Source organism: Tessaracoccus sp. O5.2, assembly GCF_964266725.1.
GTDB lineage: Bacteria > Actinomycetota > Actinomycetes > Propionibacteriales > Propionibacteriaceae > Arachnia > Arachnia lapidicapta.
On record NZ_CAXWGV010000055.1, the window covers coordinates 56,626 to 114,296 of the forward strand.

The 57,671-nt window shown below is 68.9% G+C and carries 48 protein-coding genes, 1 tRNA gene, 2 pseudogenes and 1 other annotated feature (2 of these 52 only partly in view); of the genes and pseudogenes, 21 read left to right on the plus strand and 30 right to left on the minus strand.

The annotated features are described in order from the left end of the window. The 4 genes from ACFQPD_RS14125 to ACFQPD_RS14140 all read right to left on the minus strand — a co-directional run. Positions 1–287: the start of an HAD-IIA family hydrolase gene (locus tag ACFQPD_RS14125; RefSeq protein WP_385901423.1), read on the minus strand. The gene continues 580 nt to the left of window position 1, outside the view; only the first 287 of its 867 coding nucleotides appear in the window; the start codon lies at positions 285–287; its stop codon lies off the left edge, out of view. A 19-nt stretch (positions 288–306) separates the two neighbouring features. Then, entirely contained in the window at positions 307–1,308 is a 1,002-nt protein-coding gene (locus tag ACFQPD_RS14130) for a hypothetical protein (RefSeq protein WP_385901424.1), read from the minus strand. A gap of 46 nt (positions 1,309–1,354) precedes the next feature. Further along, entirely contained in the window at positions 1,355–1,822 is a 468-nt protein-coding gene (locus tag ACFQPD_RS14135) for a ribose-5-phosphate isomerase (RefSeq protein ID WP_385901425.1), read from the minus strand. 116 nt (positions 1,823–1,938) lie between these two features. Next, positions 1,939–2,754, minus strand: a complete 816-nt coding sequence (locus tag ACFQPD_RS14140) for a DeoR/GlpR family DNA-binding transcription regulator (protein ID WP_385901427.1) — start codon at positions 2,752–2,754, stop codon at positions 1,939–1,941. 69 nt (positions 2,755–2,823) lie between these two features. Here ACFQPD_RS14140 and ACFQPD_RS14145 point away from each other — a divergent pair, with 69 nt between their 5' ends. Then, positions 2,824–3,672, plus strand: a complete 849-nt coding sequence (locus ACFQPD_RS14145) for an acyl-CoA thioesterase (protein ID WP_385901428.1) — start codon at positions 2,824–2,826, stop codon at positions 3,670–3,672. A 60-nt stretch (positions 3,673–3,732) separates the two neighbouring features. Here the strand turns inward: ACFQPD_RS14145 and ACFQPD_RS14150 are convergent, their stop codons facing one another. Beyond that, the gene (locus tag ACFQPD_RS14150; protein ID WP_068751221.1) at positions 3,733–4,665 is read right to left on the minus strand and encodes an RNA polymerase sigma factor RpoD/SigA; all 933 of its coding nucleotides are present in this window, start codon (positions 4,663–4,665) and stop codon (positions 3,733–3,735) included. Between the two features lie 255 nt (positions 4,666–4,920). Between ACFQPD_RS14150 and ACFQPD_RS14155 the strand changes: the two genes are divergently transcribed. Beyond that, positions 4,921–6,225 (plus strand): RNA polymerase sigma factor, encoded by a 1,305-nt coding sequence (locus tag ACFQPD_RS14155; protein ID WP_176715190.1) that lies wholly within the window; start codon positions 4,921–4,923, stop codon positions 6,223–6,225. Positions 6,226–6,256: 31 nt separating this feature from the next. Here the strand turns inward: ACFQPD_RS14155 and ACFQPD_RS14160 are convergent, their stop codons facing one another. Both ACFQPD_RS14160 and ACFQPD_RS14165 read right to left on the minus strand, forming a co-directional pair. Then, the gene (locus ACFQPD_RS14160; RefSeq protein WP_385901432.1) at positions 6,257–6,988 is read right to left on the minus strand and encodes a glutamine amidotransferase; all 732 of its coding nucleotides are present in this window, start codon (positions 6,986–6,988) and stop codon (positions 6,257–6,259) included. Further along, positions 6,985–8,127, minus strand: a complete 1,143-nt coding sequence (locus tag ACFQPD_RS14165) for a glutamate--cysteine ligase (protein ID WP_385901434.1) — start codon at positions 8,125–8,127, stop codon at positions 6,985–6,987. Before ACFQPD_RS14165 ends, ACFQPD_RS14160 begins: the two co-directional genes overlap by 4 nt. A 130-nt stretch (positions 8,128–8,257) precedes the next feature. Here ACFQPD_RS14165 and ACFQPD_RS14170 point away from each other — a divergent pair, with 130 nt between their 5' ends. Continuing rightward, positions 8,258–9,460, plus strand: coding sequence for an aromatic amino acid transaminase (locus ACFQPD_RS14170; RefSeq protein ID WP_385901435.1), 1,203 nt, complete (start codon positions 8,258–8,260; stop codon positions 9,458–9,460). 2 nt (positions 9,461–9,462) lie between these two features. Here the strand turns inward: ACFQPD_RS14170 and recD are convergent, their stop codons facing one another. Genes recD through ACFQPD_RS14185 form a run of 3 tightly spaced genes read right to left on the minus strand, consistent with a single transcriptional unit; the run spans position 9,463 to position 17,352 of the window. Beyond that, complete coding sequence (recD, locus tag ACFQPD_RS14175) at positions 9,463–11,175, minus strand: exodeoxyribonuclease V subunit alpha (RefSeq protein WP_385901437.1); 1,713 nt, start codon at positions 11,173–11,175, stop codon at positions 9,463–9,465. Continuing rightward, a complete protein-coding gene (locus ACFQPD_RS14180; RefSeq protein WP_385901439.1) occupies positions 11,168–14,323 on the minus strand; it encodes a UvrD-helicase domain-containing protein in 3,156 nt (1,051 codons plus the stop codon). The genes recD and ACFQPD_RS14180 overlap by 8 nt, the downstream gene beginning before the upstream one ends. Next, positions 14,320–17,352, minus strand: coding sequence for an exodeoxyribonuclease V subunit gamma (locus tag ACFQPD_RS14185; protein WP_385901440.1), 3,033 nt, complete (start codon positions 17,350–17,352; stop codon positions 14,320–14,322). Before ACFQPD_RS14185 ends, ACFQPD_RS14180 begins: the two co-directional genes overlap by 4 nt. A 79-nt stretch (positions 17,353–17,431) precedes the next feature. On the opposite strand from ACFQPD_RS14185, the gene ACFQPD_RS14190 reads away from it, so the two are divergent. Beyond that, the gene (locus ACFQPD_RS14190; protein WP_385901441.1) at positions 17,432–19,456 is read left to right on the plus strand and encodes an ATP-dependent DNA helicase UvrD2; all 2,025 of its coding nucleotides are present in this window, start codon (positions 17,432–17,434) and stop codon (positions 19,454–19,456) included. Here the strand turns inward: ACFQPD_RS14190 and ACFQPD_RS14195 are convergent. From ACFQPD_RS14195 to ACFQPD_RS14205, 3 genes are all read right to left on the minus strand, one after another. Next, on the minus strand, positions 19,447–19,956 hold the full coding sequence (locus tag ACFQPD_RS14195) for a hypothetical protein (RefSeq protein WP_353081024.1): 510 nt from the start codon (positions 19,954–19,956) through the stop codon (positions 19,447–19,449). The genes ACFQPD_RS14190 and ACFQPD_RS14195 overlap by 10 nt on opposite strands. 140 nt (positions 19,957–20,096) lie before the next feature. Continuing rightward, complete coding sequence (locus tag ACFQPD_RS14200) at positions 20,097–20,258, minus strand: DUF5679 domain-containing protein (protein ID WP_176715192.1); 162 nt, start codon at positions 20,256–20,258, stop codon at positions 20,097–20,099. A 214-nt stretch (positions 20,259–20,472) separates the two neighbouring features. Continuing rightward, positions 20,473–21,807, minus strand: a complete 1,335-nt coding sequence (locus ACFQPD_RS14205; protein ID WP_385901443.1) for a zinc-dependent metalloprotease — start codon at positions 21,805–21,807, stop codon at positions 20,473–20,475. Between the two features lie 104 nt (positions 21,808–21,911). On the opposite strand from ACFQPD_RS14205, the gene ACFQPD_RS14210 reads away from it, so the two are divergent. From ACFQPD_RS14210 to ACFQPD_RS14220, 3 genes are read left to right on the plus strand one after another with little or no spacing between them, the layout of a single operon-like run. Next, a complete protein-coding gene (locus ACFQPD_RS14210) occupies positions 21,912–22,955 on the plus strand; it encodes a PDZ domain-containing protein (protein WP_385901445.1) in 1,044 nt (347 codons plus the stop codon). Beyond that, positions 22,948–23,466, plus strand: a complete 519-nt coding sequence (locus ACFQPD_RS14215; protein WP_068751233.1) for a PPA1309 family protein — start codon at positions 22,948–22,950, stop codon at positions 23,464–23,466. The genes ACFQPD_RS14210 and ACFQPD_RS14215 overlap by 8 nt, the downstream gene beginning before the upstream one ends. Then, entirely contained in the window at positions 23,463–26,330 is a 2,868-nt protein-coding gene (locus tag ACFQPD_RS14220) for a UPF0182 family protein (protein ID WP_385901446.1), read from the plus strand. The genes ACFQPD_RS14215 and ACFQPD_RS14220 overlap by 4 nt, the downstream gene beginning before the upstream one ends. A gap of 2 nt (positions 26,331–26,332) precedes the next feature. Here the strand turns inward: ACFQPD_RS14220 and ACFQPD_RS14225 are convergent, their stop codons facing one another. From ACFQPD_RS14225 to ACFQPD_RS14235, 3 genes are read right to left on the minus strand one after another with little or no spacing between them, the layout of a single operon-like run. Further along, a complete protein-coding gene (locus ACFQPD_RS14225) occupies positions 26,333–27,658 on the minus strand; it encodes a M16 family metallopeptidase (protein ID WP_385901448.1) in 1,326 nt (441 codons plus the stop codon). Continuing rightward, entirely contained in the window at positions 27,655–28,929 is a 1,275-nt protein-coding gene (locus tag ACFQPD_RS14230; RefSeq protein WP_385901451.1) for a M16 family metallopeptidase, read from the minus strand. The genes ACFQPD_RS14225 and ACFQPD_RS14230 overlap by 4 nt, the downstream gene beginning before the upstream one ends. Before the next feature lie 31 nt (positions 28,930–28,960). Continuing rightward, positions 28,961–29,545, minus strand: coding sequence for a DUF1349 domain-containing protein (locus ACFQPD_RS14235; protein WP_353081030.1), 585 nt, complete (start codon positions 29,543–29,545; stop codon positions 28,961–28,963). Positions 29,546–29,598: 53 nt separating this feature from the next. Here ACFQPD_RS14235 and ACFQPD_RS14240 point away from each other — a divergent pair, with 53 nt between their 5' ends. Continuing rightward, a complete protein-coding gene (locus ACFQPD_RS14240) occupies positions 29,599–30,603 on the plus strand; it encodes an aldo/keto reductase family protein (protein ID WP_385901453.1) in 1,005 nt (334 codons plus the stop codon). Between the two features lie 64 nt (positions 30,604–30,667). Continuing rightward, positions 30,668–30,741, plus strand: a tRNA-Met gene (locus ACFQPD_RS14245). Between the two features lie 66 nt (positions 30,742–30,807). Here the strand turns inward: ACFQPD_RS14245 and ACFQPD_RS14250 are convergent. The 6 genes and pseudogenes from ACFQPD_RS14250 to ACFQPD_RS14275 all read right to left on the minus strand — a co-directional run. Beyond that, positions 30,808–31,272, minus strand: a complete 465-nt coding sequence (locus ACFQPD_RS14250; RefSeq protein ID WP_385901508.1) for a tyrosine-type recombinase/integrase — start codon at positions 31,270–31,272, stop codon at positions 30,808–30,810. 24 nt (positions 31,273–31,296) lie between these two features. Continuing rightward, positions 31,297–31,512, minus strand: a pseudogene (locus ACFQPD_RS14255) (IS3 family transposase); the annotation flags it as partial. A gap of 82 nt (positions 31,513–31,594) precedes the next feature. Beyond that, a complete protein-coding gene (locus tag ACFQPD_RS14260) occupies positions 31,595–32,584 on the minus strand; it encodes a tyrosine-type recombinase/integrase (RefSeq protein WP_385901455.1) in 990 nt (329 codons plus the stop codon). Positions 32,585–32,591: 7 nt separating this feature from the next. After that, positions 32,592–33,539 (minus strand): tyrosine-type recombinase/integrase, encoded by a 948-nt coding sequence (locus tag ACFQPD_RS14265; protein WP_385901456.1) that lies wholly within the window; start codon positions 33,537–33,539, stop codon positions 32,592–32,594. Further along, the gene (locus tag ACFQPD_RS14270; RefSeq protein WP_385901458.1) at positions 33,536–34,654 is read right to left on the minus strand and encodes a tyrosine-type recombinase/integrase; all 1,119 of its coding nucleotides are present in this window, start codon (positions 34,652–34,654) and stop codon (positions 33,536–33,538) included. The genes ACFQPD_RS14265 and ACFQPD_RS14270 overlap by 4 nt, the downstream gene beginning before the upstream one ends. 321 nt (positions 34,655–34,975) lie before the next feature. Further along, a pseudogene (locus ACFQPD_RS14275) lies at positions 34,976–36,026 on the minus strand (IS3 family transposase); the annotation flags it as partial. Then, positions 35,593–35,727 (minus strand) — a sequence feature (AL1L pseudoknot). Its footprint overlaps the pseudogene before it by 135 nt. A gap of 431 nt (positions 36,027–36,457) precedes the next feature. Between ACFQPD_RS14275 and ACFQPD_RS14280 the strand changes: the two are divergent. Beyond that, positions 36,458–39,511, plus strand: a complete 3,054-nt coding sequence (locus tag ACFQPD_RS14280; RefSeq protein ID WP_385901460.1) for an N-6 DNA methylase — start codon at positions 36,458–36,460, stop codon at positions 39,509–39,511. A gap of 759 nt (positions 39,512–40,270) precedes the next feature. On the opposite strand, the gene ACFQPD_RS14285 is transcribed toward ACFQPD_RS14280, so the two are convergent. From ACFQPD_RS14285 to ACFQPD_RS14310, 6 genes are all read right to left on the minus strand, one after another. Beyond that, a complete protein-coding gene (locus ACFQPD_RS14285; RefSeq protein WP_385901461.1) occupies positions 40,271–41,308 on the minus strand; it encodes a helix-turn-helix domain-containing protein in 1,038 nt (345 codons plus the stop codon). A gap of 4 nt (positions 41,309–41,312) precedes the next feature. Continuing rightward, the gene (locus tag ACFQPD_RS14290) at positions 41,313–41,969 is read right to left on the minus strand and encodes a hypothetical protein (protein WP_385901462.1); all 657 of its coding nucleotides are present in this window, start codon (positions 41,967–41,969) and stop codon (positions 41,313–41,315) included. Between the two features lie 131 nt (positions 41,970–42,100). Beyond that, positions 42,101–42,325 (minus strand): hypothetical protein, encoded by a 225-nt coding sequence (locus ACFQPD_RS14295; RefSeq protein ID WP_385901464.1) that lies wholly within the window; start codon positions 42,323–42,325, stop codon positions 42,101–42,103. Positions 42,326–42,393: 68 nt separating this feature from the next. Beyond that, positions 42,394–43,482 carry a UvrD-helicase domain-containing protein gene (locus ACFQPD_RS14300; RefSeq protein ID WP_385901465.1) on the minus strand — a complete coding sequence of 363 codons (1,089 nt, stop codon included), beginning with the start codon at positions 43,480–43,482 and terminating at the stop codon, positions 42,394–42,396. Continuing rightward, positions 43,472–45,085, minus strand: a complete 1,614-nt coding sequence (locus tag ACFQPD_RS14305; protein WP_385901466.1) for an ATP-dependent endonuclease — start codon at positions 45,083–45,085, stop codon at positions 43,472–43,474. Before ACFQPD_RS14305 ends, ACFQPD_RS14300 begins: the two co-directional genes overlap by 11 nt. 118 nt (positions 45,086–45,203) lie before the next feature. Continuing rightward, positions 45,204–45,392 (minus strand): helix-turn-helix domain-containing protein, encoded by a 189-nt coding sequence (locus ACFQPD_RS14310; protein ID WP_385901509.1) that lies wholly within the window; start codon positions 45,390–45,392, stop codon positions 45,204–45,206. Positions 45,393–45,547: 155 nt separating this feature from the next. Between ACFQPD_RS14310 and ACFQPD_RS14315 the strand changes: the two genes are divergently transcribed. From ACFQPD_RS14315 to ACFQPD_RS14330, 4 genes are all read left to right on the plus strand, one after another. After that, positions 45,548–46,333 carry an alpha/beta hydrolase family protein gene (locus tag ACFQPD_RS14315; protein ID WP_385901468.1) on the plus strand — a complete coding sequence of 262 codons (786 nt, stop codon included), beginning with the start codon at positions 45,548–45,550 and terminating at the stop codon, positions 46,331–46,333. A gap of 86 nt (positions 46,334–46,419) precedes the next feature. Next, the gene (locus ACFQPD_RS14320; protein ID WP_385901469.1) at positions 46,420–47,568 is read left to right on the plus strand and encodes a hypothetical protein; all 1,149 of its coding nucleotides are present in this window, start codon (positions 46,420–46,422) and stop codon (positions 47,566–47,568) included. Between the two features lie 30 nt (positions 47,569–47,598). Then, positions 47,599–47,769, plus strand: coding sequence for a DUF6767 domain-containing protein (locus tag ACFQPD_RS14325; RefSeq protein ID WP_385901470.1), 171 nt, complete (start codon positions 47,599–47,601; stop codon positions 47,767–47,769). A 148-nt stretch (positions 47,770–47,917) separates the two neighbouring features. Further along, a complete protein-coding gene (locus ACFQPD_RS14330; RefSeq protein WP_385901471.1) occupies positions 47,918–48,934 on the plus strand; it encodes a LacI family DNA-binding transcriptional regulator in 1,017 nt (338 codons plus the stop codon). Here ACFQPD_RS14330 and ACFQPD_RS14335 read toward each other — a convergent pair. Then, positions 48,895–50,058 carry an aromatic acid exporter family protein gene (locus ACFQPD_RS14335; protein WP_385901472.1) on the minus strand — a complete coding sequence of 388 codons (1,164 nt, stop codon included), beginning with the start codon at positions 50,056–50,058 and terminating at the stop codon, positions 48,895–48,897. The two genes, ACFQPD_RS14330 and ACFQPD_RS14335, sit on opposite strands and share 40 nt — an antisense overlap. 145 nt (positions 50,059–50,203) lie before the next feature. On the opposite strand from ACFQPD_RS14335, the gene ACFQPD_RS14340 reads away from it, so the two are divergent. The 7 genes from ACFQPD_RS14340 (at position 50,204) to ACFQPD_RS14370 (ending at position 57,111) form a co-directional block, all read left to right on the plus strand. Next, positions 50,204–51,679 carry an ABC transporter substrate-binding protein gene (locus tag ACFQPD_RS14340; protein ID WP_385901474.1) on the plus strand — a complete coding sequence of 492 codons (1,476 nt, stop codon included), beginning with the start codon at positions 50,204–50,206 and terminating at the stop codon, positions 51,677–51,679. 2 nt (positions 51,680–51,681) lie between these two features. After that, positions 51,682–52,641 (plus strand): ABC transporter permease, encoded by a 960-nt coding sequence (locus ACFQPD_RS14345; protein WP_385901475.1) that lies wholly within the window; start codon positions 51,682–51,684, stop codon positions 52,639–52,641. Then, entirely contained in the window at positions 52,638–53,447 is an 810-nt protein-coding gene (locus tag ACFQPD_RS14350; protein WP_385901476.1) for an ABC transporter permease, read from the plus strand. Before ACFQPD_RS14345 ends, ACFQPD_RS14350 begins: the two co-directional genes overlap by 4 nt. Then, the gene (locus tag ACFQPD_RS14355) at positions 53,444–54,271 is read left to right on the plus strand and encodes an ABC transporter ATP-binding protein (RefSeq protein ID WP_385901477.1); all 828 of its coding nucleotides are present in this window, start codon (positions 53,444–53,446) and stop codon (positions 54,269–54,271) included. The genes ACFQPD_RS14350 and ACFQPD_RS14355 overlap by 4 nt, the downstream gene beginning before the upstream one ends. Next, entirely contained in the window at positions 54,268–55,041 is a 774-nt protein-coding gene (locus ACFQPD_RS14360) for an ABC transporter ATP-binding protein (protein WP_385901479.1), read from the plus strand. The genes ACFQPD_RS14355 and ACFQPD_RS14360 overlap by 4 nt, the downstream gene beginning before the upstream one ends. 66 nt (positions 55,042–55,107) lie before the next feature. Further along, on the plus strand, positions 55,108–56,298 hold the full coding sequence (gene serA, locus ACFQPD_RS14365) for a phosphoglycerate dehydrogenase (RefSeq protein ID WP_385901480.1): 1,191 nt from the start codon (positions 55,108–55,110) through the stop codon (positions 56,296–56,298). 9 nt (positions 56,299–56,307) lie between these two features. Further along, positions 56,308–57,111: an inositol monophosphatase family protein gene (locus ACFQPD_RS14370; protein WP_385901481.1), complete on the plus strand. Its 804-nt coding sequence runs from the start codon at positions 56,308–56,310 to the stop codon at positions 57,109–57,111. An 18-nt stretch (positions 57,112–57,129) separates the two neighbouring features. Here the strand turns inward: ACFQPD_RS14370 and rsgA are convergent, their stop codons facing one another. Beyond that, positions 57,130–57,671: the 3' portion of a ribosome small subunit-dependent GTPase A gene (gene rsgA, locus ACFQPD_RS14375; protein WP_385901482.1), read on the minus strand. It continues 430 nt past the right edge of the window; 542 of the gene's 972 nt are visible here — the last part of the coding sequence; its start codon lies off the right edge, out of view; the stop codon is at positions 57,130–57,132.

Sequence of the window (57,671 nt, forward strand, 5' to 3'; positions counted from 1 at the left end):
GGGTGGTGCTCGGTCAGCCACCGGACGGTCGTGACCACCGTGTTGGCGATGTCCTCCAGGTCGGTGGGCAGGCCCAGCCGGGCGAGCTTGCGCTGGTACTGGAGCGGGTCCTTCGTCGGGTTGTTCGACAGGAAGCGCACCGGGATCTCCCTGCGCCTCAGCTCGCGGATCATCCGGGCCGCACCGGGAAGCAGATGGTCGCCCAGATAGATGGTTCCGTCGAGGTCGAAGATGTAGGCGCCCTTCAGCTCGGTCGGGGCTGAGACGGCTGCGGTCACGTCGGTCATGAGTGCTCCTGGTTGTTGCTCAGCCGACGATGCCGGCGACGGTGAGCACGATCGTGGTGGAGACCCAGATCGCCATGGCGGGGGGATCGATGTGGGTCGTGCCGCGCACGTGGAGGAGGTTGGACTGGAGCTCGGCGAGGAACGCCGACAGCATGCCGAACAGGGCGGCGATCAGCAGCGCGGCGACGGCCACCCAGCTGATCTGGTCTCCCCACTCCCCCCAGGTGAAGCCGCTGCCGGCGAGGATGGGCATGAACTTGATGGCGGCGAGGCCGCCGATGATGGTGATGTGGTGCTGGACCGGCATCTCGTGGCCGAGGATCAGGAAGAGGATCACCACGGCGGAGAACCCGAACGCGAAGGTGTGTGCCCACGCCTCGGCCCCGGGGAAGAACGTGGCGAGGGCGATGGAGGAGCCGCCGCCCAGGATGCCGAAGAAGGCGCCCAGGGTCAGGTACTGGGCCGGCCGCTGCTGCCACTTCAGCCAGAAGCTCTCGTCGTTGGAGGCGATACGGCGCCAGAGCGATGAGGCGTCGCGGTTCATCTTCTCGGGGTTCAGCAGGCTGCCGCCGCCGAAGACGAGTCGGGCTGCGACGGCGGACAGGAACACGGTCAGGGCAACGGAATCCGTGTGCGTGCCGAACCACGGCAGCATAGAGATGCCGATCTGGGTGAGGTAGCCGAGGAGTCCGAAGACGGCGCCCACCAGCAGCACGCTGGGCCGGCCGAGCCGGGCGAGCGGTTCGGAGACGTCGCGCCCATCGGCGTAGCCGCGGTTGTGGGCGAAGGCCGCGGCGGCCACGCCGCCGGCGAAGGCGATGTGGGGGCCCATAAACGGCCCGAAGGCCAGGAAGTCGAATCCGGCCCCGGAACCCGTGGCGGCGAAGAGGCCCCACGAGACGAAGACGCAGATGCCGGTGACTCCGAATGCGTAGTTGGCTCCGATTGCGGCGCCGACGAAGCCGCCGGCCAGAGCGACGACCAGTCCGAGGAGGAAGACCCCCAGGGTGGCAGTGAACATCCTTGTTCTCCTGTTGGTGAGTGGTGTGGGTGTGTGGAGGAGCGGGTCAGCCGGCCGCGGGCGGCTCGTACGAGCACAAGGCGTCGACCTTGTCTGCGGAGGCGGAGGCGGGGTCGAACTCGTAGCCCAGGAACTCGCTGGCGAGCCGGAGCGCCAACTGCTCACCGATGACACGCTGGCCGAGACAGAGCACCTGGCCGTTGTTCGAGAGCACGAGGCGCTCGACGGAGAACGAGTCGTGGGCCGTGCTGGCTCGGACTCCGGGCACCTTGTTCGCGGAGATTGCGACGCCCATGCCGGTGCCGCACACGAAGATTCCCCGGTCAGCCTCGCCCGCGGCGATCTTGCGTGCCCCCGCGACGGCGAGGTGCGGGTAGGCGGTCGGATCCGTGTCAGCGTTCACGCCGACGTCGATCACCTTCTCGACGCGCTCATCGCTCTCCAGCATCCGCCTGATGGCGTCCTTGTAGCCGACTCCGGCCTGATCGGCGGCCAGCACTACACGAAGTCCCATGGTGTTCCAACTCCTCGGTCTCGCGGCTGCTCTGCCGCGTCTAACCAAACAGTAACACCATCAATGGTGAAAATACCAGCAAGGATGTGAAAAATGAGGGCTCGTGGTGATAACTATTAGTCTGAGGGCCCCTGCGGCGTTGCCACCGTGACGCGGGCGCCCCACTCGCCGAGCCGTCGAAGGTCCTCCGGGTCGATGCCCGGGTCGACGATCACGTGATCGAAGTCGGCGAGGTCCGCGAACGCGTGGAGGGCCTTGCGCTGCAACTTCGTGTGGTCCAGCAGCAGCACCTTGGTGCGGGCGGAGCGCATCATGGCCTTCTTCACGGCCACGACGGCCTCGTAGGGATGGAAGCACCGACCGTCGGAGATTCCTGAGGCGGACAGGACGCAGAAGTCGATGTCCATCCCATGCAGGGTGGAGGTCGCCGTCGGTCCGAGGACGGCGTCGGCCCACCCCTCGTACGTGCCGCCGGTCAGGAAGAGGCGCAGGTCCTGCGTCTGCGCGGCCTCCCGGGCCACCAGCAGCGAGTTGGTGATCACGGTGATGGGGGCCGACTTCGCCAGCTCGCGGACGACGTAGATGCCGCTGGTGGAGTCGTCGAGAACCACGGAACTGCCCGACGGGATGAGGTCGGTGACGGCTCGGGCCATCGCCTCCTTGCTCTCGGGTTCCTGCTCGATCCGGAACGAGGCGCTGGCCTCCTGCAGCCCGCTGGCTGCCGCTGAGACCTGCCCGCGATGCCGCTGGAGCAGCCCCGCCTCCTCAAGGGCGCGGACGTCCCGGTAGGCCGTCATGGTGCTGACCCCGGTATGCGCGACGATGTCCTCCATCGAGACGGAGCCGTGCTTGATCACGAGTTCGGCGATCGCGAGGTGTCTCGCCCGCTGTGGGGTGGGCCCTGCGGGCTTGGCGTTGTTGTCGTCAACCATGATTGAGCACTCCTCGACGTGCGACTCCCGGGTGCGAACCGGCAGTTGCACACTACTCCGGGTGGCACGATGGGGTCCGTGCCTAAGGACGTCGACGAACTCATCGCCCTGTTCGACCTGCAGACCACCGGGGAGAACCGGTTCCGCGGGCCGCATCCCAACACGCTGCTGCAAAGGCTGTTCGGGGGCCAGGTGCTGGGGCAGACGCTCGTCGCGGCCGCGCGGACGGTGCCCGACGAGCGGCTCGTGCACTCCCTCAACGCGTACTTCCTGCGGCCGGGCGCCATCGACCGGCCACTCGACTTCGAGGTCGAGGTCATGCGCGACGGCAACACGTTCAGCAACCGCCGCGTCATCACCCGCCAAGGTGACACCGTCATCTTCCAGATGACCGCGTCGTTCCAGGAGCCGGAGGACGGGCTCGACCACTCGGCCGCGCAGCCGACCGACGTCGCGGTGCCCGAGTCGTGCCCCTCGCTGCACGAGGTGCTGGAGCGCCGGTTCGGGGCCAGCGTCCGGCTGGTGTCGGAATGGGACGCCCTCGACGTGCGGCTCGCGGCGCGCCCCGACCTGGTCGAGGGCGGCGGCAACATGAAGGCCTGGGTGCGCACGCGCGAACCCATGCCCGACGACCCGCTGCTCCACTCCGCGGTGCTGGCCTACCTGTCCGACATCACGCTGCTCAGCGTGTCGACGGTGCCCCACGAGGTGGAGTTCCTGTCCCCGGCGATGCAGGCCGCCTCCATCGACCACGCGATGTGGTTCCATCGGCCGGTGCGGGTCGACGAGTGGCTGCTCTACGACATGACGTCGCCGTCGGCGTCGCACGCGCGCGGCTTCGCCATGGGACGGCTGTTCCAGGGCGGCAAGGCGGTGGCGTCGTGCGCGCAGGAAGGCCTCATCCGGGTCCTGGGCTGACATGGCAGCGGCCCCCTCCCCGGGGGTGGGGGAGAGGGCCGCTGGTTCGTGGGCCGGGCGTCAGGCGGCGAGGCCCTGGCTGGCGCGCAGCGTGGCGAGCGCCTGTCGTTCGATCTGGCGCACGCGCTCGGCGGTGATGCCCCAGTGCACGCCGATGTCGGCGAGCTTGGCCTGGCGGCCGTCGACGAGGCCGTAGCGGCGCCGGACGACATCCTGCGAGCGCTCATCGAGCTCCGACAGCATGCCCTCGAGGCGGGCGCGCTCCTCGGCGTCCAGGACCATCTCGTCCGGCCCGGGTGCCGTCTCGCGCGCGATCAGATCGCCCAGGGCCGTGTCGCCGTCGGCCTCGACGGGCGCGTCGAGAGAGACGTGGTCGCGGGAGTAGCGCAACAGGTCCACGATCCGGTGCTCCTCGAGCCCCAGCTCGTCCGCGATCTCCGCCAGCTCGGGTTCCCGCCCCAGCTGCCGCTCGAGGTTCCGGCGCACCGCCGAGACCTGGTTGACCTGCTCGGCGACGTGCACCGGGAGCCGCACGATCCGGCCCTGCTGCGCGATGCCGCGGGAGATCGCCTGACGCACCCACCACGTGGCGTAGGTCGAGAACTTGAAGCCCTTGGTGTAGTCGAACTTCTCCACCGCGCGGATCAGGCCGGTGTTGCCCTCCTGCACCAGGTCCAGCAGCGGCATCTGGGAGCGCCCGTACTTCCGCGCCACCGACACGACGAGCCGCAGGTTCGCCTGGACGAAGCGCTGCATGGCCTGCTCGCCCACCGCGGCGATCTCCCGCAACTCGTCCTCCGACGCGTCCGTGTCGCTCTCCGCCGCCCCGGACAGAATCTGCTGCGCGTAGAGGCCCGCCTCGATCTGCCGGGCCAGGTCGACCTCGTCGACCGCCGACAACAGCGGGGTCTTCGCGATGGCGTCCAGGTAGAGCCCCACCGCGTCCTTGCCGTCGATACCGTCAGTGCTGCGAGTGCGTACAGTCGTGATCATCAGTGCAGACCTTCCTCATGAAGTCGTCACCCACAACAACGCACGGGACGCCGCTGGGGTTCCCACATAGGCTGATCGATTCGTGAAATCATCCCGGGGTCGTACGCCGGGACCCGCAGACCCCGACCGCGGTCAGGGGCTACCCGGAGGGCCGTTTGAGTGGGTTGGCGGGCCGTGCAAGAATGGACGGCGCGTCACCCTTGACTAAGGCGGGGCGACGCACGCGCTGAAATCGTTGCCGCCGAGAGGACCACCGTGACCCAGGACGCTGAAGGAACGGGGAGACCCACCCGCAGCCGCCGGCCCGCCGCCACCGGAAAGCCGGCGGCGAAGGCCACGACAACGGCCGCGGCGAAGGCCCCGGCCGCGCCCCGGGCATCGAGGGGCCGCGGCAAGGCGGCCAAGGCGGATGTCCCGACCATCGCGGATGCGACCACCGGGGAGGTGGAGGTGCAGTTCGAACGTGACGGTGAGGACGTGGTCCTCACGGTGGGCGGCAAGAAGCGGTCCCTGGATGAGGTGGATGACGCGCAGTTCGACGAGGCCAGCGCCGCCCCGCTCGCGAAGGAACTCGTTGAGGAGGAGGGCTTCGCGCTCTCGGACTCCGACGACGCGGACGAGCCCGAACAGCAGGTCGTCTCCGCCGGTGCCACCGCGGACCCCGTCAAGGACTACCTCAAGCAGATCGGCAAGGTCGCCCTGCTCAACGCCGTCGAGGAGGTCGAGCTCGCGAAGCGCATCGAGGCGGGCCTGTTCGCGGAAGAGCGGCTGAACTCTGTCGACGAGCCGGTGTCGCCCGAGGACCTTGAGGACCTCGAGTGGATCGCCGAGGACGGTCGCCGCGCGAAGAACCACCTGCTCGAGGCGAACCTGCGCCTCGTGGTGTCGCTCGCCAAGCGCTACACGGGGCGCGGCATGCTGTTCCTCGACCTCATCCAGGAGGGCAACCTGGGCCTCATCCGCGCGGTGGAGAAGTTCGACTACACCAAGGGCTACAAGTTCTCCACCTATGCGACGTGGTGGATCAAGCAGGCCATCACCCGCGCCATGGCGGACCAGGCGCGCACCATCCGCATCCCCGTGCACATGGTCGAGGTCATCAACAAGCTCGCCCGGGTCCAGCGCCAGATGCTGCAGGACCTTGGCCGGGAACCCACGCCCGAGGAGCTGGCGGTCGAGCTCGACATGACGCCGGAGAAGGTCGTCGAGGTCCAGAAGTACGGCCGCGAACCCATCTCGCTGCACACCCCGCTGGGTGAGGACGGCGACTCCGAGTTCGGCGACCTCATCGAGGACTCCGAGGCCGTCGTGCCCGCGGACGCCGTGAACTTCACGCTCCTGCAGGAGCAGCTCAACGACGTCCTCGACACGCTGAGCGAGCGCGAGGCCGGGGTGGTGAGCATGAGGTTCGGGCTCACCGACGGCCAGCCGAAGACCCTCGACGAGATCGGGAAGGTCTACGGCGTCACCCGCGAGCGGATCCGGCAGATCGAGTCCAAGACGATGTCGAAGCTGCGCCACCCGTCGCGCTCGCAGGTCCTGCGCGACTACCTCGACTGAGCGACTCCGCGGGCTGAGCCCGCCCGGCGGGTCAGCGTCCCCGGGCGATTCGGACGAAGTTCGTCATCATGAGGTGCACCTCGTCCGAGATGGTCGAGGTCTCCGCGAACGCGATCAGCTTCTCGGTGTCCGCGGGATCGAAGTACCCGGCGTCGCGGTAGATGCGGATCCGCGCCGCCAGCCCCGCCGAGTCGAGCTCGGGGTGGAACTGCGTCGCGTAGACGTTGCGGCCCAGCCGGAACGCCTGGATGGGACACGCCACACCCGTCGCGAGGACGGTCGCGCCGGCGGCCGGGACGCGGCACCCCTCCTTGTGTGCCGTGAAGGCCCTGAACCGGTCCGGGATGCCGTGGAAGAGCGGGTCGGCGCGGCCCTCGTCCGTCAGCGTCGCCGTGACGACGCCCACGTCCTCCCCGACGCTGCGGTCGACGACGCCGCCGAAGTGCGCGGTGAGGGCGCCGACGCCGTAACACAGTCCCAGGAACGGCAGGTCGCGGGCCACCACGACGTCGAGGACGCGGGCGATGTCGGCCTCGGCGCGCAGCTGCACGGCCGACTTGTCGGTGTCGCTGGCGTTGAACGGACCGCCGCCCAGGAACACCCCGGCGTAGAGCGTCGGGTCCAGCGACGGCACGGCGGCGGCCTCCACCCGGACCTGCACGAGCTTGTCGGGCTGCAGCCCGGCCAGCCGCACGATCGCCTCGCGCTCACCCTCGGCGGCATCGTCCTCCGGGCGCGTGCTGAGCAGCAGGAACGGTCTCACTGACCCTCCCTGAAGGTGGGGGTCCCGGCGCGCAGCTCGTCGACGACGGCGCGGGTCACGGCGTGCGTGTCGCCATCGTGCGCCGCCGCGACCCGGCGTTGACGCAGGTAGCTGGGGCCGCCGCGGACGAGGCGGCCGACGTCGGCCAGGTTCTCCGCACAGCCCAGCTGCTCGGCGATCGGGGTGAGCTCCTCTACCCAGCGGAGGATGCCGTCGCTGACGTGGATGAGGTACTCGTCCTTGCGGTGCGTGATGACATCCGCCGACAGGCCGTAGCGGGCGGCGCGCCACTTGTTCTCCCGCATGAACCAGAAGGGGAGCCGGTGGATGGGTTCGCCGGTGGCGAGGGCTCGCGACATGCGCTCGACCAGGCACTGGTTGAACGCCGTCAGGGCCCCGATCTCCATGAGCGTCGGCACCGAGTCCATGCATCGGTTCTCGACGGTGCCCCACGTCGAGGGGCGCACGTCCCAGCGGATCTCCGACGGGTTCTGGATCAGCCCCACCCCTTCGAGTTGCGACGCGAAGCGCTCCAGCTCCGCCCAGTCGGCCATGTGATACGGCAGGCCGTTGGTCGGCAGCTGCTGGAAGATCATCGTGCGCTGCGAGGCGAAGCGGGTGTCCTCCCCGATCCAGAACGGCGAGGAGGCCGACAGCGCGATGAAGTAGGGCGCGAAGCGGGCCAGGCCGTAGACGATGGGCAGGGCCTTGTCGCGGTGGTCGATGCCGGTGTGGATGTGCAGGCCGTTGATCGCCATCTGCTTGCCCCACCAGCCGTTGCGCTCCGTGACCCGACGGTACTGGGCCTTGTCGCCCGGCTTCTGGAGCGTCGGATCCCCGAAGGGATGGGTCCCGGCGCCCAGCAGGGTGAGCCCCCTGGGTTCCAGCAGAGACAGCGCCTGCTCGAGGTGGCGCCGCATCTCCGCCACCGCCGAGGGCACGGTGCGGTGCACGCCCGTGACCAGTTCGATCATGCTCGTCAGGTACTCGCCGCGGATGGGGCCGTCCACCGGGTCGGCCACCCGGCTGAGGATGACGTCGGCGGCCGGGACCTGTTCCATTGTGTGCTGGTCGACCACGGCGAGTTCCCACTCGATCCCGATGGTCGACTGCTCGGACGTCCCGAATCTGATCCGCATGCACCCTCCTCCACGGCCCCGGCGATGCGCGGCACGTTCAGTCTGACACGCGACGCCACACCGTGGGCGCAGGTCCAGACCGGTGCGTGAGGGGCATTAGGCTTGGCCTGCCAGGAAGAGAGGTGCTCCCATGTCGCTGTTCGATCGCGTCGAACTCGCCCCCGCCGATCCGATCCTCGGTCTCACTGAGGCCTTCGTCGCCGACCCGCGGCCCGAGAAGGTGAACCTGGGCGTCGGGGTCTACCTCGACGAGAACGGGAAGCTGCCTCTGCTCGACTGCGTGCGCGACGCGGAGTCGCGGCTGGCCGCGGACCCGAAGCCCAAGGGGTACCTCGGCATCGACGGCTCGCCCGCCTACCGCGACGCCGTCCGCTCGTTGGTCTTCGGCGACGGCGCCGACGTCCTCGCAGACGGCCGCGTCGCCACGGTCCAGACGCTGGGCGGCACCGGCGCCCTCAAGGTCGGGGCGGATCTGCTGCGCCAGATCAACCCGTCGGCCACCGTGCTGATCTCCAACCCCAGCTGGGAGAACCACCGCGCCCTGTTCACCCGGGCGGGGTTCCGCGTGGACAGCTACCGCTACTACGAGCCGGCGCTGCACGGCATCGACATCGACGGCATGCTGGCCGATCTACGCAGCGCGGACGCCGGCACGGTCGTCGTGCTGCACGCCTGCTGCCACAACCCCACCGGCTACGACCTGACCCCCGAGCAGTGGGACCAGGTCATCGAGACCATCCGGGACCGCGAGCTCATGCCGTTCCTCGACATGGCCTACCAGGGCTTCGGGTTCGGTATCGAGGAGGACGGCGCCGTCGTGGCGCGGTTCATCGAGTCCGGGCTCGAGTTCTTCCTGTCCACCTCGTTCTCGAAGTCGTTCAGCCTGTACGGCGAGCGCGTCGGCTCCCTGTCGGTCGTGTCCGAGTCGGCCGACGCCGCCCGGCGGGTCCTGTCCCAACTTAAGATCGGCATCCGCACCAACTACTCCAACCCGCCGACCCACGGCGCCGCGCTCGTGACCGCTGTCCTGACCGACGGCGCGCTCCGCCGCGGCTGGGAACAGGAGCTCGCCGCGATGCGCGACCGGATCAAGCAGCTGCGGCGCGGGCTCGTGGGCGCGCTCGAGGCCCGCGGGGTCACGGACATGGGCTTCATCGCCGGGCAGCTCGGGATGTTCAGCTACTCGGGGCTGACCAAGCAGCAGATGATCGCCCTGCGCGCGGACTACGGCATCTACGGCACCGACGCGGGCCGCATGTGTGTGGCGGCGCTCAACACCGGGAACCTCGGCTATGTCGCCGACGCCATCGCGGCGGTCCGCTCCGGCTCCTGAAGTCAGTGGCGGGCCAGCCCGCTGGCCCGCCTGACCGGGGTCGCGATGGCCTCGTCGAGCCGGTCCGCCGAGCCGTAGAGACGCACGCGCCCGCGGGCCCGCGTCACGGCGGTGTAGAGCAGCTCGCGCGTGAGCAGCGCCGAACCCGATGGCGGCAGCACGACGGAGACGGCGTCGAACTGGCTGCCCTGCGACTTGTGGATCGTCATGGCGTGCAGGTCCGCCGCGTCGTCCAGCAACGACGGGGCCACCGACAAGGGCCCGTCCGGCCGGTCGATGACCGCCACGTGCTCACCCCCGACGTCGATGACCACGGCGGTGTCGCCGTTGTGGTACAGCTCGGTGTTGCGCTGCAGCAGCAGCGGCTGGCCGGCGTAGGACCGGGTCTCGAACCCGTAGTCGGGCAGCTGTGTGGCGAGCCAGCTGCGCGCGGCTCGCGCCCAGTGGCCCACGCCGAAGGGTCCGTCGCGGTGCCCGCACAGGATGCGGTGCCCGGCCAGCGCGTCGAGCGCGCCGACGGTGTCGCCGGCCGTGGCCGCGGCGACCACCCGCCCGGCCGCCGCCAGGACGTCCTCGCGCACGGAGGGCAGGGACACCGGGTCCGCCGAGCCGTCGAAGTCGACGAGCTCGACGCTGGATCCGGAGGCGAGCACCTCGCGGGCGGCGGCGGCGTCGCCGGCGAGGATGGCGTCGGCGAGCGCGTTGATCTCGGCGTTCGAGCGGAAGTTCGTGGTCAGCCGGGCGATGTGGCCGCCGGGAGCGGTGACGAGGCCACCGGCCCGCTCGATGTCGGCCAGGACGGCGCCCGCCTCGACCGAGCGGAGCTGATGCGGGTCGCCGAGGAGCACGAGCCGCGTCTCGGGCGCCAGCGCCGCCATCAGCTGGCCCATCATCTCCAGCGACACCATCGATGTCTCGTCGACCACCACCACGTCATAGGGCAGCGGGTTGCCCGGGCCGTACTCCACGTGGGGGGACCGGGGCCGTGCGCCGAGCAGCCGATGCAGCGTCCCGCCCCACAGGTGGGGACTGCCCGGTAGGCGGGCGGCCACGGCCGACTGCAGGCGGGCGGCGGCCTTGCCGGTGGGCGCCGCGAGGGCGATGCGGGGCTCCGCCGGCGCCAGCGACGCCAGGATGCGCGCGACGATGCTCGTCTTGCCGGTGCCCGGACCCCCCGTGATGACGGTCGTGGGGTGCCGGAGGGCGGCGGCGACCGCAGCCTCCTGACGGGCGTCCGTGTGCTCGCCGACGGCGAGCGGCGCGGCCTCGGTGACCTCGAGCGGGGACAGTGCGCTGCGGAGCCGCAGCGCCCGGGCGAGTCGGCGTTCCTGGCGCCAGTACCGGTCGAGGTACAGCAGGGTGTCGTGCAGCCGGAAGGGGCGGGCCTCTGACTCGGGTGCGGCGACGGCGGGGGAGGCGGCGATGCGGGTGAGCCACTCGTCCGGATCGGGCCAGGCGAGTGCCGCTTGGTCGGTGTCGGCGCCGTCGAGGTCGGCCTCAGGGAGCAGGTCCAGGTGGGCCGTCCGGACGTCGAGGCAGACCGAGCCGAGCCGCAGTTCCCGCGCCGCCAGCGCGAAGGCCAACTGCACGTCGGGGTCGGGCTCGCCGGCCAGCGCGGCGAGGCGCCGGGCCAGGTGGAAGTCGATGGGGCGCAGCATGCCCGCCGCGCAGAAGTCGCGCAGGACGCCGTCGGCGGCGATCGGGATCTCAGGCACGGCGGCCTCCCAACAACTCGGACGCGGCGACGACGAGCGCCGCGGGTGGATGCCACGCCATGACGCCGCAGCTGGCGCCGTCGACGACCGGCGTCTCCGGCCCCGCCATCCCGCGCACGAAGAGATAGCCGACACCGCCGAGGTGCGTCGCGGGCTCGTAGGCGGGCAGCCGCCGGGCCAGGTAGCGGTGCAGCGCGACGCAGTACAGGATGGCCTGCAGCGGATAGTGGGCCTGCATCATGGCCTCGGCCATGGCGGGCGCCACGTAGTGGCCCAGGATCAGGTCCGCCCCCGGACCCGGGGCGAGCCGGTTGGTCTTGTAGTCCACGACCAGGAACCGGCCGTCGTCCAGGCGCAGGACGGCGTCGATGGATCCGGTGAGGAACCCGTTGAGCACAGAGTCGGCGGCCTCCGAGGAGCGCAGCCGGTGCGGATACCCGGCCAGGGGATCGGTGGCCGGCAGATGGGCGGCCATCAGGTCGGCGAGGTCCCCGACCGTCGCGGGGGTTCCGTCGTCGGCCAACGGGAGGTCGAAGTCGAGCTCCGGGAGCCGCCGCGTCGTGGGCAGGTCGGTGAGCGCGGCGGAGGTCAGCGGCAGCAGCGGGGTGCGGGCGACGGCGATCAGGGCGTCGGCCAGGGTCTCGTGGAGATCCGGGTGCAGGGCGTGCTCGGGGCCAAGCTCGGCCGTGACCGCCCGAGCCGATGCCTCGAGCGTGCCGGGCTCCCACGCCAGCCGCTCGAGCGCCTCGTGGACGAGCGTCCCGAAAGCCGCCCCGGCCGGGAGCCCGGCCATGGGCGAGAGGGCCGACAGTGCGGCGTCGACGGGGGCGGGCGCCGCGACGTCCACGGTCGCCGACTCGTCGGCCAGGACGTGGGCCGGCGCCTGCTCGTGCAGCGCCTGCGTGAGGCCCGAGTAGGACGTGCGTCGCCATGTCGTGTCGATGCTGCGGCGCCAGCGACCGAGCGACAGCTCGGGCCGGGGGGTCGCGTCGGGCGCGGGCGAGGGCGGGGCCGACAGGCCCATGCCCATGCGCAACACCGCGGACGGCGTCGCGCCGCCCAACGCCGCGCGGCGCTTCTCCCACGCGCGCACCAGCGTGGCCATGGGGTCCGGCCGGCCGCCCGCCCCGCCCGCCACGTGCCAGGCGACGCAGAGGTGCTGCGCCCGGGTGAGGGCGACGTACAGGACCCGCAGCTCCTCGGCCAGGGTCTGATCGTCGAGGTCGCGTGCGAGCTGCTCGCCGTTCGTCGGCGAGGGGCCGACGTAGAGGTGGCGACGGCCCTCGTGCACGAGCGTGAACGGCCGGCTCCGCACCGCCTTGACGCCGTCGGTTTCCGGCACCAGCACGATCGGGAACTCCAGGCCTTTCGCCGCGTGGATCGTCATCACCCGCACCGCGTCCTCGTCGGTGGCGACCCTGATGGCGTCGCCGGACTCTTCGTCTGAGGCGCGCCGCTCGATGAGCGCGAGCAGCCCGCTCACGGTTCGCTCGCCGCTTGCGTCGAGCAGCTCCGCCACGTGCAGCAGGTCCGCGAGTTCGCGCTCGCCGTCCCGCTCGGCGAGGAGCCGTTCGTCGAGTCGCTCGACCGCGCGCAGGTGGGTGACCACCCGCGCGATGCCGCCGTCGGCGAAGCGCTGAGCCAGTGTCCGCACCAGCGACGAGACCCGCGCCGGCTCAGGGCCGGCGGGGTCCAGGAGCGTGCCGAGGTCCGACCCGATCAGCGCGGTGAGCGCGGCCAGCCGGATGGTGGCCTGCATGGGGTCCGCCATCGCGGACAGCAGCGCCGTCCAGTCGCGCGCCGCCGGCTGGGTCCAGACGGACTGGGATCCGGTGAGGACCGCGGGGATCCCCGCCCGGTCGAGGTCGGCGCGCAGTTGCCGCGCGCGGGCGCTGCGGCGGACGAGGATGGCGATGTCGCTGTAGCGGACCGCCGGGTCCGCACGGTGCGTGAAGGATGCGCGGCCGACCAGGCTGCGCACCATGGCCATGAGGTCTGAGTCGATGGCTGCGGCCGGTGCGCAGTGCTGCAGCTCCTGGCGCGTGGTGGTGCGCAGCCAGAGCCGCTCGGCGGGCGGAACGACGAGCCGCGGCTCGGGGTGTGCCGCGCCGACGGGGGACACGGTGACGCTGTCGTCGCCCAGCCCGAGCTCGGCGAAGAGCTCGACGACGCCGTCGACCAGCGGCTTGTCGGTGCGGCGATTGACGGCGAGTGTGTGGACGTCCGCCGTGGCCTTGGCGTCGAGGTAGCTGTGCAGGTCCGCGCCGCGGAACGCGTAGATGGACTGCTTGGGGTCCCCGATGAGGATCGTCGGGCGGTCCGGCCCGAGGAACGCCCGCTCCACGATGGCCCACTGGTCCGGATCCGTGTCCTGGAACTCGTCGATGAGGACGGTCCGGAAGCGGCGCTGCAGGGCGTCCCGGACCGCCTCGCCCGTCGTCGGGGTCTGGAGGATGCGCAGGAGGCGGGAGATGACGTCGTTGTAGGTGCAGATGCCCTCCGCGCCCTTGCGGTCGGCATACAACTCGCGCACCTGCCGGGCGAACTCGTGGTGCGGCCCTGATGGCGGGAGCAGGTCGAGCGTCGAGAGCGCGGCCTCCACCCCGATGCGCAGCGCGGCGCGCGGCGCGATGGGCGGCTGCCCGTCCATGCGGTGCAGCTTGAGGTAGGTGTCGGCGGTGCATTGATGGGCCAGGTCGACCGGGTCCGCCCCGACGACCTCAGCCGGGTCCCAGTCGCCGAGGATGCCGAGCTCGTGGAGCATCGACTGGCAGAACGAGTGGGTCGTGAGGATGGTCACCTCGTTGAACCGGGCGACGGCCTCGGCCAGCCGTGCGCGGTGCAGGTCCGCGTGGGCCCCGGCGAGGTGGGCGGCCACCCGGTCCTCGGGGTCTGGCAGCGGCTGCCCGGCCAACGCGGCGTCAAGGGCAGTCACGGTCCTGGTCAGGCGTTCGAAGACCCGGGAGCGCAACTCTCCGGTGGCGTGCCGGCCGAAGGTGATGAGCAGGAGGTCGCGGACGTCGAGTCCGTCCTCCGCGAGGTAGCGGGCGGCCAGCGCTGCGATGGCGTAGGTCTTGCCGGTCCCGGCGCTCGCCTCCAGGAGGGTGGTGGTGCGCGGCAGGGGGCCGGTCAGGTCGAAGGAGGTCATGCGCCGCTCCTCACCAATGGTGCGTAGAGCGCCAGCGCCCAGGCGCCGAAGGCCGACGACCCAGCCGTCTGCGGGTCCTCCGGCAGCGGCGGGTCGGCGAACAGCTCCGACACGTCGGCCTCGTAGAACAGGCGCCAGCTGCGGGCGGGCCACGGCCACTTCGACCGGTAGTCCTGGAACGGGCCCGACCAGTGAGCCTGCTCGAAGCCGCCGCGGTGCATCTCCCGCGCGTACTGGATCGCCGGCGCGGCGGGCACCGGCAGCAGCCGGTGCTGCCCCAGCGAGAACGCCCTGACCACGGACGTGAGGCTGGTCATCGCCTCCTCCGGTGGGATGTCGCGGATCTGGTGCACGCGCGGGACCAGGCGTCCGAAGTCGTTGAGGAGCCGGTGCAGGCGGGCCGGAGCCGGCATGCCCGCAGCCGCGAGAGCGACGGCCTCCAGCCACGGCCGGATCACCTGCTCGTCACCGCTGCTGGCGGTGACGGTGACGGCGGCACCGCCGCGCGTGCGCACCTGATCCGTGACCCGGACGACCCCGCCCGAGACCGGGACCTGCACGTCGAGGCGGTGCTCGGCGAGCTCAGCGTGCCAGTCTGCCTCCGCTCGGGACCAGAGCGCCTCAGCCTCCTCGTGGGCCCGTTCGAACGCCAGCCTCCCGATCTCCAGGGGCGGGTGCACCTCGCGCTGCCGGAGCGCCTCGGCCACGCGGCTGCCCGATTCGCCCGACTTCCACGCCTCGAGCAGGTCGTTGAGGATGGACCACCGCTCCAGCCCTCGCGGCTCGAGCGGGATGTCGTCGGTGAGCTCGGGAGCCTCCCGGAGCGTCACGCCGGCCGCGGTCTGGAGGAATCCCCTGGCGGGGTCCGCGAGGAAGCGGGACAGCTGGGCGATGGTCACCTGCGCCGGGGGCGGTCCGACCGGACGGGTGCGGGCCTGCTGCCGCCGCCGCGCGTGGCGGGAGGGCTGCTGCTGCGGCCGGGAGCGCCGGGCGAGAGCGCCGGCGCGGGCGGCGGCGTCGAACCCGGGGCGCTCCAGGAAGTTGCCCTCCGAGGTGGCGGTGGGCGGATGCGCGACCGGCGCCGGGTCGACGCCCAGCTCTTCCAGCAGCCAGCTGACGGCGACGGGCAGCGCGGCCCGGTCGTTCGTGCGCTCCGAACGTGCCTGCCGCACGATGACGAGCCGCTCCGCGGCGCGGGCGTGGTCCAGCAGCTGGCGGCGGCGCCGCTCCCGGGGATCCGGGGTGGCGGCGCCCAGGTCCACGCAGTCGGCGGGCGCGCCCATTCGCCCCGGCACCACGTCGTCGGTCACCCCGAGCAGCGCCACGACGCGGAACTCCACGTGCGGCAACTCCCCGAGGGGCAGGACCAGCAGCGAGCCGTTCCCGGCGGCCGGGCGCCGTCGGTAGCCGGAGGCCAGGTCCGCGAGCAGGAGCGAGAACTCGTGCCGTGTCAGCGTGGTCTCATCCCCCGCATGGTCGTGCTCCAGGCGGGTGAGCACGCGGGCCGCCGCGGTCAGCTGCCACTCGTCCGCGCGGGGGAGGGCCACCAGCGAGTCGATCGCCGCGCGGCAGGTGGCAACCCACCGGGGCACGGTGGCGGGATCCGCCGAGTCTGCGATGAGGCGCCGCAGCCGCGACACGACCTCGCACAGCGACCCCACCGTGTCCATGTCCGTGGTCGAGACCACGTCGGCGCCGCTGAGCCCGAGCCCGGCCGACTCGTCGGGGGCCACGGCCAAACCGATGAGCAGGCGGTCCAGGCCACGCAGCCAGGTGTTCTGGACCACGTCGCCCAGGCCGAACTGGGCCCGGTGCGCGGCGTCCATGCCCCAGCGGACCCCGGACCCGTCGACCAGCTCGACCAGGGCCGCCCGATCGGTGAAGCGCCAGCGGTGTGCGATCGCGGGCCGCAGCAGCAGCTCCACCAGGGAACTGGCCGTCGCGCGCGTTGAGCCCAGCCGCAGCAGGTCCACCAGGACCAGCACGAGGGGATTGGGTGGAGTGGCGCCCACGGGCTGGACCCGCAGCCCGCGCCCAGGGTGGGCCTCGCCCGCCGGCACCGGCGCGAAGGCCGCGTCCAGCAGCGGCGCGTACCGCTCCATCTGCGGGCAGACGACGGCCACCTCCCGCGGCTCCAGCGTGGGGTCCTCGGCGAACAAGCGGGTCAGCTCGTCGCGTAGCACCTCCACCTGGCGGGCCTCCCCGTGCGAGTCGTGCACGTCGACGGCGGGCACCAGGGGCTCCACCGCCGGAGCGTCCTCGACCACCGAGGCGATGCCCTCGGCCCACGCGGCTCCCGGCGAGCCGCTGCGGTGGAGCAGGACGAGGGTCCCGTCCTCCCCGAGCGCGGAGACCACCCGAGCCTCCTGCGTAGTGAGCCAGTCGACCCCGACGAGGACGGTGGGAGTGGTGTCGGACCGGGCGGCGTCAGCGACGGCGGCCTGGACATCGAGCGGATCCAACTCCAGGCGTTCGACGGCGGCGCGCAGCAGCGCGGGCTGCCAGGCCGCCGTCTCGGGCAGCGCCTCGCCGCCCAGGCCGGCGTCTGAGCCCCCCAGCCAGGCCTCGACGAGGTCCGGCGCGTGGTCCACGTAGGTGCGCAGCAGGCGGGCGAGCCTGACGGCCGTGGCTCGACGGCGCCCCGGGCGCCCCGCGCCGGCACCGAGCGCGGCGTGGAGCAGCGGATTTCCCGCGGCCACCTCCTCCAGCGCCGACTGCACGGCGAGGTCCAGCGGGGTGCCCAGCCACCGCGCGCGATCCCTGGCGACCCCGGCAGCCTCGGCGAGGTGGCGCAGCAGATCCCGCGGCGTAACGTACGCGATCCCGGCCGACACCCCCATCCGGGCCGCCACCTCCTGACCGACCACGCGGCCGGTCTCGTGTGTCGCCACCAGGACCCGGGCGGCGTCGAACGGGCCCAGGTCCAGGGCCTCGAGCGTCTCCGCGAGGCTGTCCATGAGCGCGCCCCAGCGCCCGGCCCGTACCGCCCTCACCGCCATGCGCGTCCCCCTGTCCACATCGTCGATCACCTTAGCCGCCACCACCGACAGAACCGACCGCCCCGGTCTCGACGTGCGACCTGTCGGTGGGCCCGGCAACAATGGGGGGATGGACGACCCCATCCTCGACGCCCTCGACCCGGAACAGCGCCGGGTCGCCACCTTGTTGGAGGCCCCCGTGGTCGTCCTGGCCGGTGCCGGGACCGGCAAGACCCGCGCGATCACGCACCGCATCGCGCACGCGGTGCGTGAGGGTGTCTATCAGCCGGGGGCCACCCTCGCCGTGACCTTCACCACGCGCGCGGCGGGGGAGATGCGGTCGCGGTTGGCGGGGCTCGGCGTCCGCGGCGCCCAGGCCCGCACCATCCACGCGGCCGCGCTCAGGCAGTGCCAGTTCTTCTGGCCGCGCGCCTACGGCGTCGAGTTCCCGTCCGTGGCGGAGAACACCTACGCCCTCGTCGCCCGCGCCGCCCATCAGGTCCTCGGGTCGTCGGATCAGGCGCTGGCGCGCGACCTCGACAGCGAGATCTCGTGGGCGAAGACCAGCAACGTCACCGCCGCCCACTACCCGGAACTGGCGGCCGGCCGGTCGGTGTCCGGGGCGAGCCCGGCCCAGGTCGCCGCGGTGATGACGCTCTACGAGAAGCAGAAGCTGGCCGCGGGGACGGTCGACTTCAACGACATCCTCATGTGCAACGCCGTGTTGCTGACCGAGCACCCGGAGATCGCCGCCACCATCCGCGACACCTACCGCCACTTCGTCGTCGACGAGTACCAGGACGTCTCCGCGCTGCAGCACCGGCTCGTCACACTATGGGTCGACGGCCGCCGAGACGTGTGCGTCGTCGGGGACCCCAACCAGGCCATCCACTCCTTCGCCGGTGCGGACGCCTCGTATCTCCTGCGCTTCGGCCACGAGATCCAAGACGCCGAGACCGTCCGGCTGTTCCGCAACTACCGCTCGACGCCCGAGGTGCTCGCCTCGGCCAACCGAGTTCTGGGGGTCCGGCCGGGCGGGGCCGGTGCACTCACGGCCACGCGGCCCGCGGGACCGGCTCCCTCCTTCGGCGGCCATCCCGACGAGGCCACCGAGTCCGCCGAGACGGCCAAGTGGCTCACGGAGCGGCACGCCGACGGCACACGCTGGTCCGAGATGGCGGTCCTGTACCGGATCAACGCCCAGTCGCCGTCGCTGGAGGCCGCGCTGTCCGAGCGGAACATCCCCTACACGGTGCGGGGCACCGAGAAGTTCTACGACCGCGCCGAGGTGCGCCAGGCGCTGGCCGAGTACGGCCGGGTGACCGACGGGGACCCCACGGGCGGGGCGGAGACCGCGATCGAGGCCGCGCTGGGCCGACTCGGCTGGACCTCCGAGGCGCCCTCGGGTCAAGGCAGGCAGCGGGAGCGCTGGGAGTCGTTGGCGGCCCTGCGCAGCATGGTCGTCGACGAGGCGGGACGCCGCGAGGGATGGACCGCCGAGGACGCGCTCGCCTGGCTCCGCGAGCGGGCCGCCTGGCAGGCGGGCCCCGTGGCCGACGCCGTCACCCTCGCCACGCTGCACGCCGCCAAGGGCCTCGAGTGGGAGTCGGTGGCCATCGTGGGGGTCCGCGAAGGGCTGGTGCCGTTCGTGCTCAGCCAGGAGGAACCCGCGCTGTCCGAGGAACGGCGACTCCTGTACGTCGGGTTCACCCGGGCTCGCCGGGATCTGCGGGTCACGTGGGCGGCCGGGCGCGGGTCCGCCACCAGGTCGCGGTTCATCGCGGACCAGGTCACGGGCGAGGCCACCGTGGGACGCGCCCCCCGGCAGCGGTCGGGGTCGGTGCGCTCCCGCACCTGCCGCGTCTGCGGCGGTCAGCTGCACACCGCGGCCGAGCGCAAGCTGAGTCGCCACGAGACCTGTGAGGTGACGTTCGACGAGGCGCTGTTCGACGCGCTGCGCGGCTGGCGGAAGGCGACGGCCGATGAGGCGTCGGTGCCCGCCTTCGTCGTGTTCACCGACGCCACCCTGCAGGCGATCGCCGAGGCGGCGCCCACGACGCCGGCGGCGCTGCTCAAGCTGCCCGGCATCGGGCGGGTCAAGGTGGATCGCTACGGGGATCAGGTTCTCGAGGTGGTCCGGGGACATCAGGGCTGAGCGCATCCCGCCACGGGACAGCCACGGCGCCTCCGCCAGGTTCTGAGCGCGAGTCCCGGCTCGCCCAGCCGCCACGCCCAGCTGGCGCCCACGACGTCGCTGCTGCCCTCGACGACCGCCAAGGCGTGCAGGGCGGTCCAGGCCGAGGCCCACGCCGCCAGCGCGTCGTGACCCGGCCCGCGGGGATGGGCGGGCTGGGCCAGGCACGATGGGCAGGGGCCGTAGCCCGGGGCGACGAACGGGCCGACCAGCGCCGACTCGTCGTCCCAGGTGACGTGCAGCGCCCCCGTCGCGTGCGCGTAGCACTCGGCCTCGAGCGTCGGCTGCGCCCCCGGAAGGGAGGTGAACACCGTCAGGGCCGCACCGACGCACCAGCCCGGCCGGCGCAGGGCGGCCGCCGGTGTCAGGGTTGCCGGGCGCAGGGGCAGCCGCCGCAGAGCGGCCTCCACGGGGGTGGTCATGTCGACGGGGCCGATGAGGACGACGGTGGGCGTGGCCATGGCGCCACCCTGCGGCATGGGCGAGGCGAGGAGACAGTGTCAGCGGCGCTGCGGACAACACCTCGATCGCCCCGGACAACACCGATGGGGCGGCGCCGCGGTGGCTGCCGCCCCATCGAGGGGTCCTGCGTGGGTGAGGCTCAGGCCTTCCCGAGGATGCGGTTGAGGTTCGTGCCGCACTCGGGGCACTTGCCCTTGGCCATCTTCGTGCCCTTGGCGTTGACCACGACCTCGCCCTTGGCGTCGCGCTTCTCCTTGCACTTAACGCAGTAGAAGGAGCCTTCCCAGATCTCCGTAGCCATTGATTTCCTCCTTAATCGGGCTGCCGATGCATTCAGCAACCTGGTTCACTCTAGGCGGCGCCGCCGTGCACTCACAACGAGACACACCGCCCCTGACGTAGCGGAGTCCCGGGCCGCACGCTCCGCCTTCCCCTGCGTAACGAGTCGACCGGGACTCACGGCGCCCAGTTAATCGCGGCGCGCGGAGCCGCGTCAAGGGCTATCCGGCACCGGATCATGCCCCGGGGCCCTCCAGGAGCCGCCGGAGTTCGGCGTCCATGGCGTCTTCGCTGCCCCGGTCCTCCCGGTCCTCGCCCGAGGCGAACGGCAGGGGATCAGCCAGGTCCTCGGTGGACGGCAGCAGGTCGGGGTGGCCCCATACCGCGTCGCGGGCAGCCGCGCCACGGTGGTGTTCGACCGCCGCCCAGAGGTTGCGCGCGTCGCGCACCAGGCGGGGCCGCAGGTCGAGCCCGAGCAGTTCGGCGAACACGCCGACCACCGGAGTGGCGGACGCCCGGCGCCGGTGGACGAGTTCCTCGAGTTGGGGCGCGTTCGGCAGCCACTGCGCCGTCGCCCGGGCGACGACGTGGTCGACCCAGCCCTCGACGAGCGCCAGGAGCGTCTCGAGGCGGTCCAGGATCTCGAGCTGGGTCGGGGTGCTGGCGGGCTGGAAGAACGAGCCGCGCACCTTCTCGCCGACGGCCACGACCTCCTCGATGGAAAGGTTCTGCAGGTTCTCGGGCTGGAACTGGCCCGCGATCGCGTCGAAGTCGATGGTGATCTCGCGGGCGTAATGCCCCAGCAGCGCCATGAGTTGGGGGGACAGCCAGGCGACGTGGTGGAACAGCCGCTGGCGGGCGGCCTCACGCAGCAACAGGTAGAGCGTCACGTCACGCGAATCCGCGTCGAGGTCCTGGGTGAACTGGGCCACGTTGGCCGGGATGAGGACGACGTCGTGCGAGCCGAGCAGGTTGAAGCCGATCTCGGTGCCCGTGAGGATGTCGCAGGCCACCTGGGCGAGTTCGCGCTTGAGCCGGTCGCGGTAGATCAGCGAGGCGGAGGTCTTCATCATGGGCGCCAGCATCTGCGTCATCGGGTCGGGTTCTCCGCCCTCAGTCGTGCCCCGCTTCAGCGCCTCGGCCAGGCCGTCGATGATGGGCTCGATCACCGCCCGCCACCCGTCGCCGGTCTCGTCCAGCCACGCGGCGCGCGTCACGGCGCGGGCCGGACGGCCCGTCTCCACGAACGTCGTGTGCTGCGAGAGCCAGCTCTGCGCGACGCGCTCGACGTCGACGACGGCGGCGCGCTCGTCGGCTGTCAGCGCCGGGTCGGCTCCCGACTGCGCGGCCAGCTGCTTGGCTGCGGTGATCGTGGTGCGCCAGGCCGCGTCGGGGTCGCGGTCGGCGTTCGTCAGGCCGAACATCATGCCGCCGCCGGACTGCTGCAGGCGCCGCACCTGCGCCATCAGCTGCTCGAGGTCGATGTTCTCGGGGTCGCCGAGGCCCATCTGCTCGAGCATCCTGCGCAGCTGCTCGAAGTCGAACGGGCCGAAGGGATTGGGGCTGGACATCGAGTGACCTCCTCGCAGCCCATTCTTCCGCATGGCACAAGCGCCGCGCGACGCCTTGGCGCCGCTTGCTAGGGTGAAGCCGGATCTGGAGAAGGGAGTGCTCGGTGTCGCGCAACGCGGTGGCGATCGTCTCCTCCCTGCTGTTCGTGACGCTCGCCGCGCTCCTGGTGGTCATTCCGGTGCCGTACGTCGCGTGGCGCCCCGGCCAGACCATCGACGTCCTGGGGTCCACCTCGTCCGGTCCCGTCATCGACATCGCGGGCCTGCCCACCTACGACACCCCGGGCAAGCTGCTCATGACGACCGTCTCGACGACGCGGGTGGACTCCACGCTGAGCCTGCCCGAGGCCGTGTTCGTGCACCTGGCCGAGGATTCCGACGCGATGCCGCGCGAGGTGATCTACCCGCCCGGCAAGTCGTCGACGCAGGTGCAGAGCGAGGCCGTCGCGATGATGGACGAGTCGCGCATCAACGCCACCGTCGCGGCCCTGCGCGCCGCCGGCGTGCCCGTGACGGAGCTCCCGCGGGTCGAGAGCGTGGTCCTCTCGGGCCCCAGCGCGGACCGGCTGATGCCTGGAGACCTCATCACCGCCGTCGACGACATCGCCATGAAGACGGTCGCCGACGTCGCCGCGCGCATCTCGGGTCACGCCGTCGGAGACGTCATCGTCTTCACGGTCCTGCGCGAGGGCCTGGAGCAGACCGTGTCGGTCACCTCCGCGGCCAGCAACACCGACGCCAAGCGCCCTGTCGTCGGCATCAGCCTGGACACGGGGTTCCGCTACGCGCCGCAGGTCACCTTCGGGGTCGACCAGAACGTGACGGGCCCCAGCGCGGGGCTCGTGTTCGCGCTCGGCATCTACGACCGCATCACCGAGGGCGCCCTCATGGACGACCGTGTCGTCGCCGGCACCGGCGAGATCGGCCCGGGGGGACGCGTCGCGCGCATCGGCGCGATCCGGGAGAAGATCGCCGGCGCCGAACGCGACGGCGCCGAAGTGTTCCTGGTCCCCGAGGACAACTGCGGAGACATCGGCGATCTCGACTCGGACCTGCTCCTGGTCGAGGTCTCCACGCTCAAGGACGCCATCGCGGCGCTCCAGCTCATCAACGAAGGAAACACCGCGGAGGTGCCCACCTGTGGCTGACTCATCGAGACTCGTCGCCTGCCTGATGGACGTGGAGAGGCACGTCTCGTCGGCCGGGTGGGACCAACCGGCGCGGCTGTTCGCCCTCGTCACCACCAGCACGCTGCTGGAGGTGGAGCCTCAGCTGCGCGGCCGCGTGCCCGACGGCATGCCCGACGCGTTGACCGCCATCGAACAGGACGAGTTCCACGCCACCCACGACGTCGTCGAGCGGCTGTCGGGCATCTTCTGGCCTGACACGGTCGAGGGCTGCGCCTTGGCGATGGAGCGGGCTTTCCTCCCGTCGCAGTACGAGGCGGACGTGCCCGACGACGCGGACGAGGCCGCCCAGTTCGTCGCGAAGCACCCGCACAAGACCGACGTGCGCGTCGTCGTGGGGGTGTTGCGCGATGGGAGCCGGCACGGGGTGGCGCGCCTCCTCAGCAACCCCGACGACCTGCTCGGCGCCGCCGACCTCGTGCCCGGCCTCGCCGACGCGCTCGCCGACACCTTCCGGGGTGAGGACGCATGAGCACCCGGCCGATGGACTTTGAGGGCTCGACCAGGAGGGGCCCGTTGCTGTGGACCGTCCTCATCGTGGGCGGTGCCCTGCTGATCAGCGTCATCACCGCCCGGGTGGTCACCGACTATCTGTGGTTCCGCAGCATCGACTACCAGTCGGTGTTCACGACCCAGCTGGCCGCCCGGCTCGGCCTCATGATCGGGTTCGGGCTGTTGATGTTCGGCATCGTCTTCTTCAGCCAGGTGATTGCCTACCGGCTCCGCCCCAAGGTGCGGCGCGCCAACCTCGACTCCGATTTCCTGATCCAGCTGCGGGATGCGCTCGACCGGCGCTCGACCGCCCTCATGGCCGTCCCGTCCGTGACGCTGGGCATCCTGGCGGGTATGGCGGCGTCCGGCGCCACCGAGACCTTCCTGGCCTGGTGGCACGCCACGCCGTTCGACTGGACAGACCCGTACTTCGGGCTCGACGCGAGCTACTACGTGTTCACGCAGCCGTGGCTGCGGTTCGTCGTCGGGTTCCTGCTGTTCGCCGTCATCGCGGGTGGCGTCGCCGCGGCATCCATCCACTTCATGACCGGAGCGCTGAACTCCGCCGCCTTCCGCGGCACGGGCAACGCTCCCGCGGGGCTGGGCGCCCAGCGCCACCTGTCGATCACCTTCGGCGTGGTCATGCTGCTCATCGCGGCGAACATCCTGCTCGACCGCTTCGGGCTGAGCACGACCCAGAACGCCAACTTCACCGGTCTCGGGTACACGGACCTCACGACGCGCGCCCCCGTGACCGCGATCCTGGCCTCCATCGCGGTGATCGTCGCGATCCTGGCGTTCGTCAACGCCTGGAAGGTGCGCTGGAGCGTGCCGGCGGCGGCCACGGCGCTGCTCGTCGTGTCCGCCCTGCTGCTGTCGATGCTGTACCCGTGGATCGTCCAGAGCTTCGAGGTGGTGCCGGACGAGCAGGAGAAGGAACGGCCCTACATCGCGAACAACCTCACCGCCACCCGCTACGCGTACGGCATCGAAGATGTGGAGATCGAGGACTACGAGGCCACGACCTCGGCCAGCGCGGGTCAGCTGCGGCAGGACGCGTCGGCGCTGCCCGCGATCCGGCTCATCGACCCCGCCGTCGTCCCCCCGGCGTTCGAGCAGCTGCAGCAGGTGCGCGGCTACTACACGTTCCCCGAGACCCTCGACGTCGACCGCTACGTCATCGACGGCAAGCCGACCGATTCGGTCGTCGCGGTGCGCGAACTGGACCTCAACTCGGTCGAGTCGGGCGACACCTGGAACAACCGCCGCACCGTGTACACCCACGGCTACGGGATGGTCGCCGCGTTCGGCAACCAGCGCCAGTCCAACGGCGAGCCGGTGTTCTTCTCCGGTGGTATCCCCACGGTCGGTCAGCTGCCGGACCACGAGCCGCGGATCTACTTCGGCGAGGCGACGGACTACTACGTCGTCGTCGGCTCCCCGGAGGGTCAGGCGCCGGTGGAACTCGACACCCCGTCGGGCGGCGAGGGCCGCACCGAGTCGCTGTACACCTACAGCGGGACCGGCGGCGTGCCCATCGGGAACTGGCTCACGCGGGCCGCGTTCGCGATGCGCTTCGGCGACATCAACCTCATGCTCTCCGACCGCGTCAACGAGGAGTCGCGGATCCTGCACGACCGCATCCCGGCCCAGCGCGTCCAGGCGGTCGCGCCGTGGCTGACGATCGACGCCGACCCATACCCGAGCGTGGTCGACGGCCGCATCGTGTGGGTGCTCGACGCCTACACGACGACCGACAGCTTCCCGAACTCGACCCTCAGCGACTGGACCCGCGCCATCTCGGACTCGCGGACGCAGGCGGACCGCCTGCTGGTGGGCCAGCAGGTCAACTACGTGCGCAACTCGGTCAAGGCCACCGTCGACGCCTACGACGGCACGGTGACGCTGTACGAGTGGGACGAGGAGGATCCGATCCTGCAGACCTGGCAGAAGGTGTTCCCCGGCGCGGTGACCCCGAAGTCGGAGATCTCCCCGGAACTGCTGGAGCACCTGCGCTACCCGCAGGACCTGTTCAAGGCGCAGCGAGAGATCCTGGGCCGTTACCACACGACCAGCCCGAGCACCTGGTACACGCAGACCGACATCTGGCAGGTCCCGAACGACCCGGTGCGGGGCGGCCAGCAGGGTCTCAAGGAGCCTCCGTACTTCCTCACGATCCGCTGGCCGGGCGACACCAACCCGCACTTCGCGAACACGACGGTCTTCGTGCCCAAGGACCGCGAGAACCTCAGCGTGTACATGGCGGTGAACGCCGACGCCACCAGTGAGGACTACGGGCGGATGCGCGTGCTCAAGCTGTCCGACAGCAAGCAGATCGCCGGCCCCGGCCAGACGTACAACTTCATCGCGACCAACCCGCTGGTGGCGGACAGCCTGCTGCCGTTCAACCGGCAGGGGGCCTCTGCGTCCGCGATCTACGGCAACCTGCTGACGCTACCGCTCGGCGGCGGCCTGCTGTATGTGCAGCCCATCTACACGCAGACGACGGCCACGACCGGTGCCTACCCGGCGCTGCGGTTCATCGTGGTGCGGTTCGGCGAGGAGATCGGCATCGGGGACACGCTGCAGGCGGCACTCGACCAGGTGTTCCAGGGCGATGCCGGGGCGGAGACGGGCGAACAGCCGATCGACGAGCCGGCGGTGCCCTCTGAGCCGTCCGACCCCGAGGACGCCCAGACCAGGGCCCGCAACCTGCTCGACGAGGCCCAGGGCCTGTTTGAGGCCGCGGATCTGGCGCTGCGCAACGGGGACCTGGCCGACTTCCAGGCCAAGGTGAAGGCGGCCGAGGCGAAGATCGAGGAGGCGGCCGACGCGCTGAGCTGAGGTCAGTCGCGGAGGTCGACGACCTCCGCGACCAGCCCGCGGGCGGCCAGGGCGGGGAGCAGTTCCTCGGCCGCGCCGGCCACGGCGACGGTGAGGGTGTCGGGCCGCACCTCGTCGCGGAAGGCCTCCGTGGCCTGCGCGGGGGTGACCACGCCGAGGTCGGCGAAGTGGCGGTTCATGTACCCGGCGTCCAGGCCGGCGGCCGCCAGCGCCGATGCCTGGCCGACGATGTCGGCCGACGTCTCGTTGGCGAGCGGCGCGACCCCCACCAGGTAGCGGCGGGCATCGTCGATCTCGGCGGCGGTGAAGGGGTCACGCAGTTCGAGCCCGTCGAGCAGTCGCGCCACCGCGTCCGCGGCCACCTCGGTCCGGACGCTGCCGCCGACGGTGAATTGTGACTCGCCCACGCCTGGGGAGAACCCACCGCCGATGCCGTAGCTGTAGCCCAGGCGCTCCCGCAGCTCCAGGTTCAGGCGGCTGGCGAATGCGCCGACGACGGCATGCCCGGCGAGCCGCAGCGCGGGCCACCGCTCATGGCTCCTCGGCACCGACCGCCGGCCGATGAGGATGGTGGCCTGCACGGAGCCGGGGCGGTCGACGACGACGATCCTGGACCTGCCGTCGGGGGCCGGCGCGGGCGTCGACCCGGATCCCCGACCTGGCCCGACCCAGTCGGCGAGTCGGGAGAGCGGGGCGGGGTCCGGAAGGTCGCCCGCCACGAGAAGGACGGCGCCGTCCGGGGTGAAGTGCCGCCGGTGCCACGCGTGCGCGTCGGCCGCGGTGAGCTGCCCCAGCGTCGCGGGTGTGCCCGCAGCGGGGCGGCCCTCCCGATGTTCGGCGCCGTAGAGTTCGCGCCGCAGCGCGAGGCGCGCGGACGGACCCGGCGACGCCAGCTTGGAGTCGTAGGCGGCGACCTGTGCCTCGACGTGGTGCGCCACGTCCCGCTCCGCGTACTCCGGTTCGGCGAGCACCTCGACGAAGAGGCGCAGCACCTCCGGCAGGCGGCGTGTGGGGGCCTGGCCGCCGAACGTCGTGTACCGCAGCCGGGCGGTTCCGTGGAGGGTGGCGCCCTGCCCCTCCAACAACTCACCGATCCGGCCGTCTGGGTGGCTCACGGTGCCCTCGTCGATGGCGTGCAGCGCGACGGTGCCGAGGCCCTCGAGGTCCCGCGGCTCCGCCGCGAGCGCAACGGGCAGCACAAGCTCGAAGGTGGCCAGGTGCTGGCCGGGGAGGTGGACATGCCACACCGTCAGCCCCGTGGGGAGCGCCATGACGGTGGGCGTCGGGAAGTGCCACGCCTGCGACAGCGTGACGTCGGGCCGGATCATGCGGCTGCCTCCGCGTGGTAGTGGAGTTGATGGGCCGACGCAGGCGCCAGCCAGCGGCCCGCAGCCGCGGCGACGGCCCCCGCGTCCAGGGCGAGGACCTCGGTGAGGTGATGGTTGACCTGGCCGGGGTCCCCGTGCAAGAGCCAGGCCTCGTTGATGGCGTCGGCGCGCCCGGCCGTGGTGGCGAGTTCCCAGAGCCACTCGCGTTCGTACTGCGCGATGGCGCGCGCGAGTTCCTCGTCGGTCGGGCCCTCGTCGGCGAAGCGCGCGACCTCGTCGAGCACGGCGTCGGAGAGCCGGGGGAGGGGCACCCCCTCGACGGGGCGGGCGAGGAGCGCCGCGACCGACCGGGTGGACCGGTGGGTGAGGCTGGCGCTGTGTGCCTCGTTGGCCAGGTCGCCGTGCCGCACGAGCCGTCGGTGCAGCCGGGAGGTGTTGCCGTCGGCGAGGATGGCGAGCGCGAGGTCGATGGCCGGCTGGTCCGGATGAGCCGCGGGCGGCGTCGCCCAGGACAGGTACGTCAACGGGTGGGGCACGTCCCGGGTCACCGACACCACCGTCGGCGGGCCCGGCGGGGGGTCGGGCACGTCGCGGGGCGCGCGGCCGGGACGGGCCGGGAGTCCACCGAGGTAGCGCTCGGCCAGGGCCACGCCCTCGTCGCCCGTGACGGGGCCGCAGAGCACGAGCCGGATGTTCGCGGGCCGGTACCAGGTGTCGAAGAACGCGGCGACGTCGTCGAGGGACGCGTCGTCGAGGTCCGCCATGGCGCCGATGGTGAGGTGACCGTAGGGGTGCTCGGGGGGGAAGTGCTGCGCCGTGAGGAGCTCGAGGAGGTCGCCGTAGGGCTGGTTGTCGTAGCGCTGCCGCTTCTCCTCCTTGACCACCTGCCGCTGCGCCTCGAAGTTCTCCGCGGTGATGGCCAGGGAGGAGAACCGGTCGGACTCGAGCCACAGCGCCAGCTCCAGCGCGCCGCGCGGCACGGTCTCGAAGTAGTTGGTGCGGTCGCTCGACGTGGTGGCGTTCACCGTGCCGCCCAGGGCCTCGACGGTGGCCATGTGCTCACCGCTGGCGACGTTGGCCGACCCCTGGAACATCAGGTGCTCGAAGAGATGGGCGAACCCGGTACGGCCCGGCTGCTCGTCCGCCGACCCGACGTCGACCCAGAGGTTGACGGCCACCCCGGGCGCCGCCGCGTCGGGGGCCACGACCACCTGAAGTCCGTTGTCGAGGCGGGCTCGGGTCAGGGGATAGCTCAGGGCGGCCTCGGTCATGCGCGCAAGGCTAGCCCACGGGGCCGCGGCCTCAGTGGAGCGCTGCGTCGGCCGGGCCGGCGGCCCAGGCGTGGAACGTGACGGTGAGTCCGGCGCGGGTCGGGGCGCAGGTGAACGGCCCGGCCAGCGCCTCGGCATCGGGTGGGAAGGGCGCCACCCGGACCAACCGCAACTCCTCGCCGTCGAGCCCGGCACGCACCGTCAGCGCGTCTCCGGCCCGCGACACACGGACCCGCACGCGACGACCCCGCCACTCGTCGACGGGGGCGACGGACCAGTCCGAGAGCGGGCCTGTGACGACGGCGCCCAGCTGGAGGTGGCCGTCGGCGAACTCCACGCCCGCCTTGGTCCAGCGGTCGGCGCCGGCGGTGACGAAGAGCCCGGCCTGGTCGAACTGCTGATCGAAGTCCGCGGTGAAGACGACCTCCATCGCGGAGCCGGCGGGGAACGGCGCCACCAGCGCGTGCTCGGTGTCGTGGACGAAGCCGTAGGAGGTGACCCGCCACGCGTCGGACCCCTCGGCGGCCGTGACGCGGAGTGTCGCGCCCTCGTCGTCGACCGCCACCGGCGGCGTCGTCCAGGTGCCGGCGGACCAGGGCAGCGAGGTCATGTTCATGGCCCCACGCTAGCCGCGCACGGGGACTGGACGGGCGGAGTAGGTTTTGTTGCATGAAGTATCGCTATCTCGGTAACTCCGGACTGAAGATCACCGAACTCACCTATGGCAACTGGCTCACCCACGGTTCGCAGGTCGAGGCTGACACCGCGACCGCCTGCGTGCGCGCCGCCCTGGACCACGGCATCACGTCGTTCGACACCGCCGACGTCTACGCCAACACCGCCGCCGAGGTCGTGCTGGGCGAGGCGCTCAAGGGGGAGCGGCGCGAGTCGCTCGAGGTCTTCACCAAGGTCTACTGGCCGGTGGGGCCCAAGGGCGCCAACGACGTCGGCCTGTCGCGCAAGCACATCATGGAGGGCATCAACGGCTCGCTCTCGCGGCTGCAGATGGACTACGTCGACCTGTACCAGGCGCACCGCTACGACGTGGAGACCCCGCTCGAGGAGACGATGATCGCCTTCGCCGACGTCGTGCGGCAGGGCAAGGCCCTCTACATCGGCGTCTCGGAGTGGCCGGCCGACAAGATCCGCGAGGCCGCCCGCTACGCGAAGGAACTGAAAATCCCGTTCGTCTCGAACCAGCCCCAGTACTCCATGCTGTGGCGCGTCATCGAGGACCAGGTCATCCCGGCCTCCGAAGAGGTGGGCGTGTCGCAGATCGTGTGGTCGCCCATCGCGCAGGGTGTGCTCACGGGCAAGTACAAGCCGGGCCAGCCCGCGCCCGAGGGGTCGCGCGCCACCGACACCAAGGGCGGCCAGCAGATGATCAGCCGCTGGATGCGCGACGACGTCCTCGGCGCGGTGCAGCGGCTGCAGCCGGTCGCGGACGAGCTGGGGCTCACGATGGCCCAGCTCGCCGTCGCCTGGGTGCTGCAGAACAACAACGTCGCCGCGGCCATCATCGGTGCCTCGCGGCCCGAGCAGATCGCCGAGAACGTCAAGGCGAGCGGTGTCGAGATCCCGGACGAGCTCATGTCCAGGATCGACGAGGTGCTCGGCGACATGGTCGAGCGGGACCCCGCCAAGACCGTCGCGCCCGACGGCCGCCCGGCCTGATTCCCCACGTCCGCGTCGCTCGATTTTGTATGTCCGCAGACAATGCGTATAGTTAATCGAGCGACGCGGGGTGGAGCAGCTCGGTAGCTCGCTGGGCTCATAACCCAGAGGTCACAGGTTCAAATCCTGTCCCCGCTACGAAACGTGGCCCTGACAAGCAGCAATGCTGTCAGGGCCACGTGCCTTTTACTGGGTGTTCCCTACTTACCCACCTACTACGCGAAGACGCGGCTTGGACGGCAGCACCATGACGTTGGCCGCGTGGGTGGCTGCCTCCTGTCGTGGTCCGAGGTATCGGGCTGTCACGTTGATGTCCGCGTGCCCCAGCTGATCAGCGATTCGCGCCAGCGAAAGACCGTCCCTGTCCATCCAGCTAGCGACTGTTCGGCGGAACGTGTGCGTTCCTGCCCACTGAACCCCAGCGCTGTCGAAGACGCTCCGAAACACCTTGCCGACGTTGTTACGGTCACGCGGCTGCCCGAGCTTGCTCGCGAAGTACGTGGTTCCGAACACAAGCCCAGTGGTTCCGTGCAGTTCGGCCCGCGCTCGCAGACGCGCTGTCAGGTCTGGCGACATTCCAAGGGTGCGGTCTGCCTGCCTGGTCTTGGTGCCACGGACATGGACTGTCTGCGCTTCAAGGTCCACGTCTTCCCAAGACGTGAACCGCACTGGGTCTGATGGAGACTCGCGCAATTTGATTCCGACCAGCTGTGTGCGGTCGGTTTGGCCAGCATAGAACGCCTTCTCGAACTCGGCGGGCGGGATGTCGCCGAGGTAGCCGTGGAGGCGCTTCGTGTTGTGCCAGTGCACCCATCCGAGGGTCGCGAGCTCGAGGTCCTCGACGCTCTTCCATGGACCGGACCGGGCGGGCCCGCGGACCAGTTCGGTCTTGTAGTAGCCGTTGACCGTTTATGCCGACGTGTGGATTATGCCGACCGTGACCACGTTTACCCTTGTCAGAGACGATCGTCTCCTGGTGGTGTCGGCATAGTCAGAGGGCTTCGAGCCAGGTGAGGATCTCGGGGGGCGGGGTGAATGTGCCTGGGGTGACTCCTGGGGGTCTGGTCTTGTCGAGGGCTGCCTTCTTTGTCTCCATGTCGGCGTGGAGGTAGATGTCGGTGGTGGAGGTCTGCTCGTGGCCTAGCCAGAGCGCGATGACTGTGATGTCGACTCCGGCGTGGAGGAGGTTCATGGCGGTCGTGTGCCGGAGGGTGTGCATGGTGACGTGTTTGCTGTCCACTGAGGGGCAGGTCTTCGCGGCGGTGCGGACATGGGTCGCGAGGCGGTGCTCGATGGCGTCGCGGGAGAGGGCGTTTCCGTGGGGTCCGGGGAAGAACGCGTTGCCTGGCAGGCGGTTGCGTTCCTGTAGGTAGGTGCGGATCTGGTTTCGGGTTGTGGTGCTGATCGGGGTGACGCGATGCTTGCGGCCCTTGCCCTGGCATTCGACGTAGGGGCTGCTCTGGGTGTGGATGTTGTTGGTGGTCAGGTCGATGAGTTCGCTGATCCGCAGGCCGGTGTTGATGGCCAGGGCGAGCATCATCTGGTCTCGTCGGCCGGTCCAGGTCGCGACATCGGGTGCTGCGAGCAGCGCCTCAGTCTCTTGCGGGTTGAGGTAGCTGATCAGGGGTTTCGTGGTCTTGGCGGGTGGGATGGTCAGGACGCGGCGGATGGTTTCGGCGGCCTCGGGGTGGTCGGGCAGGGTGTGTGCGAGGAGGACGCGGATCGCGCCGAGGCGGGCGTTGCGGGTGGCGGGCGTGTTGGCCCGCTCGCGGGTGAGGTGGTCGAGGAAGCCGGTGACGGTGTCGCGGTCGATGTCTTCGAGCCGGATCTGGTCTGCGGTGGTCGGGGTGGTCGTGCAGATGTGTTTGATCAGGAGGCGCCAGGTGTCGCGGTAGGAGGCGATCGTGTTGGGGGTGAGGTTGCGCTGGATGTGGACGTAGTCGGTGAAGAACGCCTGCAGTGCGCTGGTGAGGTAGGTCATGGTGATTTCACTCCATCGTGAGGGTGGTGGTGCGGTGGGCGGCCAAGGCCAGGAGTTCTGGGACGGCCTCGACGTACCAGTAGGTGTGGGACGGGTCGGAGTGGCCGAGCCAGGTCGCCAGCAGGCTCAATGTCGCTGCGGGATCGGCCCCGTCGCCGGTGTAGGAGCGGATCATCTGCCTCGTGGCGAAGGTGTGGCGCAGGTCATGCAGCGTTGGCGCCGGCCCGTTCCAGGTGAAGTCGGCCGCGTCACGGAGCCTGTGGAAGTAGGCATCAATGGTGACCCGCTTGTAGCCCGTGCCTTTGACGGTGACGAAGAGTGGCCCATCGGGTTGCGGGCCGGCGGCCAGACGGGCAGGGCTGTTCTCGTACTCGGCCAGCGCCGCGATGGTGCTGGAGTGGAGGGGGACGAGCCGGTCGGGGCCGTGCTTGTTTGCCCGGATCAACACGCTGCCCTCACCGGGATCGACGTCCCGGACGCTGAGCCGCAGGACCTCCCCGATGCGCATGCCGGTCACCGCCAGGAGGGCGATGATGTGAGCCATCGTGGCTTGGACGAGCGGGGGTGTGAACACCTTCCGGCAGCAGGAGATCAGTGCGTCGACCTCGTCCTGGGTGTAAATGTGGGGCCGGCGTCGATCCCTTCCGCCGCGCAACGCGTTGGCGGCTGGGACTTCAACATCCAAACCGATGGCATGGCAGTGGCGTGCCAGGCCTCTGACCGCGGCGAGACGTTGACGCTGGTAGGAGTGGGCCAAGCCCCCATCCCCCCGCGCCCACGTGACCACGTCTGAGGCCGTGAACCCAGCCTGCGGGCGACCACTGGCCCACAACCACTCGAGGAAGCGACGAGCGTGGCGCTCTTCCTCGATGAGCCCGAAACCCAACGCCCGGCGCCGGGCGAGGTAGTCCTCCAGGGCTGCCGTCAGGTTGGGATTGACCGGTCGCGCGGTCACGGCAGCCGTCCCCACGACGGCGCCAACCGACGCAACGATTCGGTGTCCACCCGCGCGTAGGTCATCGATGAGGCGAGGTTCGCATGGCCCAGGAGTTCCTGAACCTGGCGGATGGTCCCGCCCCCAGCCAGTACCTGGCAGGCGGCGGTGTGACGAAGTCGATGGGCGTAGACGCCCTCCAGGCCAGCCAGGCGGGCATGCTTGGACACGACCTCGGTCACACCGGTGCGATGCAGGGCCTGCAACGGTGGCAGGGACCGGACGAAGACGCTGCGTTCCGCCGGATCGCAACGCCGGACCCGCAGGTAGTCGACCAGGGTCTCGCCGACGTCGACGGGCATCGGCAGGACCAGCACGCGGCCGCCCTTACCCACCACCCGGACCGACGGCTCCCGCCAGTCGATGTCTTCAAGGGTCAACCCGGCGGCCTCACCGGCGCGGATCCCCAGCCGGGACAACATCACGATGATCGCCAGGTCACGCCTGCCCGTGGAGCAGTCCAGATCAACCGCACCTTTCAAGGCCGCTACCTCGCCCGTCGTGAGTCCCTTCGGTAGACCCGTACGAACCCGACGCGGCGAAAGGATGCCAAGGGAGACCTGCTCGTTGATCAAACCGTTGGCCGCCGACCACGCGAGCAGACCACGAAGCAGCACGGCCTCGCTCTGGGCCGTCGACGAGGAGTACCCGGTAACCACACGACCCAGGAAGTCGTTGGCCATCGCGACGTCGACAAGTTCCCAACACAGGTTCCCCGACGGATCCTCGATCAACGCCAGGAACGCTCGGCCCAACCGGCGGGCCTTGTAGATCCAGCTGACCCCTTGGCCTTGCTCCTCCTCGAGGAAACGCAGCCACCCCGCCAGGAACGCCTCCGCCGGACTGTCCTCAGCACGTGCCTCCGGCTCGGGTCTGAGATGACCCGTCTCACCCAGGAACCGGACCACCGCCGACACGTTCTCGTTAGCCGAGCGATGCTCCGGATGCCGGGCATGGGACTGCTGACGGTCCATTGTCCTCACTGACCATGCGCACCACACGACTCGCGTCCAGGTTCCCAAGAGTGAGCCCTTTGGCGACCATCCACGAGCCGAGCCGTGCCGCCGCGCGGACATGGTTACGCTGCGTGGTCGAGGCGTAACCCTGCTCGACAAGCCAACCGATCAGACCCACCATCACGGCTGCAAGAGGACCGGCAGGCCGACGCGGCCAGATCCTCGCATGCCAACCACCCGCCGGAGGGCCAGCAGCACAACCCTCAAGCTGAATCGGAGAACCCATGACCCACCCCTCCCGTCCGGAAAAGGGCAGGCTCTCACGCCGCGATTATGCCGACAACCCCCCGACCCAACCAGTTCCGACAAGGGCAGACGTGGTCACGGTCGGCATAATCCACACGTCGGCATAAGCCGTCAAATGCCGATGTCGGCATTTGATCGCCTCGGCCAGAGCGTTGTCGAACGAGTCGCCGACGGTTCCGATCGACGGGGGTCGCGCCGATCTCCGCGAGTCGCTCTCCGTAGCGGATGGAGGTGAATTGGCTGCCCGCGTCGCTGTGACAACGTAGATCGCCGTGGTGATGGCCCCTGGACCAGCGGGCCATCTCGATCGCGTCGAGGACCATCTCGGTGCGCATGTGTGGAGCGACCCGCCAGCCGACGATCATCCGGGAGAACGCGTCGATGATGAAGCACACGTAGGCGACACCGGCCCACGTCGGCACGAACGTCAGATCTGTGACCCACAACCGGTTCGGGGCTGTCGCGGTGAACTCCCGCTTGACCAGGTCCGGGTGCCTGGTCGCGGCCGGGTCGGCCTTGGTGGTCTTGACTCGCTTCGAGCGTGTCGCGCCCTCCATGCCGGCGGCACGCATCAACCGGCCTGTCTGGTCTCGGCCGATGTCGATCCCGGCTCGGCGGCCGGCCTTCCATAACTTGCGGACGCCGTAGACGCGGTAGTTGTCATCCCAGAGCCTCACCAGCTGCGGGGTGAGGATGGCGTCGCGGAGGGCCCGCGCCGACGGGGCTCGATCCTTCGCTGCGTAGTAGGTGCTCGGAGCCACCTGCAACAGGCTGCAGATGGGCTCGACTCCGAGGGGGCGACCCTCAACCATGTCGTCCTTGTTCGCGTCGATGAACGCGACTACTTCCGGTGTTGGCGGTCGAGCTCCGCCCCGAAGAAACTCGCTGCCCGCTTCAGTATTTCGTTGGCGCGGCGAAGCTCGCGGACCTCCTGCTCCAACTCCCGAACCCGCCGGGCCTCGAGCGTCGTCACGCCGGCTACGTGACCATCGTCGATGTCGGCCTGCTTGACCCACGACCGCACTGACTCGACGCCGTATCCGAGCTGCGCCGCGACCCGCTGCACGGTCCCATGTTCGGTCCCCAGCTCGGCCCGCAACGTGCGCACCATCCGGACCGCGGCGGCCTTCTCCTCCGGCGAATACCGACGCGTCGTCGGCTTCCCTGCTGTCTGCTCTTTCGGCATAACCCCATCCTCGTTTCCAAGGTCAGGAGTCTCCAACAAACTCAGTACGGTTCAGACGGAACTCCTCGACCGGATCCACCAACGCCACTGAGCCGCAGCAATCCGCCGACCATGGGCACAAATTGGCCTAAGTCAGGTCTTACCTTCTTTTGGTTGTGAGGTTGCCTTTAGGACGCTCCAAATGGCGCGTCTGGTGTGCGGGTTTCTTAGCGGGCCTGTTAGCTCCTTGCCGAGCCATGAGTTCGGCGGGAACGTTCAGAACCACGCGGAACACAAGGTTAGCTGATGGGCCCTTGAGGAAGTTGCAGGCTTGAAGTGGTCGCGGAAGGGCGAGCAGACAACCGGAAGTGTTCTTACGCCGAGGCAGGGCTATTGACCGACTCACCGTCGTGTCGACGCGTGAACGACCGTGGGTCTGATTGAGTGGCCTCATGCTCACGAATCCAGTACGCGAGGCGGTTGCGCGCCTTGCGCAACGCAGTACGGTCCCCACCGAAGCGGACCTCCAGTCAGACATCCACTTCCTGCTCGTCGCCGGGGCACTCGGCTTGGAGGACGACCAAGTCGTGAAGCTCGAATCGCAACTCGGTGACGGAACCCGCCGACGCATCGATATCGAAATCGGCCACCTGGTCATCGAGGTCAAGAAGGACCTGCGCAAGACCGGTGCTCTTGCTGAGGCCGAGAAGCAGCTCGCGGGCTATCTCGGACGTCGTGAGGCCGATCTAGCCACCACGTTCGCCGGTGTCCTCACCGACGGGACCACATGGCTCCTCTACCGACTGGACGACGGTGTCGCCGCCAAGGTGGCACAGCTCGACCTTGACCCGAAAGAGCCCGACTCCGATCGACTCGTTAGCTGGCTGGAGTCGATCATGGCCACCCGGCAAAAGATCGCGCCAACGCCAGAGGCGATTGTGCAGATGCTCGGCGCAGACGCCCCCGGCCACCGCCTAGACCATGCTGCACTCGCTGATCTGCTGGACAGGGTGCGAACTAATCCCGAAGTGCAACTGAAGCGCTCGCTCTGGGCCAAGCTTCTCCGAACTGCGTATGGTGACGCTTTCAGCGACGACGAGCGCCTGTTCGTCAATCACACCCTGCTCGTCATCACCGCCGAAGCAATTGGACACGCCGTTATCGGATTCGATATCGCCAACGACCTATCCCCACAAGAAATCGTTACCGGCAGCCGGTTTGATGAATCTCAGGTTTACGGCGTCGTCGAGAGTGACTTTTTCGATTGGCCCTTAGTCTCAGATTCCGGCATTCAAATAGTTGCCGACATCGTGAGACGTGTCGCTCGATTTGATTGGTCTGCCGTAGACCATGATGTGATGAAGCTCCTTTATGAGTCGGTAATCGAGCAACGCGACCGCGAGAGCCTCGGGGAGTACTACACCCCTGACTGGCTGGCCCGCGAGATGGTGACTGACACCATCTCCGACCCAGCCGCCCAGCGGGTTCTTGACCCCTCTTGCGGATCGGGAACCTTCCTGTTCCACGCTGTGCGCGCCCACGTTCAGGCGGTGGAGGATGCCGGACACAGCCCCGGTCAGGCCGTGTCCAGCGCTTGCACTCATGTTTTCGGCATCGACATCCACCCCGTGGCCGTCACCCTGGCTCGTGTGACCTACCTGATGTCACTGGGCACTGTTCGCCTCGCCCACGAAGAGCGAGGGCCGGTCACCGTGCCTGTATTCCTCGGTGATTCGCTTCAATGGGAGCGGCACCGAGACTTGTTCGCCGATTCTGAGGCGGTTCGGGTATCAACGTCGTCCGACGAGCTCATGGAGGGCGGCGGTGGTGGACTGTTCGATGACGATCTGGTGTTCCCTGCATCGGTATGGTCTGACGCGAGCAAGTTCGACTCAATCGTCACTGACCTCGCTGCGGAAGCAATCCGCGCCGCTGTGCGCACTAGCAAGGCGACCCCCACTCCTTCGATCAAGGGCCTGACCCCGATACTTCAACGATTCAAGATCGATGACGAGGATGACCGCAGAATCCTGACTTCCACTTTTGAAACGTGGGTCGGTCTTGAACGCCAAGGACGTGATCGGATTTGGGGCTACTACGTCCGAAACCTCGTCCGTCCAATCTGGCTCACTCAGCCCGAAAACCGAGTGGATGTCTTGGTGGGCAATCCTCCATGGTTGCGTTACAGCAAGATGACGTCAGCTATGCAGAGCCGCTATACCGATCTGGCTAAGCCAAGGCAGTTGCTGACGGGGGGACTCGGGGCGTCCGCCCGCGATCTCTCCACGTTGTTCGTGGTCCGCGCTGTGGAGTTGTACCTGACTGACGGCGGGCGGTTCGGCTTCGTCATGCCGTTTGGCACTCTGAGCCGCCGTCCCCACACCGGCTTCCGTACCGGCAAATGGTCCAGCAAGGAAGCACACCTCACGGTCGTCTTCGACAAGCCCTGGGACCTGTCAGAAATTCAGCCGCTGTTCCCCATGACCTCCTGCGTCGTGAGAGGGCGTCACTCCAGTGCGTCGGGAGCGTTGCCCGAGACCGCGATCCAGTGGCACGGACCCAAACATGCGCAGCCAGCGCGCAAGACTGGTGAAGTGGTCATCGCAGCCATCGATGCAAGTGACGATGCGGTGTATCCATACCAGTCAGAGTTCCGACAGGGAGCGATCATCCTGCCTCGCATGCTCGTCATGGTTGAGCCCAAGGCTGCTGGGCCGCTCGGCGCGGGCGGTGGCCGCACGTCCGTCGCTTCGTTCCGCTCGTCTCAGGAGAAGGGCTTTTGGAAGACTGCGCCGTCGCTGGAAGGCACCGTTGAACAGCGCTTCGTTCATGGGGTGCATCTCGGAGAGACGATCGCCGCGTTTCGGGCCCTTGCCCCTAGAAGGGCGGTCCTTCCCCTTGACGAGACACACTTGTTCAGCCAGAAGGAGATCGATCAGTTCCCCGCCATGTCTCTTTGGTGGGAGAAGGTCGAATCGTTATGGGAGCTCGGCAGAGCGGCAACCGAAGAGGCACCGTTACATGAACGGCTCGACTTCCATGGTCAACTGAGTGCCCAGCTACCCATTCGCCCCAACAGAGTCGTCTACACCAAGTCCGGGAGCAACTTAGCCGCAGCGAGGCTGTCAGATGGCGACCTGTCACTGATTGACCACAAGCTCTACTGGGCTTCCTTCAGCACCGAGGCCGAAGCACTCTATCTAGTCGGGCTGCTCAATTCCGAGGCACTAAAGGGGCGGGTGACGCGCTTCCAAGCCAAGGGACTCCTAGGGGCTCGCGACTTCGACAAGTACGTCTTCCGCGCGGGGTTGCTGCCGTTCGACGATTCCCACCCCGATCACCTGACCCTTGTGGCAGTAGCACGGGAAGCCGAACACATCGCTTCACAGGTAGCCATCGGAGAGGGCACCGCAAACGCCGCTGCCCGGAGGCTGGTAGGGGCGGCACTGCTGAGGACCGGTCTCAGAGAACGCTTGGAAGAGGCTGCCGCTCGTTGCCTGGCCTAAGCGGCTTACGGGGGCAATGAACAGAGAAGCCTCACCAACTTGGCTAGGTCTGAGTATGCCCGCACTCTGCGCCCGGACGTTTCTCGCGGTGAGAGCCGCGTCCCTTTGCATCGGCGCGCCAAACCGTTCCCGCGCTGTGCCAACAGCTAGCGTGTGAAGTATGCCAGGACACGGGGGAATCAAGTGGTTCAGCGCGCATGCGCCCAATCCGTCTGCAAGCTATGTCTCCGCGCCGGATGCGAGTCGGGCTATCGTCTGCGGCCACTGTGGGGCTACGGTCACTGCCGCCGTTCTGGCGGCTGTGCATGAAGCTGACTATCCAATCTCAAGAACATTCATCTACATCAGGTTACAAGGTCTGGAAGTAGTCACGCCGGAGTCCAATCACAACAAGACGCAGATGCGCTCATGAATTCAATTGGAGACGCTCAGTTCAACACGCCGATAACACTTGAGGTACTCGACCCCGAGTGGCAGTTCGAAACTCTTCAATACGTAACACAGGCCACGCGCACCTATCTGAAATCTGCGTAGCCTCAACAGCAGATGGAGATGAACCTCACAAACCGTCACTTTGCTGACGTGATAAAGACAATTGATCCGAGATCTGTGTCAGCGTTCAAATCAGACTGGAGCACCCGTCGATAGACATCTTTCTTGGCTCAGGGCCGAAGCTGGCTGTGGGTGGGCGATCCAACGGGAATGGGAACGGTGAGGCCGTACGCACACTGGTTCTCCTACGAACTCTGACAGTGCCGTCTAGACCATCTGGAGCGTTATCCCATTCAGCCACGACCTGAACTCGCTCGCCGGTATTCCTAGCTGAGTCGCCAGAACTGAGGTCGAAGTCCCCTCCTGACGGAGCAACGCCAGTGCCTGACGTAACCGCTCAGATTGCTCTCTTGGGATTCCTCCAGGCTCCGATCGACGAAACCCCTGCCGAGAAAGTTGGACGCATAGGTCTCGATAACCCCACTCGGTCAGCATGTTGAGTTCCTTAAGTCGGTGCGTGAGTGCCATGGCGGCTACACCCCATTTCAGCTTCGCATGGAGGATCATCGGCACCGTGGCATTGACTAACCCCGCTGCCTGCACGGAAGCTCTTGGCATCAGGAATGCAGCAGCAAACTGGTTGGCTTCCATCTCAGCCTCGGGACCGCGCGGACTTTCGTGCTCGCAGTGAAGAACCAAGTGCCCCAGTTCATGGGCTGCATCGAACCGTGACCGTTCGGCAGACTTGCGTGTAGACATCAGCACGAAGGGGTCCTCCTCTCTATAGAAAGAGAAGGCGTCAAGTTCGGACAGGTGGCTGGGAAGCGAGTACACGCGCACCCCGTTGGCTTCAAGCAGGTGGACCATATTCTGGATGGGGCGCTCGCCCAGGCCCCACTTTGCCCGCACTGTGGATGCGGCAGTCTCCGGCACATACCCGGGAAGCGTCGGAACGTTCGGCTGCGGGAACCGGAACTGCGCAGACAGCCAAGTGTCGAACTCCACAATCTGCGAACCAACAGCCAGCGCTGAGTCCCGCTGCTTGGCGGTCATCTTCGAGAGAGCCCGGAAGCTGACTGCTTCGACAGGCACCTCCTCCGATTCGGGTAGGAAGAAGAACTCGCGCGTGACACGCAGCACATTGGAGAGCACAATCAGTGCCTCGTCACTCGGCACGGCGTGGCCGTTCTCATAGTTCGACAGTGTTCGGGTTGATAGACCCGACTCTCGTGCAAGGGCAGCACTGCTCCACCCCAATCGCTTGCGCGCCAGGGTGAGTCGCTGCCGGCTAAACTCCGGCTCCATTGGACTAACCCACACGTTCCACGGTCAACCGGTAGGGCTCCAGGTCATCGTCATCCGGCTGGACCATGCCGCCGATGGGCGTCCCGGCGTCCGGGACCTCCACGATGATCCGCTCAGCCCAAGAGACCTGCCCAGCGGGACTGGCTTCGTCCGGCAGTGACACCTCTAAGAAGAGCTTCCCACCCTTGGTGACCCGATAGAGGACCATCCACGTCTGGAGAGACTCCAGCACAGCCGGTTCGACGTACTCGTCAGGGCCCTCAAACTCAGGGCCGAAGTCGAACGGAATGCGATTGTCCACGACGGCTTGGTAGAACGTCGGGCCTTTGGGGTTCTTGGGCTGTGGAATCAGATCAGCGCGGCCGGTGCCCTTGTCGCCGCCCACGACGAGAAGCTTGAAACCGCGATCGAAATGAAGGGTCAGCTCTTGGTTCTTGGGACGTCGAGCCACCCACCCGCTGGGGATCAGCTCCTCCCGCAGGAATCGGGTCATGCGAGCCCAGAGCAGGGTGCCACGAGTCCCCACCGGGTCGAGGTCAGTGCATGTCGCCGCTTCGGCGTAGGCTCGCTGGATGGTCCGGATCAGCTGCTCGGCCGACAGGCCAAGCTTCGCCAGCCGATCGACGGCCTCGACACCTTCATAGGTTTGGGGCTGGTACATGGAGCCCTCCTTCCACTGCGCGAAACTCTACCTCATCTGAGGACGAAAAACACGCACCTGCTGCATCTCGCTCACGAACTCAGGATCAAGACACCCCGATCGCCAGCCGGATCTGCGCCATAGCGATGCGTCTACGCCTCTGGAGCGAAGACGATGTCCATCAGTGTCGTCACGGCGTTGGCCAACTCGGCCGAGCGACCGTCAGCTCGCTTGTTGCGAGCCATGATGCGCTGAACCTTGGCATCAATGTCAGTCCGATCAGTAGCATCCGTGTAGGTCTTGACGAAGGAGATCCAGTGGCGAGCTTCGATGCCCGAGATCTCGGTCTCCAGGGCAGTCTGACAGTAGTCCTTCATGAGCCCGTGCACTCGAGCCATGCACGTGCGAGGTCTCGGACGGCCCAGCATGACTGGTAGCGTCCCGCCTACAGCGTATGATCGGGCCACGGCGTCAGACATGGGGCCACCGCCCTGGCCTCAAGGATAAACGCGACACTAAACCGAGCACGTGTTACGCCAACATACAGCTTGCAGGTCGCCTCATCGGCGAGATCGGTGACGCCGGTACGCAGGAACTTTGCTATGGGCCCAGTAGGATGGATGAGCACGTGGTCAACTGTGACCCCCTTCACCTCACCCAAGTTGCTAAACGAATAGACCTCCTCATACCTGCGGGCTGCCCTCTTGTCCCAGCCAAGCGCAAGCGGCATATGGGTCCTCGTATATTCGGACACTTGGTCGGGTGTGATGCGAAAAAATCCTTGATGGGAATGATTCTCAAGCTGTCGCGACTCCGCATCGCCAAAACCCCATGCCGGAGGAAACACCGAGTTTGCGAACGAGACCACCTCGTCCACCGATCGCCAATTGTAAAGAGACTCAACGATCTTGAGACGGCCTCGAGACTCTTGAGCACGAAACCAGTCAATCTTCCTCAGCCCACGGAATTGGCTGAGCTTTTGGTCGCTCTGGTTCGTGCTGTAGACCGACTGGCGAAGATCGCCGACCAATGTGACTCGCATTGGACTTAGTAACAATTTCTCAAGAATAACTAGATCCCAGCCTGTCAGATCCTGAACTTCGTCGACGCACAGCTCTTCATAAATCTTGGACAGCCTGTCTATTGGAGCCCCGTTGCTGGCTTCGATGATCGCGCCGACCAGAGATGACAAACCCGCCTTCGTAAGCGCTCCAGTAGGGTCAAAGTGACGCTGCTCTGCGGTAGCCTTGAGATGCGGCTTGTAGTGGAAGTTGAACCCCTCAACTCTGCGCCCTGGGTACTTGGCCGGAAGATAGGGCCGGACAAAGTGATTGATCAGAAAGCCATACCACCCCATCACTTCTGGCGCAGCAGTCCCGCAAGCTTCTCCCAAGCGCCCCCGGAGCTCCTCCTGTCCGTTGGTCGTGTAGGTGACGATCAGCCGCCTTCTGGGAGACTCCACACAGGCGTCGATGATTGACTGAGTCTTGCGTCCGCCAGCGACGGCCAAGGTCAGACGATTTTCACCAGTCACCCTGCAAATCCTCCACGGCTTCGTTGATGTAGGGAGGGAATGCTATTTTGACCGACGATTCCAGGATGCGAAGGGCAGCCTCGGTCTTGTTGGAGTCCTTGAGTATCCACTCCTCAGGGTCATCATTCTCCCCGAGGCAAAGCGCAGCACGTAGCACTTCAAGCTGCTGAGCGTTCGCGGCAACCACCTGAGGCTCTAGCGTCTTCCCTAGTGTCGGATCCCCAACGTACATCCGACGCTTCCCGTCCAATAATTCACCGTAGTGAGCATTCCAATCCTCTATCGCTTTCTTGTCGTTGTCTCTCAGGAAAATAACCTGCCGACCAAGCGCGTGACTCAACTCCAGGGATCGCTTGAAAGCTGTGCCCCGCAGGGAAACAATGTCGATCTTGTCCTCATGTGGCAACCTCCCACTGGCGTCCTCATATGCGCGCGCCAGCACCATCTCATCGGCGGGTCCTTCGACAAGGGCTAATTTATCCGCGAGCACTACACGCAGCGTGTCGTAGCCCGAGAGCTTCTTGAAGTAGCGGACTGTGTCGTTGGACACATCGGTGATGCGAGTAGCACCACCTTCGCTCAGCAGGATGAGATCCCCGAGTCCCAATCTGTTCAACACATAGGAACTGTGTGTCGTGACGATCATCTGCCGTCCAGCCGCGAGGTCCTCCAGTCGGCCCATGAGATGCATCAAGCGGGTGTGTGCGAGGTGGTTTTCCGGCTCTTCGACCAACACGACGCTCGTGGAATCAGCAGTCCGTGACATGGCCAAGGCTACCTTGGATGCAGACTGCTGGCCTTGACCAGACATTGCAAACGGAATATCGCCCACCTGAGGCACGACGGACCCCTGCCACCCACTGCCTGCAGCTTGATCTATCTGAAGGCCGATCTCCGCGTCTGGACTGTAGGCCTCAGCCTTAATGCGATCATTTGCTGCCGACAGGTGAGTCTCAGTGATGTTGTGACGGGCCTTTCGCAGAGCAGCCGAGAGTCTGGCGCTCTCGCGATCTTCAATATGGTCGACCAGGAGCTTTCGCGTATGGTAGTCAACACCAGACGTGGAATGCAGAGTGCGCGAGTCAATCTGGGCAACACCGAGCTTGCGCGGACGACGTCCGAGCGCTGATCCCTGAAAGCTCTTCCACTCCACCTTGAAGAACTCAGTTGGCAGCAGCAATGGCGTATCAACGTCGGCGACGTACTCCTCAAACTCGTCCACATAGTCTGGGTCAAGTGTCACGGCCACTCGCAGTCCAGGGGAGTCGGTCTGGTCCCAGTTGTTGATGCCGCGAAGGCGCTGAATGTCTGGATCATCTGATGCCAGGTAGACATCAATCACGATCTCTGGCGCAGACATCTGCCGCCCATTACGCCTCCCAAGAAGGTAAGAGCGTGTGGTTTCTTGATTGAACCAGTAGGGGTTCAGCTGGTCGGCAAGCCATTGCCCGTGGATCCTGCCTGTCAGGGCCATGTTGATGGCCTCAAGGAGCGTAGACTTGCCGGACTCATTTCTTCCCACGATGATGTTCATCTTTGAGTTGAGTTTGAGGTCGAGCTCTTTGAACACGCGGTAGCCACGTATCACGATGCGTTCGATCATACGTTCTATTATCGCACACTGTTGCCATTCCGGTCCCTGCTGGTGCGCCCCCTTCGGCCATCACCATAAGGCACCTCTCTGACAACACGGATCTGGCACACGGAGTGTGGAGTGTTGTTCAGTAGTGAGCCCCGACAGGGCGCATCTCAACTCCCGCACGCTTCAGTGTGGTCAGCACAGTCGCCTTCGAGACACCGATATCGCTCGCCACGTAGCGCGCGCTCTTGCCCTGCTCGTAGAGCTCAACGATCCGTGCGCGATCACGGGCCGTGATGCGGCGACGTCCGGACTGCTGCCGATCGTCGATGCGAGTGGCAGGCGGCCGGAGCGCAACAGGGGTGTTGGCTGTGTATGAGGCGAGGGCTACGACAGAAGGTCCGGATCGGCCACTAGGCCGGCCCGGACCTTCTCCCTTTTCCCGCCGCTACGCGGGCCCCTGTGAGCTCGTGGAAGGAGCCCGGGATGACCGAGACGAGACCCGTGGAGTTCCCGGGCGCGGACGGCAGCACGCTCGTGGGGCGCCTGGAGCTGCTGGACCGGCCGCCCCGGGCGACCGCCCTCTTCGCACACTGCTTCACCTGCGGCAAGGACGTCGCCGCCGCGTCGCGGATCGCCCGGGCGCTGCGCGCCGAGGGGTTCGCCGTCCTGCGGTTCGACTTCACCGGCCTCGGCGAATCCGAGGGCGACTTCGTCGACACCACCTTCAGCACCAACATCGACGACCTGGTGCGGGCCGCCGACCATCTCCGCGCGACCCTCTCGGCCCCCAGCCTGCTGATCGGCCACTCGCTCGGCGGCGCCGCCGTGCTGGCCGCGGCCGCCGCGATCCCCGAGGCGCGCGCCGTCGTCACCATCGCCGCGCCTGCGGATCCGCAGCACGTCACGCACCTGTTCGGGGACCAGCTGCCGGGCCACGCCGACTGGGACGACGTCGAGGTGACCCTCGCCGGCCGGCCGTTCCGGGTCAGCCGCAGGTTCCTCGACGACATCGACGAGCACCCGCAACGCCAGCGCATCGCGCAGCTCGATCGGGCGCTGCTCGTCATGCACTCTCCCACCGACGCCGTCGTCGGCATCGACAACGCCGGCCGGATCTTCGAGGCGGCCCGGCACCCGAAGTCCTTCGTGGCCCTCGACGGCGCGGACCACCTCCTGACCAGGCGCGAGGACGCCCAGTACGTCGCGGACATCGTCGCGGCCTGGGTCCACCGTTACCTCCCGGACGCCCCCTCTGAGCCAGGCGTGTGACGACCGGGGACGGACTCTCCGAACAGCCTCGGGGGCCGCACCCGCGCGGGTAGTGTGGAAGATCCACCGGATCGAGGAGGACTGGCATGGATCTACTCAACCGAACCGACATCCAGACACTGGCGGCGTCCGGGGGTGACGGGATGCACGTGTCGCTGTTCATCCCCACGCACCGCTACGGCGGCGAGGTCCAGGGCGATCAGCTGCAATGGAAGAACCTTGTCAGCGCCGTCGACGCGCTGCTGACCGACGAGATGCGACGCTCGGAGCTCGACGCGTTGCTCGCCCCGGCGCGGGAGTTGCAGAACGACAGCATGGCGTGGCAACACATGAGCGACGGCCTGGCGATGTTCCTCAGCCCCGAGGGCCAGCACACGTACCGCATCCCGGCGTCGCTGCCGCTGCTCGCGACCGCGGGGGACCACTTCGTCACCGGACCGCTGATGCGGCTCCTCTCGGGTGACGCCCACTTCCTCCTCCTGGCCATCAGCCAGGGGCAGGTGCGCCTCATGGACGGCAGCCGGTACACGGTGCGCCAGATCGAACTCGACGACGTCCCCACCAGCATCTCGGATGTCGTTGAGCCCGCCGGCCGCTCGGCCCCCATGGCCCGCGCCCTGACCGGGGGACGGGGCGGGCGCGCCGTGTTCTACGGTCACGGCGGGGGCGCCGACGAGGCCAAGAAGGAGGACGTCGTCCGGTTCTTCCGCGAGGTTGCCGCGGGAATGCGCGACATCCTCGCCGGACAGACGGCGCCGCTGATCCTGGTGGGGCTCGAGCAGAACGTCTCCGCCTACCGCGAGCTCAACGGATACGCCAACGTCCTGGACGAGGCCGTGCTGCGCAACCCCGACGACCTGTCGGCCGAGGAGCTGCACCGGCTGGCGTGGCCCATCGTCGAGGCGCGCCTGCGGGCGGACCGTAAGGCGCTCATCGACCGGTTCCGGTCGCTCACCGGCAGCGGGAAGGTCTCCGACGACCTGGCCGTCATCACCGAGGCCGCCGCCCAGGGCCGGGTCGACACGCTGTTCATCCGCTCGGATCCGTGGTGCTGGGAGGAGGTGGTCGCGCCGAGCGACGCGCCCGTCGTCCGGTTGGGCGCCGACGAACGATTCGTGGTCTGCGAGGCGGTGGATCGCGCCGCCGTCGACACCCTCGCCAACGGGGGCACGGTCCACGCGATGTCGCGGGAGGTGTCGGCGGAGGCGGGCGTCGCGGCGATCCTCCGGTTCTGACGCCAGGGGGCGAGGCGCATAATTGAGGGCGTGCCCACGCCGCCGCGCCGTCGTCCCGATGCCAAGTGCCCGCTCCGGCCCGGTGACCCCTGCACCCTGTGCCAGGTGAACGTCACTGGGCCGCAGGACTGCGGGCTCGTCTACCTGGTCATGGACGACCAGGAACTGCGCGACGAGTGGGTGAAATCCCGGCGCCGTTGAGGCCGTCGCCCTGCCGAGACTCCGAGCCCTGGATCAGGCTCCTGCGGGCGATGTGTCAGATCGGTAACGATTGCCGAGCCACCGTTGACACCCCTGGGACGCCCACTGGAACATTGGCGCCAATCTTTGAACGATCCACGGAGGGCCCATGAAGAAGGCGACGCTCGCGAGCCTGGCCGCGGAACTCAAGGTGTCGCGGCAGACCATCTCGAACGTCATCAACTTCCCGGACCGGGTGCGCGCGGAGACCCGCGTCCGCGTCGAAGCCGCCATCCAGCGCTCGGGGTACCGACCCTCGGCCGCGGCGCGGGCGCTGCGCAATCAGCGCGCCATGGCCATCGGCATCCGCCTCAGCCCACCCCGCAATGGGATCTCCGGATCGTTCATGGACGCTTTCCTCCGCGAGATCGTGACGGCGGCGGACGCCCGCGGCTACCGCGTGGTCGTCTTCCCCGCGACGTCGCGGTCGGACGAGGTGGAGCGGCTCATCGAGCTGCGGGGGAGCCTCGCGATCGATGGGGGCGTCCTCACCGACACGTGGACCGACGACGACCGGCCGGCGCGGCTCACGGAGGCCGGGGTGCCGTTCGTCTCCTTCGGGAGACCCTGGGGGAGCGCGGACCACGGCGCCTGGGTCGACGTCGATGGCAGGGCGGGCGCTGCGGCGGCGGCCCGCTTCCTCCGCGACGCCGGGCATGAGCGGATCGGATTCCTGGGCTGGTCGGATGGCTCGCCCGTCGGTGCGGACCGCCGCGCGGGCTGGGCGGACGCTCTGGGCCTCACGGACGACGACGTCACTGCGCTGACCGTCGAGGGACCGGACACCGCTGAGGCCGGGGCGTCCGGGATGGCACGCCTCATCGACGGCGGCGCCACGGCGGCCGTGTGCGCCTCGGACAGCCTGGCGCGCGGCGCGGAGACCCTCCGGCGGGGGCGTGGGCTGCCCGGCCCGGCCGTGGTCGGTTTCGACGACACCGCCGTCGCCCGGTCCATGGACCTGACCAGCGTGCGGCAACCCGTCGAGGAGGTCGCCCGCACCGCGCTCGACCTGCTCCTCGAGCGGCTCGCCGACCCGGGTGTGACACTGCAGGGCAGGCTGGTCGAACCGGTGCTGGAGGTGAGAGGTCAGTCCATGTCGGGCACGCGGTCGCGCGCGTCCGTGTAGTCCTCCCCGCACAGCTCCATCAGGTCGACCAGCATGGAGCGGGCCTGCGCGAGAATCACGGTGGGTGAGAGCCTCGGAAGGATCGGGATGTGAGCCGACCGCTCACCGAGTTCTCTGAGCATGCCCAGCTTCGCCGTCGGCAGCCGGCGGGCGAACAGCTCGGCAGCACACTCGTCGATGGCCTGCGCCAGGTCGGTGAGGAACTCGAGATACTCCTCTGGCACCTGCTCGTCGCGCCAGGTCGCGACGGCGGCCCGGCGCGCGAGGACGCGCAGGTTGCGGATGAACCGGTCCAGCGGGACGACGAGGTCCGCGACCTGGAACGCCTCCTCCCGGTGCCGCCGGAGGAACGGCGAGGTTCGCACCACGGCCGTGCCCTCGGCGGTGGCGGTCAGGAGCTTCGACATCTCCTGTTCCGTTGCCCGGACCCGCTGCAGGATCTGTTCGGTCTCCTCCTCGTCGCCGCGACGCAGCGCCTCCACCATCGCCCGGACGGAGAAGGCGGCCTCGTGCAGCACCTTGGCGGCGATCAGGCGGGGGCGGGTGATCGGCGACGTGGGAGCCACCGTCGCGAACACAAGCGCGACGGCGCAGCCCACGAGGGCGTCCTGCCAGCGCGAGACGCCCGCGTCGACGCCCGGCAGCACGGTCAGGACAGCGGCCGCCTGCACGGCGGACTGCGTCACCATGAGCGTGCGCGCCCCGAGCCAGGTGGTCAGAGACATCGCGACGCCGACCACCAGCACGATCTGCCAGACCCCGGTTCCGAACATCGCCACGAACAGGTCGCCCAGGAAGACGCCCACGGTCACTCCGACGGCCACCTCGACCACCCGGCCCAGGCGCTGCCCGAAGGAGAACCCGAGGCAGATGATCGCGGCCACCGTCGACAGGAACGGCGCGTAGTGGCCGAGCAGGTCGTGCGCGATCCACCAGGAGACGCCCGCGGCCAGCGAGATCTGCACGATCATGAACAGCCTCGACCGCCACCGGCTCACGCGTCGCACCTGCGAGCGCCACCCGCGTCGCGCGGTGCGTTCCGACAGGTCGAAGGCCCGGATCGACGCGCGCTGGAGTGCGCGCCCCGTGCCGTGCAGGAAGCCCTGTTCATCGTCGTCGGCCATGGGTCCATCCTGCCGTGTCGCGCGGCGGTGCGCCGCTCCCGAGTGGCGGCGCCGGTCGGGGCCCGCTGCGGGTAAACTGAGCGGCGCCGTTGCCCGTTCCGGAAGGGAACTGAAAAACATGCGCCGAGCCCGCACCCTGGGGATCGTGGCCGTTGTGCTCCTCGCCTCGCTGCTCGGGGCGTGCACGCGCCCCCCGCAGGTCGAGGAGCCCGAGCGCACGTTGGAGATCGGAGCGACGGGGGAGCCCGCTGGACTGGACATGATCACCGTGTCCGGCGCCGGTACCCCCTTCGTGCTCCTCTACAACGTCTACGAGACCCTCGTGAAGCTCGACGGCGAGGGCAACATCGACCCGCTGCTGGCCTCCGAGTGGACCATGAGCGAGGACAACACCGTCTACACGTTCACGCTCGACAAGGGCGCCCGGTTCGCGTCCGGCACCGACGTGACCGCCGAGGCTGTGGTCGCGAGCTTCGAGCGGAACCGCTCGGAGGCGGCCACGGACCAGATCATGGGCAAGTGGCAGGTCGTCGACACCATCGAGGCGGTCGACGAGGACACCGTCGAGATCACGCTGTCGCAGGCCTCCAACCAGTGGCTCTACGAGATGACCGGCCCGGCCGGCATCGTCACCGACCCCACCGGTGACGCCGACCTCAACACCACGCCGGCCGGCTCCGGCCCGTACGAGTTCGCCGCGTGGGAAGAGGGCTCCGCCATCGAACTGGTGGCCAACGACGGCTACTGGGGCACCCCGCCGCGGTTCGACTCGGTCACCTTCCGCTACTACGCGGATCCCAACGCGATGAACACGGCCATGCTCTCGGGCCAGCTCGACATCATCTCGAACCTGACGGTCCCGCAGGCCATCGAGCAGTTCGCCGACGAGACCGCCTACACCGTCCACGAGGGCACGACCGACGGCGAAGTGGTCCTGGGCTTCAACCACCGCACGCCCGCGCTGCAGGACCTGCGGGTCCGGCAGGCCATCAACCACGCCATCGACCGCGAGGCCCTCATCGACGCCGCCTGGGGCGGCAAGGGCACGCTGATCGGTTCCATGGTCCCGCCGACCGACCCCTGGTACGAGGACCTCTCCGACACCTATCCGTACGACCCGGAGAAGGCCAAGGCATTGCTCGCCGAGGCCGGGATGGCGAGCGGGCTGTCGCTGCGGCTGCGGGTGCCGAACCTGCCGTACGGCCCGCCCGCGGGGCGATTCATCGCCGCCCAGCTCGAGGAGGTCGGCATCGACGTCGTCCTCGACGAACTCGAGTTCCCCGCGCGCTGGCTGGACCTGGTGTACACGAAGTTCGACTACGACATGACCATCGTGGCGCACGTCGAGCCCCGGGACCTCGGGGCGTTCGCGAACCCCGACTACTACTGGGGCTACGACAACCCCGAGTTCCAGCGCCTCATCGAGGAGGCGGACGCCGGCTCGCCCGAGGAGCAGGTGACCAAGCTCCAGGAGGCCGCCCGGCTGCTCGCGGACGACGCGGCCGCGGACTGGCTGTTCCTGTTGCCCAACATCATCGTGACCACCCCCGACATCTCGGGTATTCAGGCCAACCAGGTCAGCCTCGCGTTCGACCTCACCACGATCGCCGCCAGGAGCTGACCGTGGCCCTCCGCCGGGTGGGGCGGCGGCTGGGATGGTTGCTCGCCAGTCTGCTGCTCGCGTCGCTGCTGATCTTCGCGGCCACCAACGCGCTGCCGGGCGACATCGCCCAGGTCATCCTGGGCACCAACGCGACCCCCGGTGAGGCGGCCCGGCTCCGGGCCGAGCTGGGCCTCGACCGCCCGTTCCTGGCCCGGTACGCCGAATGGCTCTGGGGCGCGGTGCAGTTCGACTTCGGCGAGTCCTACCTCAGTGGCCGCCCGATCGCCCCGCTGATCGCCGCGCGGCTCGAGGTGTCGGTCTGGCTCATCGTGTTCGGGATGGCGGCGGCGATCCTCATCGCGCTGCCGGTCGGTGCCTACGCGGCGGTCCGCCGGCGCCACGCCGACGGCGTCGCGGTGTCCGCGCTCAGCCAGCTGGGGCTCGCCGTGCCGGCGTTCTGGGCCGGCATCTGGCTGGTCGTGGTCTTCGCGGTCAACCTGCGCTGGCTGCCCGCGGGGGGCTACGTCTCCTACTGGGAGTCCGTCGCGGACTGGCTGCGCCACCTGGTCCTCCCCGTGACGTCCCTGGCGATCGTCCAGGCGAGCGTCATCTCCCGGTACGTCCGCAGCGCCGTGCTCGAGGTGCTGCACGAGGACTACTTCCGCACCGCCCGGGCCGTCGGCTGGTCCCGCACCGGCGCGCTGTGGCGGCACGGACTGCGCAACATCGCGATCTCGCTGCTCACGGTCATCGGACTCCAATTGGCGACGCTGCTGGTCGGCGCCATCATCATCGAACAGGTGTTCGCGCTGCCAGGGCTGGGGTCGTCGCTGCTGCTCGCGGTGTCGCAGCGTGACCTGGGCGTGGTCCAGGCCATCGTCCTCCTCCTCGTCTGGGCCGTGCTCGTCATCAACTTCCTGGTCGACGTCGCCTACCAGGTCATCGATCCGCGGCTGCGGCGTAGGGCGGAGGCACGGTGAGGCACGCGACCCTGGCCGTCGGCGCCGCCCTCATCGGCCTCATCGTGGCGATGGCGCTGTTGGCCGCCGTCTGGACGCCCTTCCCGCCGGACGCCGTCGTCGGACCCGGGCTCCAGCCCCCTGGCGGGGACCACCTGCTCGGCACCGACGGGCTGGGCGGGGACATCGCGTCACGGCTCCTCAGCGGGGCGAAGATCTGCCTCCTGGTCGGCATCGTCTCCGTGGCCGCCGCCGCGGCGGTCGGGGTCCCGCTCGGCATCCTCGCCGGGATGAACCGCGGCTGGGTCGGGGAGCTCCCGGCGCGGCTGGCTGACATCCTCTACGGCTTCCCCGCGCTACTGCTGGCGATCCTCTTCGCCGCCGCGCTGGGCGGATCCACCTGGACGGCCATGATGGCCATCGCGCTGGCGTCCGTGCCGGCCTTCGTGCGCATCGCACGGGCGGCGACGCTCCAGGTCATGAGCCAGGGCTACGTCGAGGCGGCCAGGCTCAGCGGCACGCCCCATCTGGCCGTCGCGTGGCGGCACGTGCTGCCCAACATCGCCCCCGCGGTGGGGGTTCAGACCAGCGTGAGCATCGGCATCGCCATCCTCGCGGAGGCGGGCCTGTCCTATCTCGGCCTCGGCTCGGGACCCGAGTCGCCGACGTGGGGGCGCATGCTCAGGGAGGCGCAGAACTACATCTTCAGCGAGCCGCAGCTCGCGCTGTGGCCGGGCCTCGCCATCGCCGTCGCGACGCTCGGGTTCAACCTGCTGGGCGACGGGCTCCGCGACCTGCTCGACCCTCGGCTGAAGGAGATCCGGTGAGCCACCTCGAGGTGACGGACCTGGCCGTGAGCTTCGGCCGGCAGCAGCGGCCGGCGCTGCGGGGCATCAGCTTCACGCTCGGCGAGCGGGAGCGGCTCGGGATCATCGGCCAGTCGGGCTCCGGCAAGTCGGTGACGGCCCTGGCGATCATGGGGCTGTTGCCCGTGCACGCCCGGGTCACGGGCAGCATCCGGCTCGCGGGGCGCGAGCTGGTGGGGCTCCCGGAGCGGGAGATGCGGCGCCTGCGCGGCGACGAGGTGTCCATGATCTTCCAGGAACCCATGACCGCGCTGGACCCCACCATGAAGGTCGGCCGCCAGGTCGGCGAGGTCGTGGCGCTCCACCACGTCGAGCGGCGCGGCAGCATCCACGACGAGGTGCTGGACTGGCTGGGCCGGGTGGGGATCAGCGACCCGGCCCGCATCGCCGACTCCTACCCGCACGAGTTGTCGGGGGGACAGCGCCAGCGCGCCCTCATCGCGATGGCGCTGGCGAACCGGCCGGGCCTGGTGTTGTGCGACGAGCCGACGACCGCCCTCGACGTCCTCGTCCAACGGCAGATCCTCCAGCTCCTGGCCGACGAGCTCGCCGACCGGGCGGCCGTCTTCGTGTCGCACGACCTCGCCGTCGTGCGCCAGGTGTGCCGCAGGGTGGCGGTCATGCTGGACGGCGAGATCGTCGAGCAGGGCGAGATCGACGAGATCATCGCCGCCCCGCGGCACCCGTACACGCAGGGGCTCATCGCGTCCGCGCGCATCGACCAGGTCCCGCCGGGCCAACTGCTGCCCAGCGTCGCCGACTTCTACCCGGGGGCGCGGTCATGAGCCTGGTCGAGCTGCGTGGCGCGGAGGTCACGTTCCGGCGGGCGGGTCGGCCCTTCGTGGCGCTGAGCGGCGTCGACCTCGTCGTGGAGCGGGGGGAGCGTGTCGGCATCGTGGGCGGCTCCGGCTCCGGCAAGACCACCATGGCCCGCCTCATGCTCGGCCTGCAGGAGCCGTCGGCCGGCGACGTGCTCATCGACGGTCGTTCCATCGTCGGGGTACCCGAGCGCCACCGCGGATTCCTGCGTTCGGCGGCGTCCATGGTGTTCCAGGATCCCAATTCGTCGTTGAACCCGCGCATGCGGCTGCGCGACATCGTCGCCGAGCCGCTCAGGTCCCCCGTGCTGCGGGGACGCGGGGACGTCCCGAAGCCCACCGCCGACGTCCTCGCGGCGGCGCTGCGCGGCGTCGGCCTCGATCCGGACATGCTCACGCGTTACCCGCATCAGCTCTCGGGAGGGCAACGGCAGCGGGTGGCCATCGCGCGGGCGCTCATCAGCGACCCGGCGCTGCTGGTCGCCGACGAGCCCGTCTCCGCCCTCGACGTGTCCGTGCGCGCCCAGGTGCTCAACCTCCTCACGGCCGAGGCGGCCGAGCGCTCCCTCGCGCTCGTCCTGGTCAGCCACGACCTCGCGATCGTCCGGCACATGTGCGACCGCGTCGTCGTGGTGGACTCCGGGCGCATCGTCGAAGAGGGGCCGGTGCGCACGGTCCTCGACGCGCCGGCGCATCCCTACACCGCGCGGCTCGTCGAGGCCACGCTGACCCTCTGACCGGCTTCGCCGATGGCGGACGGACGGCGTCGAGGCGGGGGGCGCCCCGGCCCTAGAATGCGCAGGGTGAAGGCACTGCTACTTGAGAACATCCACGCCGACGCCGTCAAAGCGCTCGAGGCGAAGGGCTACGAGGTCGACAGCCGGCCCGGCGCGCTCGCCGAGCGGGACCTGATCGCCGCCCTGGAGGGCGTCGACTACCTGGGCATCCGATCGCGCACCTATGTCACGGCCAAGGTCCTCGAGTCCGCCCCGCAGCTGCAGGCCGTCGGCGCCTTCTGCATCGGCACGAACCAGATCGACCTCGACGCGGCGACCCAGCACGGCGTCGCCGTCTTCAACGCGCCCTACTCCAACACCCGCTCCGTCGTCGAGCTGGCCATCGCGGAGATCATCTCCATGGCCCGCCGCCTCACCGACCGCAACCGCGACATGCACGCCGGCGTCTGGGACAAGTCCGCCGTCGGCTCGCACGAGGTCCGCGGGCGCACGCTGGGCATCGTCGGCTACGGCAACATCGGATCCCAGCTGTCGGTAGTGGCCGAGGCCCTCGGCATGCGTGTGCTGTTCTACGACCTGGTGGACCGGCTCGCCCTGGGCAACGCCCGGCGCGTCGACAGCCTCGAGGAACTGCTCTCCCAGGCCGAGACGGTCTCGCTGCACGTGGACGGCCGTCCCGAGAACAAGGCGATGTTCGGCGCCGAACAGTTCGCCCAGATGCGGCCGAGGTCGCTGTTCCTCAACCTGTGTCGCGGCGCCGTGGTGGACCTCGACGCGCTCTACGACAACCTTGTCTCGGGGCACGTCGCGGGTGCCGCCATCGACGTGTTCCCGACCGAGCCCAAGTCCAAGGACGAGCCCTTCGTGTCGAAACTGCAGGGCCTGAGCAACGTCATCCTCACCCCGCACGTCGGCGGCTCGACGCAGGAGGCGCAGGTCGACATCGGCCGCTTCGTCGCCGGCAAGCTGCTCGACTACGAGAACCTCGGCTCCACGGCCATGAGCGTCAACCTCCCCGAGGTTCCCGCCGGGCCGACCACGACGGCGCGCATCGTGCACCTGCACCACAACGTCCCCGGCGTGCTGGCCCGGCTCAACCAGCTGTTCGCCACGCACGACATGAACATCGGGTCGCAGACCCTGGCGACCCGCGGCCACCTCGGCTACGTGGTCACCGACGTGTCGGGGGAGAAGTACGACGGGCTGCTGGCCGAGTTGGAGGCCCTCGACGAGACGGTGCGGGTCCGGGTCCTCTAGGTTGGGCCCATGGCTGTCTCCAAGGACCTCACCGACGACCTGCGCCTGGCGCACCTCATGGCGGACGATGCCGACTCGCTGACCATGAACCGCTTCAAGGCGCTCGACCTGCGGTTCAGCAGCAAGCCGGACAACACGCCGGTCACGGAGGCGGACACCGCCGTCGAGGAGGCCATCCGCCGGACGCTGGCACGCACCCGGCCGCGCGACGCGGTCCACGGCGAGGAGTTCAGCGACACCGGGGAGTCGAGCCGGCGGTGGATCATCGACCCGATCGACGGGACGAAGAACTATCTGCGCGGGGTGCCTGTCTGGGCGACCCTCATCGCCCTGGAGGTCGACGGCCGGATCGCCGCCTCCGTCGTGTCCGCCCCCGCCCTCAACCGGCGTTGGTGGGCCAGCCAGGGCGGCGGCGCGTACACGGGGCGGTCGATCCTCAACGCCAGCGAGCTGCGGGTCAGCCGCGTCGAGGCCATCGCCGACGCCTCGCTGTCCTACTCCGACATCGCCGAGTGGGTGGAGACCGACCGCGGCCAGGGCTTCATCAACCTCATGCGCGACGCGTGGCGCACCCGCGCCTACGGCGACTTCTGGAGCTACATGCTGGTCGCCGAGGGCGCGGTCGACATGGCCTGCGAGCCCGATCTGGAGCTCTACGACATGGCGGCGCTCGACATCATCGTCCGCGAGGCCGGAGGACGGTTCAGCAACCTCGACGGCGTCGACGGCGTCGGCGGCAGGGGAGCGCTCGCCACGAACGGCCTGCTGCACGAGGCCGTCCTCGAGTACCTGGGGGCTCCCTCCGCCGACTGACCTCCGCGCCCCGGCGCCTCAGATGTAGGTGTCGCTCATCCGCCGGAACGACGCGAGCCGCTCCGGCGCGAGCCGACCGGCCGCGACGGCGTCGTCCAGGGCGCACTCGATGGCGCCGGTCTCGTGCCGGCAGCCGCGGGGGCAGTCCTCCGCCAGCTTCTCGAGGTCGGGGAACGCGCCGATGATCGACGCCGGCTGCACGTGACTGATGCCGAACGACCGGACGCCCGGCGTGTCGATGATCCACCCGCCGCCCGGCAGCTCCATGGCCACCGCCGACGTGGACGTGTGGCGTCCCTTACCCGTCACCTCGCTGACCTCGGCCGTCACGCGACCGGCCCCCGGGATCAGGCGATTGACCAACGTCGACTTGCCCACGCCCGAGTGCCCGATGAACACCGTCACACGGCCCGCCAGCGCGTCGCGGATGAGGCCGAGGTCGGCACCGGGATCGGTGACCAGGATCGGGACCCCGAGCGGTTCGTACGCCGCGCGGAGCTCGTCGGGGCTCGCCAGGTCCGCCTTGGTGAGGCAGAGAACCGGCTCGATGCGGGCGTCGA

Bases quoted from the DNA above. Each gene is read 5' to 3' on its own strand.
- ACFQPD_RS14165 (WP_385901434.1), bottom strand. From the start codon at position 8,127: ATGCGGATCAGATTCGGGACGTCCGAGCAGTCGACCATCGGGATCGAG.
- ACFQPD_RS14205 (WP_385901443.1), bottom strand. From the start codon at position 21,807: ATGTCCAGCCCCAATCCCTTCGGCCCGTTCGACTTCGAGCAGCTGCGC.
- ACFQPD_RS14305 (WP_385901466.1), bottom strand. From the start codon at position 45,085: ATGATCGAACGCATCGTGATACGTGGCTACCGCGTGTTCAAAGAGCTC.
- ACFQPD_RS14150 (WP_068751221.1), bottom strand. From the start codon at position 4,665: ATGATCACGACTGTACGCACTCGCAGCACTGACGGTATCGACGGCAAG.
- ACFQPD_RS14285 (WP_385901461.1), bottom strand. From the start codon at position 41,308: ATGGAGCCGGAGTTTAGCCGGCAGCGACTCACCCTGGCGCGCAAGCGA.
- ACFQPD_RS14170 (WP_385901435.1), top strand. From the start codon at position 8,258: ATGTCGCTGTTCGATCGCGTCGAACTCGCCCCCGCCGATCCGATCCTC.
- ACFQPD_RS14145 (WP_385901428.1), top strand. From the start codon at position 2,824: ATGGGGTCCGTGCCTAAGGACGTCGACGAACTCATCGCCCTGTTCGAC.
- ACFQPD_RS14320 (WP_385901469.1), top strand. From the start codon at position 46,420: ATGGATCTACTCAACCGAACCGACATCCAGACACTGGCGGCGTCCGGG.
- ACFQPD_RS14180 (WP_385901439.1), bottom strand. From the start codon at position 14,323: ATGACCTCCTTCGACCTGACCGGCCCCCTGCCGCGCACCACCACCCTC.
- ACFQPD_RS14230 (WP_385901451.1), bottom strand. From the start codon at position 28,929: ATGACCGAGGCCGCCCTGAGCTATCCCCTGACCCGAGCCCGCCTCGAC.
- ACFQPD_RS14225 (WP_385901448.1), bottom strand. From the start codon at position 27,658: ATGATCCGGCCCGACGTCACGCTGTCGCAGGCGTGGCACTTCCCGACG.
- ACFQPD_RS14235 (WP_353081030.1), bottom strand. From the start codon at position 29,545: ATGAACATGACCTCGCTGCCCTGGTCCGCCGGCACCTGGACGACGCCG.
- ACFQPD_RS14270 (WP_385901458.1), bottom strand. From the start codon at position 34,654: ATGTCCGCGCGGCGGCACGGCTCGGCTCGTGGATGGTCGCCAAAGGGC.
- ACFQPD_RS14295 (WP_385901464.1), bottom strand. From the start codon at position 42,325: ATGAAGGACTACTGTCAGACTGCCCTGGAGACCGAGATCTCGGGCATC.
- ACFQPD_RS14195 (WP_353081024.1), bottom strand. From the start codon at position 19,956: ATGGCCACGCCCACCGTCGTCCTCATCGGCCCCGTCGACATGACCACC.
- ACFQPD_RS14220 (WP_385901446.1), top strand. From the start codon at position 23,463: ATGAGCACCCGGCCGATGGACTTTGAGGGCTCGACCAGGAGGGGCCCG.
- ACFQPD_RS14370 (WP_385901481.1), top strand. From the start codon at position 56,308: ATGGCTGTCTCCAAGGACCTCACCGACGACCTGCGCCTGGCGCACCTC.
- ACFQPD_RS14280 (WP_385901460.1), top strand. From the start codon at position 36,458: ATGCTCACGAATCCAGTACGCGAGGCGGTTGCGCGCCTTGCGCAACGC.
- ACFQPD_RS14360 (WP_385901479.1), top strand. From the start codon at position 54,268: ATGAGCCTGGTCGAGCTGCGTGGCGCGGAGGTCACGTTCCGGCGGGCG.
- ACFQPD_RS14130 (WP_385901424.1), bottom strand. From the start codon at position 1,308: ATGTTCACTGCCACCCTGGGGGTCTTCCTCCTCGGACTGGTCGTCGCT.
- ACFQPD_RS14315 (WP_385901468.1), top strand. From the start codon at position 45,548: ATGACCGAGACGAGACCCGTGGAGTTCCCGGGCGCGGACGGCAGCACG.
- ACFQPD_RS14190 (WP_385901441.1), top strand. From the start codon at position 17,432: ATGGACGACCCCATCCTCGACGCCCTCGACCCGGAACAGCGCCGGGTC.
- ACFQPD_RS14200 (WP_176715192.1), bottom strand. From the start codon at position 20,258: ATGGCTACGGAGATCTGGGAAGGCTCCTTCTACTGCGTTAAGTGCAAG.
- ACFQPD_RS14260 (WP_385901455.1), bottom strand. From the start codon at position 32,584: ATGACCTACCTCACCAGCGCACTGCAGGCGTTCTTCACCGACTACGTC.
- ACFQPD_RS14240 (WP_385901453.1), top strand. From the start codon at position 29,599: ATGAAGTATCGCTATCTCGGTAACTCCGGACTGAAGATCACCGAACTC.
- ACFQPD_RS14140 (WP_385901427.1), bottom strand. From the start codon at position 2,754: ATGGTTGACGACAACAACGCCAAGCCCGCAGGGCCCACCCCACAGCGG.
- ACFQPD_RS14290 (WP_385901462.1), bottom strand. From the start codon at position 41,969: ATGTACCAGCCCCAAACCTATGAAGGTGTCGAGGCCGTCGATCGGCTG.
- ACFQPD_RS14330 (WP_385901471.1), top strand. From the start codon at position 47,918: ATGAAGAAGGCGACGCTCGCGAGCCTGGCCGCGGAACTCAAGGTGTCG.
- ACFQPD_RS14335 (WP_385901472.1), bottom strand. From the start codon at position 50,058: ATGGCCGACGACGATGAACAGGGCTTCCTGCACGGCACGGGGCGCGCA.
- ACFQPD_RS14135 (WP_385901425.1), bottom strand. From the start codon at position 1,822: ATGGGACTTCGTGTAGTGCTGGCCGCCGATCAGGCCGGAGTCGGCTAC.